The following is a 56,703-nucleotide window of genomic DNA, read 5'->3' as shown; positions in this document are numbered from 1 at the left end:
GCATGAAACCGCTGCACCTGACGCTCCAGGCATTCGGTCCGTTCGCGGCCACGGAGACCATCGACTTCACAAAGCTGGGCGATCAGGCGTTCTTCCTGATCCACGGCCCCACGGGCGCCGGCAAGACCACGCTGCTCGACGCGATCTGCTTCGCGCTGTACGGCGACACCTCGGGCGGCGAGCGCAACCCGCAGGACATGCGGAGCGCCAATGCCGACCCGGCACTGCGTACCGAAGTCACGCTGGAATTCTGCCTGGGCGCTACGCGCTACCGGGTGACGCGCTCGCCCACGCAGGACCGGCCAAGCCAGCGCGCGGCCGGCGGCTTCGTCAAGGAGGCCGCCAAGGCGCAGCTCGACGTGATGATGGACGACGGCTGGCGGAGCAAGGCGACCCAGCCGAACCGCGTGGGCGATGCCGTGCGCGACCTGCTCGGCTTCGACAGCGCGCAGTTCCGGCAGGTGATCGTGCTGCCGCAGGGGCGCTTCCGCGAACTGCTGACGGCGGACTCGCGCGCGCGGCAGGCGATTCTGGAGCGGCTGTTCCGTACCGAGCTGTATCGCCGCGTGGAGGAGCACCTCAAGGATCAGGCGGCAGGCATCCGGCGCGAGGCGGAGCAGATTGAACTGCGCCGCCGCACGCACTTGGAAGGGCACGGGCTGCCGTCGACGGACGCGCTCGCGGAGCGCATCGCCACGCAGCAGGAGGCGCTGCTGGGCTTGCAGCAGCGTGAAGCGCTGGCGCGCGCCGCGAGCGAAGCGGCGCAGGCGTCGCTGCGCAAGGGCGAGATGGAGCAGGCGCAACGCACGGCGTGGCAGGAGGCCGAGGCCACGCACGCGCGCCTGAGCGCCCGTACGCCGGCCATGGATCTGGAGCGCGCCCGGCTGCGGGCGGCCCAGCGCGCGGCGCACGTGACCCCGGTGGCGCGCAATGCCGAGGCGGCACGCCGCGAGCAGGGTGCCTCCCGCGAGGCGCTGGCCCGGGCCGAGGCCGCCGCCGCGCGCGACCGGCAAGAGGCGGACGCCGCCACCGTCGCCCTGCGTGCCGAACTGGCCCGCGCCGAGGAACGGCAGGCGGCGCAGCGGAGCGCGAGGACGCTGGAAGACCTGCTGCCGCGTGCGCGGCAGCTTGGCCTGCTGCAACACGCGCTGGCGCAGACCAATGCCACCCTGACCCACGCGCAGGCGGCGCACGCCAAGGCTGTGGCGGCGCTGGATGCCGGCACCAAGCGCCAGCAGGCGCTGGACGAGGCGCTGGCGCAGGCGCGCGCCACGGCGGCCCCGCTCGACGCCACGCGGCTCCAGCGCGACAACGCGCGCGAGCGCCTGGCGCGCATCGGCAAATATCGACAGGTGGAAGTTGCCCTGCCGCCGCTGCGCGCGGCGCAGACGGCTGCCCAGACGCAATGGACCCGGGCCAGCGCCGCACGCGACACCGCGCGGGCCGCGCTGGCGCAGTCGGAAGCCGCCTGGCGCGTGGGACAGGCCGCGCGGCTGGCTGCCGGGCTGCATCGTGGCGATGCCTGCCCGGTGTGCGGCGGCACCGATCACCCGGCGCTGGCGCAGCAGGTGCTGGCGCTGGTGACCGATGACGACCTCGACGCGAGCCGCGCCGCGCTCCAGCGTGCCGACGAGGCACTCGCCGAGGCCACGGCGGCACGCCAGAAGGCCGATGCGGACGTCGCGCAGGCCCAGCAGCGGCTGGCTGATATCGCTGAATCGATCGACGATGGTTCGGAAGACGGCGCGCGCCGGCTGGAGGCCGACGTGGCCGCGCTGTCCGCCGCCGTGACGCAGGCGGAGGCGGCAGCGCGCCGAGCGCAGGAACTGGAAGCGGCGGCCACGCAGGGCCGGGCGGCGCTCGCCACCAGCGAGGCTGCCGCCAGCGCCGCCGATGCGCAGGCGCGCGCCGCCGCGCAGGATCAGGCCAAGCGCGAGGGCGAATGGCAAGCCGCCAGCGCGCAGGTGCCAGCCGAATCGCGCGATCCCGATGTGATCGCGACATCGCTCGAAGCGGCCCGCCGCCATGCCGGCGCGCTGGAAGCGGCGTTGGAAGTGGCACAGGCTGCGGACCGGCAGGCAGCGGCGACGCTCTCCGGCAGCCAGGCCGCGCTGGCATCGGCCCAGCAGCACGTGGCCCAGGCCGACGCGCGTACGGTCCAGTGCGACACCGAGTTGGCCGATGCGCTGGCGCAGGCCGGGTTCGCCGATGTCACGGCCTATGCCGCCGCCACGCTCGCGCCGGACGCCATCGCCACACTCGACGAAGCCGTGCGCCGTTTCGATATCGATCTGGCCACCGCTGCCGAGCACCGCGCGCGCACCGCCGCCATCGCCCAGGCCATCGCCGCGCCGGACCTGCCCGCGCTGCTGGCTGCGCGTGACACGGCGGCCGTGCAGTTGGAGGATGCCATCCGCCAGCGCACCGAACTCGCCGCCGCGCGCGACGCGCTGCTGCAATGCCAGGCCCTGCTCGATGCGCTGGCCGAGGACAGCCGCGATGTGGAGGCGCGCTACGCCGTGCTGGGCCGGCTCTCGGAGGTGGCCAACGGCAACAATCCGCGCCGCATGACGTTCCAGCGCTTTGTGCTGGCGACCCTGCTGGACGAGGTGCTCGAGGCGGCGTCGCTGCGGCTGATGCGCATGAGCCGGGGCCGCTACGCCTTGCAGCGCGTGCGCGAGCAGGGCGACCAGCGCGTGGCGGGCGGGCTCGATCTCGAAGTGTTCGACCATGACACCGGCAGCGCGCGGCCCGCCAATACGCTGTCTGGGGGGGAGGGGTTCCTGGCCTCGCTGTCGCTGGCGCTGGGGCTGGCCGATGTGGTGCAGTCGCGCGCCGGCGGCATCCAGCTCGACACGCTGTTCGTGGACGAAGGTTTCGGCACGCTGGACCCGGAAAGCCTCGATTTTGCGATCCGCACGCTGCTGGACCTCCAGCAGGCGGGCCGGCTGGTCGGCATCATTTCGCACGTGACCGAGTTGCGCGAGCGCATCGATGTGCGGCTGGAGGTACGCCCCGGTGTGAGCGGCAGTCAGGCCGTGCTGCGTCTACCCTGAAGGGATGGCGGCCACCCCTCGCGGGCGGGTGCGATTATCGCCCGCCACGGGACCGGCCGCCTTGACCCTGTTTCCGCGCCGGGTGTAACCTTTGTTCAGTCTGCGAATTGGAGTTCGAATAGCGAACTTTCAGCAGGATTCGCAGGTTTCAGATGCACTCATGGCCGCACACAGACGGCCGCCAAGACAACACCAAGATTGTTGGACCCGGTCTGCGCCCGCCACCATGCCCCAGGCATGGGACAGACGGCGCGGACGCCCCGTCCTGCATGACGCCGGAGACAGTTTTGCGTGCCGCCCCCTTGCGGCTGGTCCCGGCCCTCGCTGCCGGACTTTTCCGTACTGGAACGCAAGTGATCAACAAGCTATATGACTCGGTGGAAGCGGCAGTGGCCGGTATCCACGACGGTGCCACGATCCTGATTGGCGGCTTCGGCATGGCCGGCATGCCGGCCGAGCTGATCGATGCGCTGATCGCACAAGGCGCACGCGACCTCACCATCGTCAACAACAACGCCGGCAACGGCGACACCGGCCTGGCCGCGCTGCTCAAGACCAAGCGCGTGCGCAAGATCATTTGCTCGTTCCCGCGTCAGGTGGATTCGTACGTGTTCGACTCGCTTTACCATGCCGGCGAGATCGAGCTGGAACTGGTGCCGCAGGGCAACCTGGCCGAGCGCATCCGCGCCGCCGGCGCCGGCATCGGCGGGTTCTTCACCCGCACCGCCTACGGCACCCCGCTGGCCGAAGGCAAGGAAACCCGCATCATCGACGGCAAGGGCTATGTGTTCGAGTCGCCGATCCACGCCGACTTCGCGCTGATCAAGGCCGACACGGCGGACCGCTGGGGCAACCTCACCTACCGCAAGACCGCCCGCAACTTCGGGCCTATCATGGCCATGGCCGCCAAATGCGCCATCGTGCAGGTGAGCCACATCGCGGAACTGGGCGAGCTGGACCCCGAGCACATCGTCACGCCGGGCCTGTTCGTCAAGCGCGTGGTCAAGATCGAAGGCGCCGCCCAGGCCGCCAAAGCCGCCAACGCCGATCAAGCCGCCTGAAGCCAAGGAGATCACAATGAACCGCCTGACCCGCGACCAGATGGCCGCCCGCGTGGCCCAAGACATTCCCGACGGTGCCGTGGTGAACCTCGGCATCGGCCTGCCCACCCTGGTGGGCAACCACCTGCCGGCCGACCGTGAAATCCTGCTCCAGAGCGAGAACGGCCTGCTCGGCATGGGCCCCGCGCCCGCAGCCGGCCAGGAAGACGGCGACCTGATCAACGCCGGCAAGCAGCCGGTGACGATCAAGGCCGGCGGCTCCTACTTCCACCATGCCGACTCGTTCGCGATGATGCGTGGCGGTCACCTCGACTTCTGCGTGCTGGGCGCGTTCCAGGTCTCGCAGACCGGCGACCTGGCCAACTGGCACACCGGCGCGCCGGGCGCCATCCCCGCCGTGGGCGGTGCGATGGACCTGGCCATCGGCGCCAAGCAGGTGTTCGTGATGATGGAACACCAGACCAAGCAGGGCGAAAGCAAGGTCGTGCGCGAGTGCACCTACCCGCTGACGGGTATCGGCTGCGTCACGCGGATCTACACCGACCTGGCGACCATCGACGTGACGCCGGACGGTCTGGTCGCCCGCGACCTCGTCGACGGCCTGAGCTTCGACGAACTCCAGCGCCTGACCGGCGTGCCGCTGCTGCAGCCCGTGGCCGCCTGACCCATACCAAAGACGAGTGAGACAGAACATGACTGACGCTTTCATCTGCGACGCCATCCGTACCCCCATCGGCCGTTATGCCGGCAGCCTGTCCGCGGTGCGCCCGGACGACCTCGGCGCCGTGCCGCTGCGCGCCCTGATGGCGCGTAACCCGAACCTGGACTGGTCCGCCATCGATGACGTGATCTACGGCAACGCCAACCAGGCGGGCGAGGACAACCGCAACGTGGCGCGCATGTCGTCGCTGCTGGCGGGCCTGCCTGAGGCCGTGCCCGGCGCCACCATCAACCGCCTGTGCGGCTCCGGCATGGACGCCACCGGCACGGCCGCGCGCGCCATCAAGTCCGGCGAAGCCACGCTGATGATCGCCGGCGGCGTGGAAAGCATGAGCCGCGCCCCGTTCGTGATGGGCAAGGCCACCTCGGCCTTCTCGCGCGATGCGCAGATCTTCGACACCACCATCGGCTGGCGCTTCATCAACCCGGCGATGCGTGCCGCCTACGGCGTGGACTCGATGCCCGAGACCGCCGAGAACGTCGCCACCGACTACAAGATCAGCCGCGAAGACCAGGATCTGATGGCGCTGCGCAGCCAGGAGAAGGCTTCCCGCGCCCAGGCCGACGGCACGCTGGCCCAGGAAATCACGGCGGTCACCATTCCGCAGAAGAAGGGCGACGCCATCGTGGTGGAGCGCGACGAACATCCGCGTGCCACCAGCATGGAAGCGCTGGCCAAGCTCCGCGGCGTGGTCCGCGCCGACGGCACGGTCACCGCCGGTAACGCCTCGGGCGTGAACGACGGCGCCTGCGCCCTGCTGCTGGCCAGCGAGGCCGGCCTGAAGCAGCACGGCCTGACCCCGCGTGCCCGCATCGTCGGCATGGCGACTGCCGGCGTGGCGCCGCGCGTGATGGGCATCGGCCCGGCCCCGGCTACCCAGAAGCTGATGAAGCAGTTGGGCATGTCGCTGGACCAGATCGACGTGATCGAACTGAATGAGGCGTTTGCTGCACAAGGGCTGGCCGTGCTGCGCCAGCTCGGCATCGCCGACGATGACAAGCGCGTGAACCCCAACGGCGGCGCCATCGCGCTGGGCCACCCGCTCGGCATGAGCGGTGCCCGCCTGGTGACCACGGCGATGTACCAGCTGCATCGCACCGGCGGCCGCTACGCGCTGTGCACGATGTGCATCGGCGTGGGCCAGGGCATCGCCATGGTGATCGAACGCGTCTGACCGTTGCTGAACGTGTCCTGACGGGCTTGAGGGGCGCCGGGCGCCCCTCAAGTTTCGTCCGCTTCCTGCCGTTTACCCGGATGGGAAGTTTCAGTGGTGTCTCTTCCCCAACGAGGTAGAGCAATGCGGCCGGGCCGACGGGCTCGCCGGCTGGCCGCATCTTTTTCTGACGGACCCGGCTGAAGTTGCCGGTACGGAGTACCGAGATGTCCCTTCCCGTTGCCACGCTTATCACCGGCGCCAGTTCCGGTATCGGCCGCGCCATTGCCGAAATGCTGCTCGCCGATGGCGTGACCCAGGTGGTCAATGTCGACTACGCGGAACCCGCGTGGTCGCACCCCAACATGACGTTCTTCCAGGCCGACCTGACCAACGCCGACGCCACGCGTGCGGCGGCGGCGCAGGTGACGTCCCGCTTCGCCGTGACGCGGCTGGTGAACAACGCCGGCGCCACCCGCCCCGGTACCGCCGACACGGCCACCACGGCCGACCTAGACTACGTAGTGGGCCTGACGCTGCAGGCCACCATGCTGCTCACCCAGGCCTGCCTGCCCGCGATGCGTGCGGCCGGCTTTGGCCGCATCGTCAACATGGCCTCGCGCGCGGCGCTGGGCAAGCCCGACCGCGTGGTGTATTCCGCGGTCAAGGCCGGGCTGGTTGGCATGACCCGAACGCTGGCGATGGAGCTGGGCGGCGACGGCATCACCGTCAACGCCGTGGCACCGGGTCCCATCGCCACCGAGCTGTTCCGCCGGAGCAATCCGGAGGGCAGCGAACAAACACGGCGCATCCTGGCAAGCATCGCCGTGAAACGAATGGGAACGCCGGAAGACGTGGCGCGTGCCTCGCTCTTCTTCCTCTCGCCCGAGAATGGTTTCGTGACCGGACAGGTGCTGTACGTCTGCGGCGGAACCACGCTGGGCGTGGCGCCCGTATAAGAAAGATGCCCGCCCTGGCACGGGGCGGAAATAGCGATTCAAAGCTTGGCGTCGGCGGCACCTATCCCAGCCGCTGGCGAGCATTTCATTCCTGGAGCACAAGATGAGCATGACCAATCAACCTTCGAAGGCGCGCAGACGCCTGCTGGCCGCTGGTGTGGCACTGGCCGCCGGCATTGCCGCCGTGGGCGGCGCGCAGGCACAGGGCACCTATCCGACCAAGCCGATCACGATGATCGTGCCGTTCTCGGCCGGTGGCACCACCGACATCCTGGCGCGTATCGTCAGCCTGCAGCTGGGCAAGGCCCTGGGCCAGCCCGTGGTGGTGGACAACCGTCCGGGCGCGGGCGGCAACATCGGCGCTTCGCTGGCCGCCAAGGCCCCGGGCGACGGCTACACGCTGTTCATGGGCACCATCGGCACGCACGCCATCAACCAGTCGCTGTACTCCAAGCTGCCGTACGATCCGGTGAAGGATTTCGCGCCGATCACGCGCGTGGCCATGGTGCCGAACATCGTCGTGGTGAACCCGAAGGTGCCGGTGCACAACGTGAAGGAACTGATCGCCTACGTGAAGGCCAACCCGGACAAGCTGTCGTACGGCTCGTCGGGCAGCGGCTCGTCGATGCACCTCTCGGGTGAGCTGTTCAACTCGATGACCAACCTGCACATCCAGCACATTCCGTACAAGGGCAGCGCCCCGGCCGTGAACGACCTGCTGGGCAACCAGATCGGCCTGATGTTCGACAACATGCCGTCGTCGTACCCGCACGTGAAGGCCGGCAAGCTGCGCGCCATCGCCGTGACCTCGGGCAAGCGCTCGCCGGCCCTGCCGGACGTGCCGACGGTGGCCGAAGCCGGCGTGCCCGGCTATGAAGCCACGTCGTGGTTCGCGCTGTACGCCACGGGCGGCACGCCGCAGCCGATCGTCGACCGCCTGAACGCCGAAGTGGTGAAGATCCTCGCCATGCCGGAAGTGAAGAAGCAGATGGCCGAACAAGGCGCCGAGCCGAACCCGGAAAAGCCGGCCCAGCTCGCCGCCTTCATGAAGTCCGAGTCCGCCAAGTGGGCCAAGGTCGTGAAGGCCTCCGGCGCGACGGTGGACTGATCGTTGCAGCACTGAAGCACGCAGTACGCAGTAAGCAGTACTGGGAACCGGCCCGATGGGCCGGTTTTTTTATGCCCAAGAAAAAGCCCGCGAACCAGTCGCGGGCAGAAATCCCAGGTCCCGGAGGGACAGGAGGAGACAACCGACACGGGCCGGTGTGCGGGAAATCAGGCCAGGCTGTACTTGACCACTTGTTCCTCGACACCGACAAAGCGCACGAGCTGGCGCAGCCCGCTCGCGTATTCCTTGATGTGATGCCCTTCCGGCGTGTCGGGCAGCCGGTAGTAGATCGGGGCCGAACCGGCGCGGGCGCGGGCCGCGCGGACAGGCGCGGCGGCCTCGCCAGCGGCGGAGCCTTCGGTGAATTCCGGTCTTGCGTTCATAGACAACTCCCGGGAGACGCATGACGCGGAACGTTGGGCCGGCAAAGGGGCGCGCGCATGCGGGTGGCAATGTCTGGAATGTATTGCAAGCGGTCGGGAAATGCCATTTCGTTTTTTTTAGATCTGTTTCGAGACAATTGACTAAATTGTCATAAATAGACGCCGGCGCGCATTGCCGATGCCTGGGGCGCAACAAGCGCGTATCCCATGGGTTAACGGCATGACGCCGCGTGACTTGCGCGTTACCATACCGGGCAGCTTCGCCGCGACCTCACCCGCTCATCGCGGGGCAGGGTCGCAACCTTCATGCCAGGCTCCCGCACCCAGATCCCGCCTCATGTCTACCCAGCACGCCCTGTTGATTTCGCTGATCGAAAAGCCGTCCTCCGGCTACGACCTCGCGCGCCGGTTCGACAAGTCCATCGGCTATTTCTGGCACGCCACGCACCAGCAGATCTATCGGGAACTGGGCCGCATGGCCGATCACGGCTGGATTGCGGCCGATGAGCAGGGCAATGGCGCGAGCAATGGCACGAACGGCGGCGAGCCCGCCGAGGCCGATGGCGTGGAGAAGAAGAGTCGCAAGAAGGTGTATCGCGTGTTGCCGGCTGGTCGCGACGAACTGGCGCGCTGGGTGCTCGCTCCCGGGCTGGGGATCGATCAGCGTGAGGAAATTCTGGTGAAGCTACGTGCAGATGCTGCAATCGGGCCACTGGGACTGGCCGACGAGATGGCACGGCTGATCGCGCTGCATCAGGCGCGGCTTGAGACGTTTCTCAAGATCGAGCAGAAGGACTTCGCGGCCGGGCAGGCCGACCGCACGCGGCAGATCCATCATGCGCTGCTCAGGCGCGGCATCCGCTATGAGGAAGACTGGGTGAAATGGGCCAAGGATCTGCTGCCGCTGCTGGCGGCTCCTGCCGCCAGCGACAACACGTAACTGCTACCGTCAGGCCACGTCGAGCGCGGAGGCCGCGCTGGCCGGGGCGGCTTCGGCCAGACCGAGGCGACGGCGAGCGAGTGCATACTCCTCCACAAATCGACGCACCAGTTCACCGGCCGGCACCACGCGCTTGATCGCGCCCACGCCTTGGCCGGCGCCCCAGATGTCCTTCCACGCCTTGACGCTCGCCGAGCCGAAATTCATCTTCGAGGCATCGGAGGTCGGCAGGGCTTCCGGGTCCAACCCCGCGCGCACGATGCTGTTGCGCAGGTAATTGCCGTGTACGCCCGTGAACAAGTTGGAATAGACGATATCGTCCGCCGAGCTGTCGACGATCATCTGCTTGTAGGCGTCCTGCGCGTTCGCTTCCTGGGTGGCGATGAAGGCCGAGCCGATATAGGCAAGGTCCGCCCCGGCGGCCTGCGCGGCCAGCACGGCGTTGCCACTGGCGATGGCGCCGGACAGCAGCAGCGGGCCATCGAACCATTCCCGGATTTCATGCAGCAGCGCGAACGGCGACAGTGTGCCGGCATGGCCGCCCGCGCCGGCCGCCACGGCGACCAGCCCGTCCGCGCCCTTCTCGATCGCCTTGCGCGCGAAGGTGTTGTTGATGACGTCATGCAGCACGATGCCGCCGTAGGAATGCACGGCGTCATTGACTTCCTTGCGCGCGCCGAGCGAGGTGATGACGATGGGCACCTTGTAGCGCACGCACAGTTCCAGGTCGTGCTCCAGGCGGTCGTTGGACTTGTGCACGATCTGGTTCACCGCGAACGGGGCGGAAGGACGGTCTGGGTGCCTGGCGTCGTGCTCGGCCAGTTCCGTGGTGATGCGGTCCAGCCATACCTCGAGCTTCTCGGCCGGGCGTGCGTTAAGCGCCGGGAACGAGCCGACCACGCCGGCCTTGCACTGGGCGATCACGAGGTCGGGATTGGAAATGATGAACAGCGGCGAGCAGACGGCCGGCAGTGACAGGTTCTGGAGCAGGGCGGGAAGGGCCATGATGGGATTCCTCTGATCTCTAATAGATGGGGCGTGGAAATACGAGTCGCTCAGGCGCCCCGCAAGATGTGTTTCTGGGCGCCGAGGCGGGCGCCCATGGCCTCGCCCAGCGCCTGCAATGCGCTGAGCGGGCGCACCATGACTTCGAATTCGACGATCTTGCCGGTGGCATCGAAACGGATCATGTCGATGCCCTTCAGCGCCTTGCCGGCCACATTGGCACTGAATTCGAGCACCACGCTCGCCTGGTCGTCGCCGACGAAGCTGCGGTGGTAGCGGAAGTCCTCGAAGACCTCGTTCACCGTGGTCAGCACCAGCTGGATGGCGGCGCGGCCTGGGTAGGGCGTGTGCGCCACGGGTGAACGAAACACCACTTCGTCGGCGACGATGCTATCGAGCGCGTCCATATTGTGGGTGGCGATCATCGTGTGCCACGTGTCCAGCGATTGCGCCGCGGCGGGCGCGAGTGAGAGGTTTCGCATCGGGTCTCCTCCGATCACGTCGAAAGTCGTAGTGGAATCTGCTTTATGCAACTGGTTGCATAGTGAGTGGCAAGGTATCACGACGCGGAGGCGTTTTGCAAGCGGCAGGCAGCTTCGTGTGCCGGGTTGTCTACAATGCACGCATCGCCGTTTTTCGCGGCGCGTCATCCAGGAGCACTCTTGACCACGCTTTCCGGGGCCGACCCGCAGCCCGATGCCCTGTTCGATGCCGACCTCGACGCCTGGCGCCGTCAACCCGAGCGCGCGTTCGATGGCTGGCTGGCCAGCCACGGTTTCCGGCACGGCACCGCCGTCGTCTATCGGGCGATGTGGGGCAAGCTGCTGCGCTGGTCCGGCGAGCAGGGCTTGCCGCCGCTGACGTGGTCGGCGGGGCAGATCGGCGCGTTTCTCGATGCCCAGGACCTGCACAAGCGCCATCGTTATCGTTATGCGCGGCTGATCGAGCGCGTGTTCCACCATCTCTCGCTGCTGCAACAGAACTTGCACAATCCCGCGAGTCAGGCGGTGAAGAATCATCTGACGGAGGGGGATAACGACCCCACGGCATTCCTGCTGCCGGGCGAGCGCGATCTGCTGGTGGCGCGCGTGCTGTCGCCCGATGGGCTCGAGCGGCCGGACCTGTCGCGCGGCATTTCGCCTACGCAGTGGAAGCGCGCGCGCGACGTGGCGCTGATCGCCGTGCTGCTGGGTGGCGGCCTGAAGGTGGCAGAGGTGCGCGCGCTGCGCGTGGAAACCATCGACGGCTTGGAGGAAGGGGCTGGCGATGGTGGAGAGGGCGCCGCGCTGGCCCTGCGCATGGTGCGCCCGGACAACGGCCGCGCCTATACCGTGCCGCTGTTCCCGTTCGCCGAGGTGCCGCTGCGCCACTGGCTGGCGCTGCGCGCGGCCGCCGGCACGCTCGGCGAACTGGTCTTCCCGGCGATGGCCAATGGCCGGCCGATGCATGCGGCTTCGATCTACCGTCGCGTGGAGCTTCTATTAGAAGAGGCCGGCGTGCTGGCCGGGCGGCGCGAGCGGGCGTCGCCGCAGACGCTGCGCAATACGTGCGGTGCGATGCACTTCGATGCCGGTACTGCACCGGCCAAGGTGGCCCAGGTGCTCGGCATGCGCGATCTGGAGTCCGGCTGGCGGCTGCACGCCGCCTATGAGGCGTGGCAGGCACGTGCCGGCCTGCCGCCGACCCGGTCCGCCGCGCCTCAGCCGTCTTGACGATGGCGCTGTGACGCAGCCGTGATATGTTGGGCGTAACCCGCGCCGGCTATGATGAGCGCCCCGCGCAAATGCGCCCGATCCGGCGCGTGGCATCGCCCCCGAATTCCTATTTCTGACCCTGATCCTTTCCATGGCTGAGACCTTACTGCTGACCGGTGCCACCGGCTATATTGCTTCCCACACTTGGGTGGCACTGCACGAAGCAGGCTACAACGTTGTCGGTATCGATAATCTCTGTAACAGCAACCGTGCAGTTGTCGAACGCCTGGCGCAGATTACCGGCGCGACGCCCAATTTCGTCGAAGGCGACGTGCGTGACCGCGCGCTGCTGGACAAGCTGTTCGCCGAACACAAGATTTCCGGTGCGATCCATTTTGCCGCGTTGAAGGCGGTGGGCGAGTCGGTGAGCCAGCCGATCGAGTATTACAGCAACAATCTCAACGGATTGTTGACGCTTTGCGCCGCGATGCAGTCGGCCAACGTGAAACAACTGGTATTCAGTTCGTCGGCCACGGTTTACGGGAATCCTCATGCCGTGCCGATCCTCGAGGATTTTCCGCTGTCCGCGACCAATCCGTACGGCCAGACCAAGCTGATGGGCGAGCAGATTCTGCGCGATATCGAGATTTCGGATGCGAGTTGGCGAATCGGATATCTCCGGTATTTCAATCCGGTTGGTGCCCATGACAGCGGGCTGATTGGCGAGGACCCGGGCGGCATTCCCAACAACCTGATGCCCTATGTGGCCCAGGTGGCGGGTGGCCGCCGGCAGAAACTGAGCGTCTATGGCGGCGACTACCCCACCGTGGATGGCACCGGCGTGCGCGACTATATCCACGTCTGCGACCTGGCCGACGGCCATGTGGCTGCGCTGAAATACTTGCGCGAGCAGCCGCGCGGCATGACCGTGAACCTTGGCACCGGCCGTGGCTACAGCGTCCTGGAGGTGGTGAAGGCTTACGAACGTGCGAGCGGCCGGCCTGTTCCTTATGAAATCGTGGCGCGGCGGCCCGGCGATATCGCTTCCTGCTATGCCGATCCGGCGCTTGCCCAGGAGTTGCTTGGCTGGCGCGCCCAGCATGACATCGACCGCATGTGCGAGGACTCGTGGCGCTGGCAGTCAATGAATCCGAACGGGTTTACCGGCTGAGCGATGACGGGGCGCGTACCCGTTTCTGCGGCAGCGGGATAACCGACGCGCAACAAAAAACCGGGCCTTGGCCCGGTTTTTTGTTGGTGCGGTGACGCGGCGATCAGCGGATCAGGAAATCTTCCACCGTTTTGCCGTTGGCCAGGGCCTGGGTCAGCCAGCCCGGGCGCTTGCCGCGGCCGGTCCAGGTATTGCCGGCGCTGTCGCGATAGCGCACCGGCACCTTGCGCGCGGCCTTCTTGCTGGCCACGGCCTTGCCGCTGCCAAATCCGAGATCGTCGGCGGTCAGGCCATATTGTTCGATTTTTTCGCGAATATCGGCAATCACAGTCGCCTGCTCGCGCGACTTGATCTCTTCCGCCTGCTTCTGCAGTTCGCTGATTTTCTGAACGATTTCCTGATAGGTCGCCATTTCCAAGCCTCTATTTATAGATGGGTCCGCGAATTGTCGAGGGCATTATAACCGCTGCACCCCGCCCTGCAAATCCCTTTTCCGCGCCAGGGGCCAATTTGCGAAAAGTCTCAAATCACTTAATCCCCTGAACTTTTATCAGGGAGGGCTGTCGCCGCCGGCATTTGCCGGGGCAATCGAGTAACGCCAGCGCGAATACCCGGGTGGTCAGGATAACCATCGATTCGGCACGGCAGCGCGCGGCCCGTAGATGCAAAACGGCGCGATATTCGGCGGACGCTGAACTGGCCTGCCGACGCGTTTCGGATTCTGCCGCATTTGAGACGATTCGCCTGTTTGAGTCGGCCGTTTTGTGCAGTGCATCCGGGGCATATGTGCGGTGTATGCCACCGCATTTTGCGCATTTGCCTCGGGTGCCTTATCCGCACAGTGAATTCGATTTGCCGGTTGCCTCAAGGATGGTTGAGACCGCGCCGTTATCGTGTCTTGAGCAGGCTGCCAGGGGTGTCCGCCTGCCGGACCGGTGCCGGGAGGGCGCCGGGTTTCCTCCTATTCATTCAGCGAATCATGTCCTTTCACAACGATATTCAGATCAAGACCCTTTTGCGGGGCGCCATGGTCGTGCTCACCGCCATCCTGCTGCTGGTGGGCGGGGCCGGGCTGCATGGCATCTCGCAAACCAATGATGCGCTGAAGGAAACCTATTCGAACCAGCTTGCCTCGGCGCTTGCGCTGAGCGAGGCGATGCTGGGCACCACCCGCGTGCGCCTGGCGCTGGACCGTGGCGTCATGCCCGGCAGCGAAAGCGACGACATGAAGAAGAACGTGGACCGCTCCATGATCTTCGTCGAGTCGTCCAACGCCGGCTGGAAGCGCTATTTGGCGCTGCCCCAGGGCGATGAGGAAAAGGCGCTCGCCACCCCGCTGGGCGTCGCGCGCCAGGCTTTCTTCGAGAAGGGCGTGACGCCGCTCCAGCAGGCGCTGGTCGCCGGTAACCGCGAAGAGTCCCTGCGCCTGGCCCGCGACGTGCTGCCCGACCTCCAGCGCACGATGGCCACGGCCCACGAGAAGCTCGAGAAATTCCAGATGAACGTGGCCAAGGGCAGCTTCGAAGGCGCCCAGGCCCGTTTTGAGAGCATTCGCCTGTTGTCGATCGTCCTGATTGTGGCCGGAACCGTCGTTGCCATCCTGGCGGCCGTGATGCTGCAACGTGCGATCGTGCGCCCGGTGGAGGAAGCGCTCGACGTGTTCGAGCGCATGGCGCGCGGTGACCTGACCTCGCGCATCGTCAGCATGTCGAAGAACGAGATCGGCCGGATGATGCAGGCGCTGGCGAAGATGCAGGAGAGCCTGTCGGGCATCGTCGCCGAAGTGCGCGGCGGTACCGATTCGATTGCCTCGGCCACGCAGCAGATTGCCGCCGGCAACACCGACCTGTCGCAGCGCACCGAGGAACAGGCGTCGTCGCTGGAGCAGACCGCGGCGAGCATGGAGGAACTGACCACGGTGGTGCGCCAGAACGCCGACAACGCGCGCCAGGCTGGCGTGCTGGCTGGCGAGGCGTCGCAGATCGCCATGAAGGGTGGCGACGTGGTGGGCCGCGTGGTGGATACGATGAACGAGATCAACGGCGCCTCGCGCAAGGTGGTCGAGATCATCGGCGTGATTGAAGGCATCGCCTTCCAGACCAACATCCTGGCGCTGAATGCCGCCGTGGAAGCGGCGCGGGCCGGTGAACAGGGCCGTGGCTTTGCCGTGGTGGCCGGCGAGGTGCGCAGCCTGGCGCAGCGCAGCGCCAACGCCGCCAAGGAAATCGAGACGCTGATCGGCGAATCGGGCCAGCGCGTGGAAAGCGGTACGCGTCTGGTGGCCGAGGCCGGCCAGACCATGGGCGAGATCGTCCAGGCCGTGCGTCGCGTGACGGACATCATGAACGAGATCGGCGCGGCGTCGCAGGAGCAGACCACCGGCATCGAGCAGGTGAATCAGGCGGTGAACCAGATGGACCAGGTGACGCAGCAGAACGCGGCGCTGGTCGAGGAAGCGGCGGCTGCCGCCGGTGCGCTCGAGGAACAGGCGCAGAAGCTCAAGAACGTGGTGTCGGTGTTCACGCTGGGTGGCGAGGACGGTCGTCGCGCCGCCGCGCCGGCCCCGGTGCATGCCGCGCCGAAGCTGGCCATGTCGTCGCCCGCGTCGGGCCCGGCACGCGCTGCCGCCCGCCCCGCCAGCGCACGGCCGCCGGTGGTGCGCAAGTCACGCGAGTCGCAGCTGGTGCGCCCGCAGTTGTCGGCGTCGGGGGCGGCCCCTGCCTCGCGCGCGGACGACGACTGGGCCGCGTTCTGATCGCCCAATCATCGTTTGAAGTAAGCGCTTGACTGTTCCCATGGCGGAGACACGATGCCGTGATACGGGCCGCCCGATGGCCCGCATCGAGGGTATGCCGGCATCCGTGCCCGCCACAAACGCGCCGCCCCCATGACTGCCACGACTTACAGCCTCCTGATGCTTGCGTCCGTGCTCGGCCTTGCCGCCGCGCGCGCGCGCCGCACGGCATCGGGCGACCGCACGCCGGGCCGCAAGGCCGCGCGCAGCCTGACGTGGTCGGCGGCATTGATGTCGCAGGCCACGCTCGGCATGCCGGTCTGGGTGGCCATCGCCTCCGGCACGCTCACCGCCGCCAATGACGGCGTGAAGATGGCCGCCACGTTCGTGGCGACGCTGGCGGCGACGGCCATCGTCGCGCAAGTGATTCCACCCATCTTCCATTGGTTCCGCCAAGGCCGACGCGGCTGGGGTGTGGCCGTGGCGCTGGCGATGGCGTCCGGCGCCGGCCTGGTGGCCGTGGCTGGCGCGCGCCTGGGAGGCGTGTGCGGTGGCACGGGCTTGAGCGCCCGCGCCTGCGTGGAAGCGACCGGGCTGCCCGCACCGGCCTGGCTGGCCGGCGGGTTGGCGCTGCTCTGCGCCGCGATGTTTGCGGTGCACCGCGCGCAGTCGCGCGGCTGGCTGCCGGCTGGCGTCGAGCCGGTTCTGGCGGGCGATGGCATCGACGAACTGCCTGCCGGCATGGTCTCGCGCCAGGAGCAGCGGGCAGGGCGGCGCGGCCTGTCGCGCATTCCCGGCCTGACCGTGCGGCCCGCCGCGCGTGGACAGGCACCAGTCGGCGAGTACAGCGTGACGACCGACCTCCCGGACCGCAACGCGTTCGCGCGGTGGCTCGACCAGACCATCGCCCATGCGCGGCTCTCCGACACCGGCTGCGCGGTGCTGCTGATCCATATCGCCGATTTCCGCGAGGTGGACGAAGTATTCGAGGTGCGCGCCGACGACATCCTCGCCCAGGATGCCGGCGCGCTGGCGCAAGCCGCGCTGGAGCCGCACGACTTCCTGGCCCGACTGGCGCGCGACGAATTCGCCGTGGGCGTGCCGGCACTGGTGCAGCACAGCCGGGCGCATGAACTGGGCTCGCGCGTGCTCGGCTCGCTGGCGGAGTTCGTGGCGGCGCGGGGCTTGCAGATGCAGATCGGCGTGAATATCGGCATCGCCATCTATCCGCGCGACGCGCAGACCTCCGAGGCGCTGATGCAGGCCGCCCGCGTGAGCCTGGCGGAGGCGCGCGAGAGCGGCTCCAACCAGGTGCGCGTGTTCAATTCCGCCGCCGGCGAGCGCGCGCGCCGTATGCGCGTGATCCGGCGCGACCTCTGGCTGGCCATCCAGGACGACGGCCTGCGGCTGATGTACCAGCCCAAGTTCGATGTGAAGACCCGCCGCGTGGTGGGCGCCGAGGCGTTGTGCCGCTGGCGCCATCCCACGCTGGGCGCGGTCAATCCGGCCGAATTCATCATGGTGGCCGAGCAGTCGGGCCAGATCGACAAGCTCGACGACTGGGTGATCGCCACGGTCTGCGCGCAGGTGCGCCAGTGGCACGATGCCGGGCTGCCCATCGTGCCGGTGGCGATCAATGTGTCCGGGTTGCGTTTCGCGAGCCGGAATTTCCCGCAGTACCTGCTGGAACAGATCCACCAGCACGACATTCCGCCTTCGGCCATCACGCTGGAGATTACCGAGACGGCGGCGATGAAGGACATCGGCAAGTCGCTGGAGACGCTGGCGGAACTGCAGGCGCTGGGCATTCAGGTGGCGCTGGACGACTTCGGCAGCGGCTATTCAAGCCTGGGTTACCTGAAGCGGCTGCGCGTAGGCACGCTCAAGATCGACCGGACGCTGATCGGCGGGCTCGATACGGACCCGCAGGGCCGCGCGATCGTCGGCTCCATGGTGGCGCTGGCGCACGAACTGCGCATGAAGGTGGTGGCGGAGGGCGTGGAGTCGACCTCGCAGCTGGACATCCTGCACGGCATGGGCTGCGACGAAGTGCAGGGCTTCCTGATGGCGCTGCCGCTGGAGCCGTCGGCGTTCGCCGACACCCTGCACGGCGCTGAACCGCTGCGCGCCTGACCTCGCGCCGGGATCCCCGGATTAGAAGCTTTCCTCTAATCGACGCGTTGTTGCCTCAAATCCGGGCACGAACGGGTCGATATGCTGAAGACAGGCAGTGGCACGCGTACCGCGTGCACACGGCTGGCCCGTCCGTCGCCAGCAGCCTGGGCGCGCGCGCCTCTTGCAGGCACGCAGGCGGACCAACTTTTACCCCGGAGTCCCCCCATGTCCCTCCCGAGCATTCTCGTCGTCGACGATTCGCCTTCCCTTCGCCGCATGATCGGCGCCTGCCTGCGGGCTGGCGGCTACACGGTGACGGAGGCCGCCGACGGCAAGGAGGCCCACGAGGTGGCGCTGGAAGGGCGCTTCGGGATGCTGGTGACCGATCAGGTGATGCCCGGCATGGACGGCCTGGCGCTGATCCGCGCGCTGCGGGCGCTGCCGGACTATGCCGGCGTGCCGATCCTGATGCTTTCCACCGAGCACGACGACCGCATCCGCGATCAGGCCCGCGAGGCTGGCGCGTCCGGTTTCCTGGCCAAGCCGTTCGATCCGGAAGAACTGATGGCGTCGGTGGAAGCCTTGCTGGACCTGCCGACCCCTCCCACGGAGGGGTAATGTCGCGGGCCATGTCGCCCTTCATTCACCCCGTTTGCTGCCGTAAATACTGGAGGGCCATAGCAGGTGTCCGGCGCGCGCCGGCTGCCTCTGGCCGCATATTGTGGGTCGCAAATCGCGGGTCGCCACAAGCCAAGGGGCACGGAACCCCGGCCTCGACCCATCCAGCCAGCGGGGGCAACCATGAATACGAGCATCAACAAGGCAGACGGCGCGGGTGAAGAATTCCTCGCGTTCCGCCTCGGTCGCGAAGAATACGGCATCGACATCCTGAAGGTGCAGGAGATTCGCGGCTACGAATCGGTGACGCAGATCGCCAACGCGCCCGCCTATCTGAAGGGCGTGATCAACCTGCGCGGCATCATCGTTCCCATCATCGACCTGCGCATCAAGTTCAATCAGGCCGAGGTCAGCTACGACCAGTACACCGTGGTGATCATCGTTGATCTCCATCAACGCACCACCGGCATCGTGGTTGACGGCGTGTCAGACGTGCTGACGCTGGCGCCGGCGCAGATCAAGCCCGCCCCGGCACTCTCCGGCGGCGTGGACACCGAATACATCCGCGGGCTGGGCTCGCTCGAAGGCCGCATGCTGATCCTGGCGGACATCGAGAAGTTGATGAACATCGACGACCTCGCCGCCATCGACGCCGCGGCCAGCAGCCACTGATCCCCACTTCACACCGGCCCACGGCGCGTACGCCTGACAAAGCGCGCTGGCGCCCACGGCTTTCACGCAGCAACGAGACATGCGCAACAACCAGCCTGTAACCCAACGCGAGCACCTGCTCTCGCCGAACGACTACCTGATTTCGCGAACCGATCTCAAGGGACGGATCACGTTCGCGAACCGGGCGTTCATCGAGACCAGCGGCTTCACGGCGGAGGAGCTGCTTGGCGCGGCGCATAACCTCGTGCGCCATCCCGACATGCCGCCGGAAGCGTTCGCCGATCTCTGGCGCGCCCTGGAGGCCGGCCAGTCCTGGACCGGCGTGGTCAAGAACCGCCGCAAGGACGGCGACCACTACTGGGTGCTGGCCACCGTCACGCCCACGCGCGTGGCAGATCGTGTGGTGGGCTACACCTCGGTCCGGGCGATGGCCAGCCGGGAGCAGATCGACGCCACCGCCGCGCTGTACCTGCGCTTCCGGGAGAACCGGGCGCGCGGGCTGGCGATTCGCGATGGCGCGGTGGTGCGCACGGGCCTCGCCGGGCTGCTGGGCCGCCTGACGCGCGTGGACCTCAAGCGCCGCATCCTCTGGGCCCAGCTGGCCGGACTGGTCTGGTTCCTGGCGGCTGCGGGCGGCGCGCACTGGCTCGCGCCGGAGGCCGCTGCGCAACTGTGGCCGTGGCTGTGGGGCGCCTTCGGGCTGGCCGTGCTGTCCTCGTTCGCGGCGGGCTCGATGCTGGTGACGCGGGTGGAGCGCCCGGTCGGCGAGATGCTCGACTTCGCCCTGCGCATGGGCGCGGGCGACCTGACCACTGGCTTCGACCACGAATCGAACGATGAAATCGGCGCGCTGGCGCGGGCCATGCGCACGATGCAGCGCAGCCTGCTGTCCGTGGTGCACGACATCCACGAAGGCATGGCGAGCATTTCCACGGCCACGCACGAGGTGGCGGCCGGCAACAACGACCTGTCGCAGCGTACCGAGCAGCAGGCGGCCTCGCTCGAAGAGACCGCCTCGAGCATGGAGCAGCTGACCAGCACGGTCCGCCAGAACGCGGACAACGCCCGCCAGGCGACCGGACTGGCCGCCAATGCCTCGGACACCGCCGTGCGCGGCGGTGACGCCGTGGGCCGCGTGGTGCAGACGATGGACGAGATCAACGAAGCCTCGCGCAAGATCGTCGACATCATCGGCGTGATCGAAGGCATCGCCTTCCAGACCAACATCCTGGCCCTGAATGCTGCCGTGGAAGCGGCGCGGGCCGGGGAGCAGGGTCGGGGGTTTGCCGTGGTGGCGGGCGAGGTGCGCAGCCTGGCGCAGCGCAGCGCCAACGCGGCCAAGGAAATCAAGGGCCTGATCGGCGACACCGTGGCGCGCGTGGAGAACGGCGCGGCGCAGGTGAGCGACGCAGGCGCGACCATGGACGAGATCGTGCAGGCCGTGCGCCGCGTGACCGACATCATGGGCGAGATCAGTTCGGCATCGGCGGAGCAGAGTTCTGGCATCGAACAGGTGAACCAGGCCGTGGCGCAGATGGACGAGGTGACGCAGCAGAACGCTGCGCTGGTGGAGCAGGCCGCTGCCGCGGCCGGCGCACTGGAAGAACAGGCCAACCGGTTGCGCGAGTCGGTATCCACCTTCCGCGTCAGCATGCAGGCCGAAGTCCGGCCGGCGCGCCCGCGCAAGGGCTTGCCGGCGCCGGAAGTGGGAAGCGGAGCCGGGTACGCAAGTATCTGAACGTCAAGACGCCGCGGGCACAACGTGGCGCCAGGAACGGGGTAAGAGCGGCCTAGCGGCCGCGATAACAACGCGGGAGGCGGCAACCGATGCCCATCCCGGTCTTTTTTGACAGAAGGGGGTAGTTCTATGCAGTGGTTCAATCAACTGCGCGTTACGACCAGGCTTATTGCCGGCTTCCTGGTCGTTTCCGTGATCGGCGCCATCATCGGCCTGCTGGGCGTTGTCAATATGGGGCGCATGGCGGAATGGACCGGCAAGATCTACAACAGCGATCTGCAGGCCCTGAAGGCCGTGCAGGACGGCAATATCAACCTCGTCTACGCCAGCCGCTCGCAGATCGCGCTGCTGTCCGCCTCGACGATGGGCGAGCGCGCCACCGAGCGCGAGACCATCGAGAAATCGCTGGCCGCCATGGAAGCGCGCGTGAAGGCCGCCAAGGACTCGTTCACCTCGCCGGAAGGCCAGGCGATGGTCAAGCAGTATGAAACGCTGGTGCCGGCCTTCCGTGAACGCATGGAGAAGTACGTGGCGCTGGTCGGCAAGCAGCCGCTGGACACGTCGCAGTTCGAATCCACCGTGTTCACCGAGAGCGCGGACCTGCTCAAGGACAGCCGCGCGCTGGAAGACGTGCTGTTCAAGATGGTCAAGCGCCGCGACGAGCGCGCCAAGCTCAACATGGACGAATCGACCAGCGTCTATAACAGCTCGCGCGTGCTGATGCTGATCCTGGTGGTCGGCGGTCTGGCGCTTTCCGTGCTGCTGGGCTGGTTCCTGGCGCGTCAGCTGTCGAAGCAGCTGGGCGGGGAGCCCGATTACGCAGCGTCGATCGCCTCGCAGATCGCCGATGGCGACTTCTCGGGCAAGGTGGCGCTGCGCAACGGCGACCGTGGCAGCCTGCTGCTGGCGATGAGCCAGATGCAGGAGCAGCTGTCGTCGATGGTGCGCGAGTTCAAGGAATCGGCGGAATCGATTGGCACCGCATCGCGCGAGATCGCGGCCGGCAACAACGACCTGTCGCAGCGTACCGAGCAGCAGGCGGCCTCGCTCGAGGAAACCGCATCGAGCATGGAAGAGCTGACCAGCACGGTCCGCCAGAACGCCGACAACGCGCGTCAGGCCAGCGGGCTGGCCGCCAATGCCTCGGAGACCGCCGTGCGCGGTGGCGAGGTGGTGGGTCGCGTGGTGAAGACGATGGACGAGATCAACGAGGCCTCGCGCAAGATCGTCGACATCATCGGCGTGATCGAAGGCATCGCCTTCCAGACCAACATCCTGGCGCTGAACGCCGCCGTGGAAGCGGCGCGTGCCGGCGAACAGGGCCGCGGCTTTGCCGTGGTGGCTGGCGAGGTGCGCAGCCTGGCGCAGCGTAGCGCCAATGCGGCCAAGGAAATCAAGGGCCTGATCGGCGACACCGTGGCGCGCGTGGACAACGGCGCAGCGCTGGTGGGCCAGGCGGGCACGACCATGGGCGAGATCGTCCAGGCCGTGAAGCGCGTGACCGACATCATGGGCGAGATCAGCGCGGCCTCCGCCGAGCAAAGCTCGGGCATCGAACAGGTGAACCAGGCCGTGGCGCAGATGGACGAGGTGACGCAGCAGAATGCGGCGCTCGTGGAGCAGGCCGCTGCGGCGGCCGGCTCGCTGCAGGATCAGGCGTCGAAGCTCCAGGATTCGGTGTCGGGCTACAAGCTGTCGCATGACGATGTGGCGCCGTCGGCGCCCGCGCTTGGCCTGTCGGCCGCCCCTGCGGCGCGTTCGGCGGTCCGGCCCGGCGTCAAGGCGGTGACCTCGGCGCTGAAGGGTGCCAAGGCCCGTGGCGCGCGTAACAAGGCCGCTGGCACGGCGCTGGTCGTGGCCGGTGCCGGTGCGGCGGCAGCGGAAGCCGCCGACGACACGGCAGCGACCGAGCCGAAGCTGTTGCGTCCGTCCGCCACGGCGGCCGGTAATGGATCCGACAACGGCGACTGGAGCGCATTCTGACCGGCGCCACGCCGCTCGGATTGCCGTGCCCAGTCGCGCCGTGCGCCCCGGCTGCAGCGTTGTAAAAGCTGCGCCGGGGCGCGTTTGCATGCGATGACATCATGACTACCGATATCAACCTGTCGCTGTCGGCCGAAGCCACGGCAAGGCTGCGCGCGGACTTCGACGCCTTTGTAAAAGTTTCCACCGGCATCGATCCGCAGTTCGTGCCGCCCGCGTTCGACGACTTCCTGCGGGCGCGGCTGATGCAGCAGGACGGCCCGCTGACCGAGCGCGCCGTGATGCGGCTGCTGGCCAGCGGCGAGTACGGCTGGGCCAAGAAGGTCTTCGACAAGCAGCTCCCCAACGCGCTGGCGGCGCTGATGCGCGACGCGCAGCGCTTCGGCTTCGGCCTGGCCATCCAGCCCGACTGGACGCCGCAGCAGCGCGTGGAGCACGCGCGCGAGTGGGCCACGCAGATCCTCACCGAGGCCGGCGCCGACGCCGCCTTCACCGAAGCGCTGGCCGCGCAGATTTCTGCCTCCGCCATCGACATCCGCACGCTGGAGGAACGCATGCGCACCCCGGCGTGGCGGATATCCGACAGTCTTCGCCAACGCGCGTATGACGTCATGTACGCGTTGCAGACTGAGCAGAGCGAGGCGCTGGGCCGCAGCAAGGTGGGCGAGATGCGCGCGCTGCTGGGACTTGCGTTGGAGTACGGCTCGGTCAGTGCCGATGAGGCCGCACGCATGCTCGAGCAAGTGGAGCGTGCGCGACCCCAGCTGTTCCGCGAGGCGCCTGACGACGTCTTCGCGCGGCTTGCCGCATGGTTGCGGCGCGTGTTTAGCCAAGGCGCGATGGTTCGTCAATAGTGGAATCTGCGGGGCGCTGTTTGGCCATGTCATGTCCACCGCACAAGGCGTGTATCCGTTTGGTACACGATGCGTTACGTGCTTGAGCACGCTTGATGTAAACCACAAGCAGGCGTGTGCTGGTGTTACAAATTCGGGGGGCCATGTCTTTTCCATGCGACATTTGCTGGACCCCAACTCAAGTAGGGATTGGCATTCCGGGCCGATTGCCGATATAAACGTAACAGTTTCACTTACACTCTGTAACAGATGTAACGTTTCTGAGAGAAGGTGTAACCGGGCGAAGTTCTTTCGTAGTACGTCGTACCCATCGAACACGCACTAAACGATCTGGTCGCCGGCAAGGGTCCTCACGGACACGAAGCTGGTAAGCGCCGGACAAGCGGTCGAAGGGTTTTGGTAGCGGGGAAAAATTGGAAAGCAGTGAAGTTCTCCAGGAGATCAGGGAGGTCAATCTCGCCTATCTTCTGCTCGCGCAAAGACTGGTGCGCGAAAACCAGGTGGAAGCCATGTTCAGGCTTGGCGTCAGCAAGGAAATTGCCGACATTCTTGCCAAACTGACCTCGGCGCAACTCGTCAAGCTGGCAGCATCGAACATGGTGCTGTGCCGTTTCCGCTTTGACGATCATGCGCTGCTGTCCACGCTCACCCACACGGCCAAGAGCCATGATATGCAGCAGATCCACGCTGCTATCCTGCTGGCCCGGCAACCTGTGGAGTCGCTCAATTGACCGCGCTCCTACAGGCCCAGCCGGCCCGCAGCTTTACGGCCACACCGGCACCTAACCGGAAAAGCGTCCTGCAGGACGCGAACCAGACCCAGCTCGCCATCGAGCTGATTGGCCTGGGCGCGCGCCTGCAGGTGCTGGAAGCCGAGACTACGCTCTCGCGCGACCGGTTGATCCGCCTCTACAAGGAGCTGCGGGGCGCCTCGCCGCCCAAGGGCATGCTCCCGTTCTCGACAGACTGGTTCACCACCTGGCTGCCGAATATCCATTCGTCCCTGTTCTTCTCCGCGTACCAGTTCATGGTGCAGGAAGGCGAGACGTCGGGCATTCGTGCAGTAGTGGCCGCTTACCGTCTGTACCTCGAGCACGTTTCGCTGCTGGGCGGCGAAATTGTCTTAAGTTTCACCCGTGCCTGGACGTTAGTACGGTTTTTCGAGAGCAATATGCTGCAGCTTTCCTCGTGCACATGTTGCGGCGGACAGTTCGTCACGCACGCTTATGAGCCGCACGCGAACTTCGTGTGCAGCCTGTGCCGTCCGCCGTCGCGTGCTGGGAAAGTGAAGAAGCTCTCGAAGGACGCCGCAGCCACGCAGACTGAAGCCTGATCCATCGGGCCAGACGTCCGCGCGGCAATCGGGCTCCCCGGGACGGGTGAGCGGTGACCCCGCTCGCCCCTACAGGATGCCCGTGCGTGCCTGACGCGTGTTTTTCAGACGGGGATCCGATCGTGCTAGTAGTTATTGGCTATGTCGTCGTGGTGGCATCGGTGCTGGGCGGTTATGCCATCACCGGCGGCCACATGGGCGCGCTTTATCAACCGGCGGAGCTCATCATTATCGGCGGTGCCGCCTTGGGCGCCTTCGTGAGCTCCAACAGCGGCAAGGCCATCAAGGCCACCATGAAGGCCATGCCGATGCTGCTGCGTGGCTCGAAGTACAACAAGGAGTTGTACCTCGACATCATGGCACTGCTGTACGTGCTGCTCTCCAAGGCCCGCCGCGAGGGCATCCTGTTCCTCGAGAAGGAAATCGCCGACCCGGCGGCCAGCAGCGTGTTCAGCCAGTATCCGCGCATCCTGGCCGATGCGGTGATGATGGAATTCCTCACCGACTATCTGCGCATGATGGTCAACGGCAACATGAACGCCTTCGAGATCGAGGCGCTCATGGACCACGAAATCGAAACGTACCGCCACGAGGCCGAGATTCCCGCCCATGCGCTGTCGCGCGTTGGCGACGGCCTGCCGGCCTTCGGCATCGTGGCCGCGGTGATGGGCGTGGTGCACGCACTGGCCTCGGCAGACCTGCCGCCGGCCGAGCTGGGCGCCCTCGTGGCCCACGCCATGGTCGGCACGTTCCTCGGCATTCTGCTGGCGTACGGCTTCGTCTCGCCGCTGGCCTCCCGCGTGGAGCACCAGGTGTCCGAGAGCGTGAAGATGTACGAGTGCATCAAGGTCACGCTACTCGCCTCGCTCAATGGCTACGCGCCGCTGGTGGCGGTGGAATTCGGCCGCAAGGTCCTGTACTCCACGGTGCGGCCGTCGTTCCTCGAGCTCGATGACCACGTCCGCGAAGTCAAGAGCCTGACCTGACCGGAGAGACGTCATGAGCAGCGCCCAGGATCTGCGTCCGATCATCATCCGCAAGGCCAAGTCGCACGCCAAGCCGCATGGCAACCACAGCTGGAAGATTGCCTACGCCGACTTCATGACGGCGATGATGGCCTTCTTCATGGTGATGTGGCTGCTGAGCTCGGTCTCGCCGAAGACGCTGGAAGGCGTAGCGGAGTACTTCCGCACGCCGCTGAAGGTGGCGATTGCCGGCGGCGACAAGAGCAGCATGTCGAAGAGCGTCATTCCCGGCGGCGGCAAGGACGTGCAGGCCAAGGACGGCGAGGTGATGCGCGCGCAGACCAACGACCCGTCCGACGCCCAGCGCCGGCGCGACCAGATGGACACCGAGCGCCTGCGCGCCCTGAAGGGCCGTCTCGAACAGATCATCGAGAACAACCCGGTGCTGCGCCAGTTCCGTCCGCAGCTGCTGCTGGACATCACGAGCGAAGGGCTGCGCATCCAGATCCTGGATACGCAGAACCGGCCGATGTTCCGCACCGGCAGCGCCGCGGTGGAGCCGTACATGCGCACAATCCTGCGCGAGATCGGCCCGGTGCTGAACGAGATGCCGAACAAGGTGAGCCTGTCCGGCCACACCGACTCGGCCACGTACATGATGGGCGAGCGCGCGTACAGCAACTGGGAGCTGTCGGCGGACCGTGCCAACGCCTCCCGCCAGGAGCTGATTGCCGGCGGCATGCAGGAAGGCAAGGTGCTGCGCGTGCTGGGCCTGGCGGACACCATGCCGCTGGAGAAGAAAGACGTGCTGGCCCCGGTGAACCGCCGCATCAGCATCGTGGTGCTGAACAAGCGGGCCCAGGCGCAGTTCGAATCCGAAAACGCGAGCGCGGCCGAAGTGTCCGTGCAGGCGCAGAAGGGCCGTGCCGCAGAGGAGTTGCAGGCACAGGTGGAGCAGGCGCAGGCAGCATCCGCGCCGGCGGCCAGGCCGTCCGGCAGCGGCGCTGCAGGCAAGGGCAAGATCGAATGAGGCGTGCCGCCCGTCACAGGGCGGCACATCTTCCAGAGCAATTTAGCGAGTCAGGACGGTCATGTCTGTCGATATCGATATCACGCAGTTTTATCAGACCTTCTTTGAAGAGGCGGAAGAACTGCTCGTGGAAATGGAGCAGCTGCTGCTCGGGCTGGACATCGAGTCCCCCGATTCGGAAGAGCTGAACGCCATTTTCCGTGCCGCGCACTCCATCAAGGGCGGCGCCGCCACCTTCGGCTTCGCGGCACTGACCGCGACCACCCATATTTTCGAGAACCTGCTTGACCGTACGCGTCGGCGGGAACTGGCCCTCAACCGGGTCATCATCGACACCTTTTTGGAAACCAAGGACGTGTTGCAAGATCAGCTCAACGCCTACCGCAACGGCACCGAACCCGATCCGGAAACGCTGGCGCGCATCTGCGCCGTCCTGCAGCAGCTGGCCGAGGAAGCCGGCGGCGAGCCGGGCCATGCGCCGGTGGCCGCTGCCGCTCCGGCCCCCGTGGCCGCCGCACCCGCTGCCGGTGGTGGCGCTGGTAACCTGAAGATCAGCCTGCTCAAGGTATCGGCCGGCGACCAGGCGCTGCTGCGCGAGGAAATCGCCAACCTGGGCGAGATCACCGGCCAGCAGGAAGCCGACGGCGACCTCGTCATCTGGCTGAACAGCCAGTGCAGCGCCGACGACATCATCGCGGTCTGCTGCTTCGTGATCGACGACAAGCAGATCACCGTGGAAACCGTGGCCGCTGGCGCCGCGCCGGCCGCCGCCGCAGCACCCGCCCCGGCCCCGGTGGCAGCGCCGGCACCTGTAGCCGCTGCGCCGGCCGCCGCCGCGCCTGCCAAGGACAAAGAAAAAGAGAAGGCCAAGCCGGCCGCCGGCGCCGCCGCGCCGGATTCCGGCTCGATCCGCGTGCCGACCGAGAAGGTCGACCAGATCATCAACCTCGTGGGCGAACTGGTCATCACGCAGTCGATGCTGGCACAGACCGCTTCGTCGCTGGACCCGGTGCTGTTCGACCGCCTGTTCTCGGGCATGGGCCAGCTGGAGCGCAATGCGCGTGACCTGCAGGAAGCGGTGATGTCCATCCGCATGATGCCGATGGACTACGTGTTCTCGCGCTTCCCGCGCCTGGTGCGCGACCTGGCCAGCAAGCTCGGCAAGCAGATCGACCTGGTCACGTTCGGCAAGGCGACGGAACTCGACAAGAGCCTGATCGAACGGATCATCGACCCGCTGACCCACCTGGTCCGTAACAGCCTGGATCACGGCATCGAGACCCCCGAAAAGCGCGTGGCCGCCGGCAAGGAGCCGACGGGCCAGCTGATCCTCTCCGCGCAGCACGCGGGCGGCAACATCGTCATCGAAGTGAGCGACGACGGTGGCGGCCTGAACCGCGAGCGCATCCTGGCCAAGGCGATCCAGAACGGCCTGCCGGTGTCCGAGAACATCAGCGACGAGGAAGTCTGGCAGCTGATCTTCGCGCCGGGCTTCTCGACGGCCGAGGTGGTCACCGATGTGTCCGGCCGCGGCGTGGGCATGGACGTGGTCAAGCGGAACATCCAGGAAATGGGCGGGCACGTGGAAATCGCGTCGCGCCCGGGCAATGGCACCACCACCCGCATCGTGCTGCCGCTGACGCTGGCGATTCTGGACGGCATGTCGGTGCGCGTGGGCGAGGAAACCTTCATCCTGCCGCTGAACTGCGTGATGGAGTCCCTGCAGCCGAAGTCCGAGGACGTGCACACCGCCGCCAACGGCGAGCGCGTGATGAACGTGCGTGGCGAATACCTGCCGCTGCTGGAGCTGCACAAGGTCTTCAACGTGACCGGCGCGCTGCAGGAGCCGACGCAGGGCATCGCCGTGATCCTGGCCGCCGAGGGCAAGCGCTTCGCGCTGCTGGTGGACCAGCTGATCGGCCAGCACCAGGTGGTGCTGAAGAACCTCGAAACGAACTATCGCAAGGTGCCCTGCATCTCGGCCGCCACGATCCTCGGCGACGGCAGCGTGGCGCTGATCGTGGACGTGGGCGCGCTGCAGCGCACCGGCGTGCGCCGCCAGGACGCGGTTGCACAGTAACTGACAGCATAGCGACAGCAAAGGAGCACTGACATGGCCGGCATCGGACACATCGATACCCAGGCGGGCGAAGCCTCTGGCCAGGAATACCTGGTCTTCACGCTCGGCACCGAGGAATACGGCATCGATATCCTGAAGGTGCAGGAGATCCGCAGTTACGAGACCGTCACCCGCATCGCGAACGCCCCCGGCTTCATCAAGGGCGTGACCAACCTGCGCGGCGTGATCGTCCCGATCGTGGACCTGCGCCTGAAGTTCGACCTCGGCAACGTGCGCTATGACCACCAGACCGTGGTGATCATCCTCAACGTGGCGGGCCGTGTGGTCGGCATCGTGGTGGATGGCGTCTCGGACGTGCTCACGCTGACCGGTGACGATATCAAGCCGGCGCCGGAGTTCGGCGTGTCGGTGTCGAACGAGCACCTGACCGGCCTCGGCTCGGTGGAAGGGCGCATGCTGATCCTCATCGATATCGAACGCATGATGACCAGTTCCGAGATGGAGCTGGTGGAAGCCGAACTGGCCTGATCGGGCCAGCCGGCAGATCGCCCCCGAAGTCTCATTAGATTTACCCGCCGCGACCCGGCACTCCACGAAGATACACACCATGACGCCGCTCCGTTCTTCCTCCAGCGCCATCGGGAAGCCAGGCGCGGTTGCCGCCCCCGCCGCGCCGGTGCTGGCGCCGCTGCGCGACGACATGCGTGACTTCCTGCTCACCGAGCATGATTTCGAGAAGGTGCGCGCGCTGATTCACAAGCGCGCGGGCATCTCGCTCGGCAGTCACAAGCGCGAGATGGTCTACAGCCGGCTCGCGCGGCGCCTGCGCTCGCTGGGGCTCGCCGATTTCGGCAGCTACCTGGCCCTGCTCGAGTCCGATGATCGCTCCCAGGAATGGGAGTTTTTCACCAACGCGCTGACCACGAACCTGACCTCGTTCTTCCGCGAGGCGCACCACTTCCCGCTGCTGGCCGAGCATGCCAAGAAGGTTGGCCGGCCCTACAGCGTGTGGTGCGCGGCGGCTTCGACGGGCGAGGAGCCGTACTCGATCGCCATCACCCTGGCCGAGGCACTCGGCGACCGCGCCGGTTCGGTGCTGGCCACCGACATCGACACCCAGGTGCTGGCCAAGGCCCGCGCCGGCGTGTACACGGCCGAGCAGGTGGGTCGGCTCTCGCAGGAACGGCTGAAGCGCTTCTTCCTGAAGGGCACCGGCGCACGTTCGGGCTCGGTCAAGGTCAAGCCGGACCTGGCGTCGACGATCGCGTTCGAGCCGCTGAACCTGCTGGCGCCGGAATGGGGATTGCGCGAGAAATTCGACGCCATCTTCTGCCGCAACGTGATGATCTACTTCGACAAGCCGACCCAGGGCCGCATCCTGGAACGGTTTGCCCCGTTGCTCAAGCCGAATGGCCTGCTGTTCGCCGGCCATTCCGAGAATTTCTCGTATGTCACGCGCGCGTTCCAGCTGCGTGGGCAGACGGTATACGAACTGGCCGGCAAGGGCGGCAGCGGAGGTGCATGATGCGTACGCCCCAGATGCCGGAAGCCATTGCCACGCGCAAGTATTTCGACCGCGAGTTCGGCAAGCAGGCCATCAAGCTGCTGCCGAACGAGTACTACGTGAGCGGCGAGGACGTGGTGCTGACCACGGTGCTCGGCTCTTGCGTGGCCGCCTGTATCCGTGACGAAGTGGCGGGCGTGGGCGGCATGAACCATTTCATGCTGCCGGACGACGAGAACGCCGGGCCGGACCGCATGCTGTCCGCCTCGATGCGCTACGGCTGCTACGCGCTGGAAGTGCTGATCAATGAACTCCTGAAGATGGGCGCCCGACGCGAGCGCCTGGAAGCCAAGGTTTTTGGCGGCGGCGCGGTGCTGGCGAACATGACGACCCTCAATATTGGGGATCGGAATGCCGATTTTGTATTGAAGTACCTGAAGACCGAAGAGATTCGACTGGCGGCGCAGGATCTGCGTGGCCCGCACGCGCGACGGGTGAGTTATTTCCCGCGCAGTGGCCTGGCGCTGGTGCGCCGGCTGACACGACAAGACGATACGGTAGGCGTGGAACGCGAGGAGCGTGCGCTGGCACGCGCGATTTCCACCTCCACGAAGGCGCCCGTACGAGGCGCAGTGGAATTGTTCACGCGGCAGGCCACGGCAAGGGTGCCGACCTGAAAATGAGACGTAGAGACCAGATATGACCGCCGCGAAGATCAAGGTGCTGTGCGTGGATGATTCCGCGCTTATCCGCAGCCTGATGACCGAGATCATCAACAGCCAGCCAGACATGGAAGTGGTGGGCACCGCCCCCGACCCGCTGGTGGCGCGCGACCTCATCAAGCGCCTGAACCCGGACGTGCTGACGCTGGACGTGGAAATGCCGCGCATGGACGGCCTCGACTTCCTCGAGCGCCTGATGCGCCTGCGGCCCATGCCGGTGCTGATGGTGTCGTCGCTGACCGAGCGCGGGTCCGAAATCACCATGCGCGCGCTGGAGCTGGGCGCGGTGGATTTCGTCACCAAGCCCAAGCTGGGCATCCGCGACGGGCTGATGGAGTACACGGACACCATCGCCGACAAGATCCGCGCGGCGTCGCGCGCCCGGGTGCGGGCCCCCCGCGCCGAGGGCGCGGCCGAAGGCGCCCCGCCGGCGCCGCTGCTGCGCACGCCGTTGCTGTCGACGGAAAAGCTGATCATCGTGGGCGCGTCCACGGGCGGCACCGAGGCCATCAAGGAATTCCTGATGCCGCTGCCGCCGGACTGCCCGGCCGTGATGATCGTCCAGCATATGCCGGCCGGCTTCACGAAGTCGTTCGCGCAACGGCTGAACGGCCTGTGCCGCATCACGGTCAAGGAGGCCGAGCACGGCGAGCGCGTGCTGCCGGGCTATGCGTACATCGCGCCGGGTGACTCGCACCTGTTGCTGGCGCGCAGCGGCGCCAACTACGTGGCGCACCTGTCGCAGGAAGCGCCGGTGAACCGGCACCGCCCGTCAGTCGACGTGCTGTTCGACTCCGCCGCCGTGCATGGCGGCAAGAACGTCACGGGCGTGATCCTGACCGGGATGGGCAAGGACGGCGCGCGCGGCATGCTGCGCATGCGCGAGGCCGGGTCCTACAACCTTGCGCAGGACGAGCAGTCCTGCATCGTGTTTGGCATGCCGAAGGAGGCCATCGCCACCGGCGGCGTGCATGAAGTAGTGCCCTTGCATTCGATGAGCCAGCGCGTCATGGCGCACCTGGCCACCTTCGGTGCGCGGGCGCAGCGCGTGTAGGGCACCGACCCTGGGCACGCGCCGGGCGCAGTTTTCGTATTTGTTATCCACAACCGTATTGGAGCCGTATAGTGGACAAAAACATCAAGATCCTCGTGGTCGACGACTTCCCGACCATGCGTCGGATCATCCGTAACCTGCTCAAGGAACTCGGTTTCACCAACGTGGAAGAAGCCGAGGACGGCGCCGCCGGCCTGGAGAAGGTGAAGGACGGCAGCTTCAATTTCGTCGTGTCCGACTGGAACATGCCGAACATGGACGGCCTGACCATGCTGCAGTCGATCCGCGCGATTCCCGAGATCGCCAAGACGCCGGTGCTGATGGTGACCGCCGAGGCCAAGAAGGAAAACATCATTGCTGCAGCGCAGGCTGGCGCCAATGGCTATGTGGTGAAGCCGTTCACCGCGGCGACGCTGGACGAGAAGATCACCAAGATCTTCGAGAAGCTGGGTCAGTAAGAGGGGCACGACATGTCGACGACTCAGACTTTCAGCAATGAATCAGCCGATCAGATCATCCATCGCATCGGCAACCTCACGCGGATGCTGCGCGATAACATGCGGGAGCTGGGGCTCGACAAGGAAATCGAGCGGGCCGCACAGGCCATTCCTGACGCGCGCGACCGCCTGAGCTACATCGCGGCCATGACCGAGCAGGCCGCCGAGCGTACGCTCACGGCCGTGGAACTGGCGCAGCCGCTGCAGGAAGACCTCGAAGCCCGCGCCAACGCGCTGGACAAGCGCTGGGACGCGTGGTTCGAGACGCCGGTGGAACTGGGCGATGCCCGGGCCTTGGTGCTCGACACGCGCGAGTTCCTGACCGAGGTGCCGCAGAAGGCCAAGGCCACGGGCAGCCACCTGCTCGAGATCATGATGGCCCAGGACTTCCAGGATCTGACGGGTCAGGTCATCAAGAAGATGATGGACATGATCCGCTCGCTGGAGCAGGAACTGCTGCAGGTACTGATCGACAACGTACCGGCCGATCGTCGCGTGGAAGCTCCGCCCACGCTGATGAACGGTCCGCAGATCAACCCCGAGGGCAAGGCCGACGTGGTGTCGGACCAGTCGCAGGTGGACGATCTGCTGGCAAGCCTGGGCTTCTGAAGCCACATCAGGTCATGGCAGGATGCAACGGGACAATCGCGTCGGGCGATTGTCCCGTTTGTTTTTGGAGACGGTCCCGCGAGCACATCGCCGCATTCGCTGGCAGAATGTGATCGCTCCCCGGCTTCGCGGTACCGAGCAGGTCCCGGGCCGGGTTTTTGTGTCGTATCACTGCCAGAGGATACTGTCGCCATGCCAGCCCGTTGCCGTACCGTCTTCGCCCGTCACGTCGTCCCGTTCGCCACGCTGGCCTTCGCCGGGGTCGCCTCCGCACAAACGCTGACGGTGCCGCAGGTCTCGCCCCAGGTTGACAGCACCTATACGCGCCTCGAGGCCTCGCCGGTGGTGAAGAAGCTGCTCGACGACGTAAAGGCAGACGACGCCCGCGCGCTGACCGAACTGAAGACGATGACGGAGATTCCCGCGCCGCCGTTCAAGGAGTCCGCGCGCGCGCAGTATTTCGTATCGCGCCTGAAGGCGCTGGGGCTGACCGATGCGCGCATCGACGCCGAGGGCAATGCCATCGGTATCCGCAAGGGCACTGGCAACGGGCCCAAGCTGCTGATCTCCGCCCACCTCGACACCGTGTTCCCGCAGGGCACCGACGTCACCGTGAAATCGCGCGACGGCAAGCTCTATGCGCCCGGTATCGGCGATGACACGCGCGGCCTGGCCGTGCTGCTGTCCTGGCTCAAGGTGCTCAACGAGAACAACGTCCGCACGGTGGGGGACATCGTGTTCGTGGGCAACGTCGGCGAGGAGGAACTCGGCAACCTGCGCGGCATGAAGGCAGTGTTCCGCGATCATCCCGATATCGACGGCATGATCGGCCTCGAACCGGGCACCGGCGAGCGCGTGCTGACGCAAGGCACCGGCAGCCATCGCTACGAAATTACGTTCCGTGGCCCGGGCGGCCATAGCTTCGGCGCGTTCGGCCTGCCGAGTGCCATCCACGCGATGGGCCGCGCGATCGGCAAGGTCAGCGATGTCCGCACGCCGACGGACCCCAAGACCACGTTCACGGTCGGCACGGTGGGGGGTGGCACATCGGTCAACGCCATTGCCGGAGACGCCAAGATGGCCATCGACATCCGCTCCAACGGCACGCCGGCCCTGCTCGAAACCGAGAAGCACATCATGTCCGCCATCGCATCGGGTGTGGCTGACGAGAACGGCCGCTGGTCGCCCACCAAGGGCAATGAGATCACCTTCCAGGCAAAGCAGATCGGCGACCGACCGGCAGGCCAGACCGCCACGGACTCGGTCATCGTGCAGTCGGCCGTGCGCGTGATCAAGGCTAACAGCAAGGAAGCGCCCAGCCTGCGCGGCGGCAGCACCGATGCCAATGTGCCGATGTCGCTCGGCATTCCGGCGGTTATCCTCGGCAGCGGCGGCAAGTCGGGCGGTTCCCACTCGCGCGACGAATGGTTCGATCCGACCAATGCCCATGAGGGTGCGCAGTGGGCACTCACCACGGTGCTCGGGCTGGTCGGCGTGGAAGGCGTGAGCGAGCCCTTGCTCGCCAAGCGGCCGACGAAGTAGGGCGCTGCCCCGGATCGCTGTCAGGCGGGCAGTCCGAAGCGGGTGTCGAACGTCGATGCCACTTCGAGCCGCTGCTTCAGCAATCCGGATTTGAGGTAGAAGTCGGCGGTCTGCTGCTGGATGGCGACGAGGCTGGCATCGATCGGCTGCCATGTCGTATGGCGTCGCTCGAACTGCAGCCGCGCCGCCTCCGGCGAGATGCCGATGATGCGCGCCAGCGTGGCGGAGAACTCCGCCGCGTGTTCATAGGACCAGACCTGGGCGCGCACCACGCGCTGGAGGAAATCGGCCAGGACCGCGCGCTTGGCAGCGAGCGCCGCGTCGGTGGCGGCGAGATAGCTGAGCCCCGACCACAGGCCACGCCCGCTGACGAGTACCCGGGCATGGCCGCTGGTCTCCGCCATGGCCGTGTACGGTTCCCAGGTCGCCCACGCATCGACGGAGCCATTGGTCAGCGCGAGCTTGGTATCGGCTGGAGGGAGGAAGCGGATGTTGGCGTCCTCGGGTTTCAATCCGGCTGACGCCAATGCCTTCAGCGTCACGAAATGGCCAATCGAACCCCGGTTCGTGCCGATGCTCTTGCCTTTGAGGTCAGCCGCGGTCTTCAGCGGTGAATCGGGCCGCACGAGGATGGCGGTGCCATAAGGGTCCGACCGGTTGGCGCCAATCAGCTTGATCCGCGTCCCCGCCGCGAGTGCGAAGATCGCCGGCGCATCGCCAATCGGCCCGCAATCGACCGCCCCCGCATTGAGCGCCTCCGCCAGCGGCGCGGCGGCCGGGAACTCCGTCCACTGGATATCGTAGCCAATGCCCTTGAGCGCATCGGCGGATTCGAGCAGCGCCCGCAGGCCGCCCTTCTGGTCCCCCGCCTTGAGGACAGGGCGCGACTGCCCACGCGCGGTGGAAATCAGCACAGGAGCGGCGGCAAGCATGGCGCCATAGCGCAGGAACTGGCGACGGGAAGCGGTCATCGGAATCCGTTCGAACAAGGCCGGACTGGCCAACAGTCCAAGACCCTACGCCGTGCCCCCGACGATGCGAACGAATGTTTTCGCGCTTTGTTATGCGGGGGCGGGAGCTTCCCGGAACGCCCCGGTCCCCTAGCCATCTCCCGCTACCGCCTAGCCGCCGGTGCGTTCTCCGCAAACGCCTTCACGTCCCGCAGCCGATCCACGATTTCGGCGATGTGTGGCCATTGCTCCAGTTCGATGCCCGCGCGCTCCGCGTTGATCGCTTGGGGGAAGAGGAAGATGTCGGCGATTGTCGGCGTGTTGCCGGCCACGTAGGGGCCGGTGCGGCGGGCGGCGAGGCGGGCTTCCACGGCGGTCAGGCCTTCCAGGATCCAGTGGCGGTTCCACGTCACCACGCCCGTCGCGCCCATCCCGGGCATCTTGCCGAGGTAGGCCGCCACGCGCGGTGGCACCAGCGCGTGGATTTCGCTGGCGATGGCCAGGGCGATCGAGCGGGAGAAGGCGCGGCCGGCGCCGTCCTTGGGCAGCAGCGGTGGCAGCGGGAAGCGCTCGTCGAGGTACTCCACGATGGCCAGAGACTGGGTCAGCAACTCGCCTTCGTCGGTCTGCAGCGCCGGCACCAGTCCTTGTGGATTGATGCCGAGGTAGTCCGCCTGCCGGTTCTCGGCACCGTCGCCCAGGATGCCGACGGTGACCATCTCGACCTGCACCCCCTTCATGGCCAGCGCGATACGCACGCGCGATGTGGCCGACGAAATCTCGTTCGCGTAAAGCTTCATGCTGAATCTCCTTGGATTGGCCGTCGGGTTACTGCGCCGGTGCCGCTGCCGCTGCCGGTACTGGCGCCGCTGCCGCACCAGCCTTGGCTTCCTTCAGCAGCGTCTGGATGATCTGCTCGGACTTCTCGTAGTCCCCTTCGCCCACGTGGTAGTGCCGGATGCGCCCGTTCGCGTCGATGAAGTACAGCGCCGGCCAGTAGTTGTTCTGGAAGGCGCGCCAGATCTTGTAGTCGTTGTCGATGGCGATGGGGTAGGTGAGCTTGAACCGCTTCAGCGCGTCGCGGACGTTACCCACGTCCTTTTCGAACGGAAACTCGGGCGTATGCACGCCGATCACGGTCAGCCCCTGGTCCTTGTACTTCTCGGCCCAGCTACGCACGTACGGCAGCGTATTGATGCAGTTGATGCACGAATAGGTCCAGAAATCGATCAGCACGACCCGGCCGCGCAGTTGCGCCATGTTCAGCGGAGGCGAGTTGAGCCAGGTCGTCGCGCCGTCCAGGGGGGGCGCCGGGGCGTCCGTGCGGGCGGCGCGGGCGTCGCTCAGGCCGGGAAACTGGCCGTTGGCCAGGCTGACGCCGACGGCGGCAAGCGCCGCCAGCGCCATGGCGCCAAAGGTGCGGCGCGTGAAGGAAGAGGGGGTGGTCATGGCAGTGCGCTCCGTTCGGGTGGTGTATGGTCGCTATCAGACACCGTGCGCGTGTACCGGATGTATCGCCCGCCGGCCGCCAGGTAAGGTATTGTCTGCCCGGCTTGGCCAGATACACTGGCATACAAAGGGAAGTGCAACCAATCGCCAGAGCGGGCAAACTCCGCTCATCGCCACTGAAATCTACCAAGAGCGCCGCCAGATGGACGCCCATATCGACCATATCCTTGTTGTTGACGACGACCGCGAAATCCGCGAGCTGGTGTCCACCTACCTGACCCGTAACGGGCTGCGGGTGACCATTGCGCCGGACGGCCGCCACATGCGGACCTTCCTGGAGTCGAACGTCGTCGACCTGATCGTGCTGGACATCATGATGCCCGGCGACGACGGCCTGACGCTGTGCCGCGAACTGCGCGCCGGCAAGCACAAGAGCACCCCGATCCTGATGCTGACCGCCCGCAGCGATGAGACAGACCGGATCATCGGCCTCGAAATGGGCGCCGACGACTACCTCGCCAAGCCGTTCGCCGCGCGCGAGCTGATGGCGCGGATCAAGGCGGTGCTGCGGCGCACCCGGATGCTTCCGCCCAATCTCCAGGTGTCCGAGGCGGGCCGGCTGCTCACTTTCGGCGACTGGCGTCTCGACACCACCGCCCGCCATCTGCTGGACAAGGACGGCACTGTCGTGGCCCTGAGCGGCGCCGAGTACCGGCTGTTGCGCGTGTTCGTCGACCATCCGCAGCGCGTGCTGAACCGTGACCAGCTGCTGAACCTGACGCAGGGCCGTGACGCCGAGCTGTTCGACCGCTCGATCGACCTGCTGGTCAGCCGCCTGCGCCAGCGGCTGGGCGATCACGCCCGCGAGCCGATCTACATCAAGACGGTGCGCAGCGAGGGCTACGTGCTGGCGATGCCCGTCGAGATCACCGAGGCACGCGAATGACCACGGCCGCCCTGGTAGCGCCGCAGTCGCGGGTGCGCTGGTGGCCCGGCACCCTGAGCGCACGGCTGTTCCTGATCCTGCTGGCGGGGCTGGTCATCGCCTATGCGATGTCGTTCACGGTGCTGTTCATGGAGCGCTACGTCACCGCGCGCACGGTCATGCTGGGCACGCTGGAAAACGAAGTGGCCACTTCCATCGCCATTCTCGACCGCCTGCCCGCCGCCGAGCGCCCGGACTGGATCCACCGGCTGGACCGGCCGACGTACCGCTACGTCCTCGGCCCGGGCCTGCCGGGCGTGCCCGACATGACCATGCGCGCCAAGGACATCGCCAACAAGATCGAGGAGGCGGCTGGGCAGCGCTTCCCGGTCCGGGTCGAGATGATTCCGGGCGACGGCAAGCGCCTGCAGGCGCACCTGACACTGAGCGACGGCAGCCCGCTGACTATCGACGTCCATCCTGCCATGGCACCGCTGGCGCATTGGCTGCCCTATGTGATGGTGGCGCAACTCGCGCTGCTGGTGCTGTGCAGCTGGTTTGCGGTGCGGCAGGCCATCCGGCCGCTGGCGACGCTGGCCGATGCGGCGAACACGCTCGACCCGAACCAGACCACGCCGCGCATGAGCGAGACCGGCCCGAGCGAGGTGGCCCACGCGGCGGTGGCGTTCAACGCCATGCGCGACCGCATCGCCCATTTCGTGGAGGAGCGCGTGCGCATTCTCGCGGCCATCTCCCACGATCTGCAGACCCCCATCACGCGCATGAAGCTGCGTGCCGAGATGGCCGAGGAGTCTGTCGAGAAGGACAAGCTCATCAGCGACCTGTCCGAGATCGAGCGGCTCGTGCGCGAGGGGCTGGCCTATGCGCGCAGCACGCACGTCGATGGCGAGGCCGATACGCGTATCGACATCGGCTCGTTCCTGGAAAGCCTGGTCTACGACTATCAGGACACTGGCAAGGCCGTGACCATGGAGGAATGCGTGGGCGGGGCGATCGTCACGCGCCCGCATGCCCTGCGGCGCATCCTGACCAACCTGATCGACAACGCCCTGAAGTTCGGCGGCGCGGCCGAGATCGTCGCCCGGCGCGACGCCGATGGCGCCCTGCGGCTGATGGTGATGGATCGCGGCGCCGGCATCCCGGAGGAACAGCTCGATGCGGTGCTCCAGCCGTTCTATCGCGTGGAGGCCTCGCGGAACCGCGATACCGGCGGTAGCGGGCTGGGGCTGGCCATCGCGCAGCAACTGGCGCAGGCGCTCGGCGGCAAGCTGGCGCTGCGCAATCGCGAAGGCGGCGGACTCTCCGCGGAGGTGATCCTGCCTTGATGGCCTGATGCGCCGCGCGGGCGGCAGTTGCATCGTCCCCGCGCTTGCGATCCAATGGGCGCCTTCGCGTGATCACGCCCCTCACCTTGATGTCATCGATGAATGCCAATACAGAAATCCCGGCGCGGCCGCCGCTGCGCGCGCTGACGGCGCTGGAAGGCCGCGTGGTCGCTGTGCTGCTGGAGAAGCAGTACACCGTGCCGGACACCTATCCGCTCTCGCTCAATGCGCTGGCGTCGGGCTGCAACCAGAAGACCGCGCGGTCGCCGGTGATGAGCGTGTCGGAGGACGAGATCCTGACGGCCATCGACGGCCTGAAGTCGCTGAGTCTGGTGTTCGAGGGCAGCAGCAGCCGGGTGCCGCGCTTCGAGCAGAACATGGCCAAGGTGCTTGGCGTGCCGAGCCAGTCGGCGGCGCTGCTGTCCACGCTCCTGCTGCGCGGCCCGCAGACGGCGGCGGAGCTGCGCCTCAACACGGCGCGCCTGCACGCCTTCGCGGATATCTCGTCCGTGGAGGGCTTTCTCGATGAACTCGCCGAGCGCAATCCGGCCCTCGTTATCCGCCTGCCGCGCGCCCCGGGCGAGCGGGAGAGCCGCTGGATGCATCTGCTCTGCGGCGAGGTCAGCGTGGCAGACCTGGCGGCGCCGCGCGGGGCGTCGGCGCCGGAAGGCGGCTCGTCTTCGGAACTCGAAGCGCTGCGCATCAGCCAGCGCGAGCTGGCCGACAAGGTGGCGCGGCTGCAGGCCCTGGTCGAAGAGATGGCCGGGCAGCTCGGCATCGAGGTGGAACCCGGGCGGCTCGGCTAGCCTGCCACCTCCGCCCACCCAGCCTCAGCTCCCCGCTAGATGGCAGTTGCGTTAAACCCGCCGCCCCGCCAACGTGGGGGTGTTGCGGGGAGGAATCAGTCCGCGCGCGCGGGCGCCGTTATCGGCACGGCGTAAAAGGTTCGATGCTATAAAGGGGCGTCGGCCGTCACACGGCCTTGTTTGCCTGCGCCCTTCCGGAATCCTCATGAGCCAGCCCAGTGGCGACATCCAGTCCGCCATGGTGCGACTGCTGTATCGACAGTCGCATGGGGTCCTGTTCGCCAACTTCGTGATTCCGGTGGCCATCGTGTACGCGCTGCGCCACAGCGCATACATCGGGCCGCTGCTGTGGTGGATGGCGATGGTCTATGCCGTCACGCTTGCGCGCATTCTGCTCTCGACGGTGTTCTATCGGCATGAGTCCAGCGCCACGCCGCGCGCCTGGGCTAACCGCTTCGCAGCGATGTCATGGGTATCGGCGGCGTTGTGGGGATGGGTCGGCTCGACCGCACTGTTCCCGCCGGGCGCCGAGTGGACGGCTTTCGCCTGCATCGTCCTGGCCGGCATGACGTGCGGCGCCGTGCCGGCGCTGTCCGCGCAGCCACGCATCTACGTCGGCATGGTCTTGCTGATGAGCGGCCCGTTCATCGTCCATTGCGCGATGCGGCCGGAGCCTATCTACAACGTTTACGCAGCATTCGGGGTCGCCCTGGTCGTCGTGAACAGCTATTTCAGCCGCGTCACGTATCACACCCTGCTGACCGGGGTGAAGCTGCGCTTCGAGAATCTCGCCCTGATCGGGCAGCTCGAGCATGAGCGCGACCGGGCAACCGCGGCCGACATGGCCAAGACGCGCTTCCTGGCCGCCGCCAGCCACGACCTGCGCCAGCCGGTGCATGCGCTCGGGCTGCTTTCCGCCTCGCTGTCGGCGGTGGCGGAGCGTGGCGATGTCCGCGCCGATGCGGCCACGCAGATCAGCCGGCGCCTGAACGGCACGCTCGACCGCATGGGCGGACTGCTCGACGGGCTGCTGCACGTGTCGCGGCTCGACGCCGGCCTGATGCCGGCACGGCGCCGGCCGTTGTCCCTCGGCAAGCTGCTCGCCGAACTGCGCGACGAGTATGCCGAGCAGGCCAGCCAGCGCGGCAGCACGCTGCGCGTGCGGGTCGCCCAGGCGTGGATCGACAGTGACCCCGAGCTGCTGCGGCGCATCCTGGACAACCTGTTGAGCAACGCGCTGCGCTACGCGCCGCAGTCGCGCATCGTGGTGGGCGCCCGGCGCCGGCCCGGCGCGATCGAGATCCAGGTCCTGGACAGTGGGCCCGGCATTGACCCCTCGCAGCAGGCGCTGGTCTTCGAGGAGTTCGCCCAGTTGCCCAATGTGCAGAGCGAACACGGGCTGGGCCTCGGTCTCGCCATCGTGCGTCGGCTGGCGGACCTGCTCGGCCATCCCGTGAAGCTGCGCTCCACGCCCGGCCGGGGGAGCAACTTCTCGGTGACCGTGCCACTGGCGCGCGATGTCGAGCCAGAAGCGCCGGCCCTGACCAGCGCCGAAGGTCGCGCCCCGGCGGACCTCCAGGCGCGCTATGGCGTGATGCTGGTCGACGACGATCCCCAAATCCTCGCGGCGCTGGGCGACCTGCTCGCGTTCTGGGGCCACACGGTCTATGCGGGCGCCACGGTCGAAGCCGTCTGCGCCGCCCACCAGCGCGCGCGCATCGCCGGCCCGGCCCCGGTGGACCTGATCCTGGCCGACTACCGGCTGGCCGCGCAGGTGACCGGCCGGCAGGCCATCGCGTGGCTGCGCGAGTACCTCGACACCGAGGTGCCGGGCCTGATCGTCACCGGCGACACGGCGCCGGACCGCCTCAAGGCGCTCCACGCCAGCGGCTTCCGGGTGCTGCATAAGCCGATTGCCGCCCCGTTGCTGCGGCAGGCGATCGTCGAGACGGTACGTGGCGACGCGATGGCCGAGAGCCTCCATTCCGGCTAAGGTCGATTCACAACCAGCAGTTGCTTTTCCTGCAATCCACATCACCATTGTTTGTGGACGTCTGACTACCTACCATGGGTCTCAACGGTAACCGACACGCCGCGACGATCGCAGCGAAGGCCGGAACCGAGCCAACCCAATCCCAGGAGTCAGTCATGTCCGATTCGAAGCAATCCCAAAGCAAGGTCTGGTTCATTACCGGTGCGTCGCGCGGTTTCGGCACGCTGTTTGTCCGCAACGCGCTGGCACGCGGTGACCGCGTCATCGCCACGGCGCGCAATCCCCAGGCCATCGTCGATGCCATTGGCGACCAGCCCGGCCTTCTCGCGGTCAAGGTCGATGTGACCAACGAATCGGACGCCGTCGAGGCCGTGCGCCAGGGCGTGGCCCGCTTCGGCCGGATCGACGTGCTGGTGAACAACGCCGGCTACGGCGTGCTCGGCGCGGTGGAGGAGACCAGCATCGCCGAAGCGAAGGCTAACTTCGACACCAACGTCTTCGGCATGCTCGCCGTCAGCCGGGCCGTGCTGCCGCAGATGCGCCAGCAGCGCAGCGGCCATGTCATCAATATCTCGTCGCTGGGCGGCTACTCGGCCTATCACGGCTGGGGCGTCTATGGCGCCTCGAAGTTTGCGGTGGAGGGGCTGACCGAAGCCATGTCCCAGGAGCTGGCCCCGCTGGGCATCCACGCCACGGTGGTCGAGCCGGGCTTCTTCCGCACGGACTTCCTGAACGACAACTCGCTGGTTGCCACCAAGACCGAGATTGCCGACTACGCCGAGACGGTGGGCGCGATGCGCGTCTTTGCTGCTGGTGCCAACCACAACCAGCCGGGCAACCCGGAGAAGCTCGCCGAGGCGATGCTGCAACTCGTGGACAGCGACCATCCCCCGCTGCGGCTGCCGCTGGGCACCGACGCCATCGCCCGCATCGAACAGAAGCACAAGTTCGTGGAAGCCGAACTGGCCGCATGGCGCACCCTGGCTGAGTCGACGGATCACGCGGACGTGGTGCGGTAAGGCAGCCGGGTTAGCGGTCAGGCATGGCCGCCAACCCGCGCTAAGTGAGACGCCGACGCTGCTGACGCGTACCAACGATACGCAGGATGTGAATGACCTCCTCCTGCGGATGCCATGCGTAGACCAGCACGTGTTCGCGATTCAAGACAATGTGTCGTGTACCAGGCACTTTTCCGGCGGGATACATTGCTGGAAACCTGACAAGCGCTTCGAGGCGATCGGCAATGAGCAGGTTCAGGTTCACGGCGGCCAACCGGTAGTCAGCGGCGATGCGGTGGAACAGGGCCTTGCGTTCCTCCCGTGCGGTCGTTGACCACTCCACCCTCAACGGTCAACTCCCCCGGTTCGAATCGCGGGCGATGCTGGCCAGCAGCGCCTCATTCTCTTCCGCCATTTCCCGCAATACGACTTCGTGCGGCACGCGCGGCCGGGAATCATCTAACCCCGCCTGCACCTGCCCCTTAAACCACCGGTCATAAGCTGCCGCCTCATGGGCCGCGCGCATGCGCTCGGCGGCGTCCAGGCGGGGACGGGCGACGTGGGTGCCAGGCTGGAACGCCGTGGCGTCGACTTCGAATTCTGCTGTCTGCATACGGACGAGAAAGTTGACCAACGTGTCGAGCTTCGGCCAGACGCGGACGTTGCCGCGCCGGACCACCAGGGTGCTCTCGCTCGTCCCGTACCGGACCACGATCCGCCAGCCGCCCGTCTGCGCCACGGCGCGTACGCGCTGCAGGCTGCCGGAGGCGGACAGTTTTTCGAGCATCGTCTGGTCGATGGTGGCCATCTGTGCCGTCATGGCATATCCCCTCAATTGTGATCGATACGGGGAATATGCTACCAAACATCTATTGGCTGGCAGCCGATCCACTACAAAACGCGAGATTTGCGAAAGCCAGGCCAGACTACCCGGACTGCCGGCAAAGACTGTCGAATTGCTGTTGAGATCACATGTTTGGTGCAATCTTTAACGAAAACACATCATTGCGTGGTACCGGCAAGACATGGCAAGATGGCCGCCCGATCGGTGCCAAAACGACGCCGGAGTGGTCGCCACCGCACCTTTACCCTAAAGGTCGGTACCCCCCGGGCCGTTAACTCCGCTGCCCCCCTCATTCCTGAAACAGGCACCTGTTTCCCTCCCTTTTCCCCTGAATGCCAGCGCCCCCGGGATTTGATAATCCTCGCTGACGAAGTGCCGCCTGCGCGCTTCGCGTTGGAGCGTCCATGTCCGAGGAAAGCGATCTCGAGAAAACCGAACCCGCCTCACCCCGGCGCCTGGAAAAGGCGCGCGAGGAGGGGCAGGTGGTGCGTTCGCGCGAGCTCGGCACGTTCGTGATGCTGATGACGGGCGTGATCGGCCTGTGGGTCATGGGCGGCACGCTGGGCCGCCGGCTGGACGCCGTGATGCACAAGAGCCTGGCTTTCGAGCCGGCCACCGCGTTCGACACCAACCGCATGCTGTCGCAGTTCGGCATCGCCATCTGGGACAGCCTGCTGGCCTTCCTGCCGCTGCTGCTGATGTTCGGCGTGGCCGCGCTGATGGCCCCGCTGGCGCTGGGCGGCTGGCTGTTCGCGAGCAAGTCGTTCATGCCGGATTTCTCGCGCCTCTCCCCGCTGCAGGGGCTGGGCCGGATGTTCTCCTCGCATTCGCTGGTGGAACTCGGCAAGGCCATCGCCAAGTCGCTGCTGGTGGGCGGCGTGGGCGCCTGGATGGTCTGGCGCAAGCTGCCGGAGGCCGTGGCGCTGATGAACGCGCCCGTGCAGGAGGCGCTGCTGCACCTGATGGAGCTAGTGCTCTACGTGTGCGGCGTGGTGTCCGGCTCGCTGCTGCTGGTGGTGGCGCTGGACGTGCCCTGGCAGCTCTGGACGTTCTACAAGAAGCTCCGCATGACCAAGGAAGAGGTCAAGCAGGAGATGAAGGAAACCGATGGCGATCCGCACATCAAGGCCCGCATCCGGCAGCAGCAGCGGGCCATGGCGCGTCGCCGCATGATGACCGAGGTGCCCAAGGCCGATGTGGTGGTGACCAACCCCACGCACTTCGCCGTGGCGCTGCGCTATGAGGAAGGCGGCATGGGCGCGCCGCGCGTCGTCGCCAAGGGAACCGAGGAAGTGGCCGCTCGCATCCGCGAACTGGCCGCCGAACATCGCGTGCCGATCCTGTCCGCGCCGCCGCTGGCGCGGGCGCTGCACCGGCACGTGGAGCTGGGGCATGAAATCCCGGCGGGCCTGTATACCGCCGTGGCCGAGATCCTGGCCTGGGTCTATCAACTGAAACACTGGCACTACTCCAACGGTCCGCAGCCTTCGGGACCGACGGAGCTGGTGGTGCCGGACGAACTTGCCGTACCGGAAGCCCGCGCATGAACGCACTGACGAATTTCTTCAATATCCCGGGCCTGCGCTCGGGCGCCCAGCTGAAGGCGCTGGCAGGACCGCTGCTGATCGTCATGATCCTCGGCATGATGATCCTGCCGCTGCCTGCGTTCGTGCTGGACCTGCTGTTCACGTTCAACATCGCGCTGTCCATCATGGTGCTGCTGGTGGGCATGTACACCCGCACGGCGCTGGACTTCGCGGCGTTCCCGGCCGTGCTGCTGTTCTCCACGCTGCTGCGCCTGTCGCTGAACGTGGCCTCCACGCGCGTGGTGCTGCTGGAGGGCCATACCGGCCCGGACGCCGCCGGCAAGGTGATCGAGGCCTTCGGCCACTTCCTGGTGGGCGGCAACTTCGCGGTGGGTATCGTGGTGTTCGCCATCCTGGTGGTGATCAACTTCATGGTGATCACCAAGGGTGCGGGCCGTATCGCTGAAGTGGGCGCGCGCTTCATGCTCGATGCCATGCCCGGCAAGCAGATGGCCATCGACGCGGACCTGAACGCCGGCCTGATCAACGAGGAAGGCGCCCGCAAGCGCCGTACCGAAGTGGCGCAGGAGTCCGACTTCTACGGCGCCATGGACGGTGCCTCGAAGTTCGTGCGCGGCGACGCCATCGCCGGGCTGATCATCATGTTCATCAATATCGCGGCCGGCATGGTCGTGGGCATGGTGCAGCATGACCTGGACTTCGGCACCGCGGTGCACAACTACACGCTGCTGACCATCGGCGATGGCCTGGTCGCGCAGATTCCGGCACTGGTGATCTCCACCGCCGCCGGTGTGATCGTCTCGCGCGTGTCGAACGAGCAGGACGTCGGCCAGCAGCTTACCGGCCAGCTCTTCTCGAACCCGCGCGTCATGTTCCTGACCGCCGGCATCATCGGCGCGATGGGCATCATCCCGGGCATGCCGCACTTCGCCTTCCTGCTGCTGGCCGGCGCGATGGCCTGGTTCGGCCGCTACATGCTGCGCCGCGACGCCGTGCAGGCCGAGACCAAGGTCCGCGAAGAGCGCAAGCCGGCCGTGGCCGCAGAAGCCGCCGAAGCCACGTGGGAAGACGTGACGATGGTCGACCCGCTGGGCATGGAAGTGGGCTACCGCCTGATCACGCTGGTGGACCGCGGCCAGAACGGCGAACTGCTGGGCCGTATCAAGAGCATCCGCAAGAAGATTGCGCAGGACATCGGCTTCCTGGTGCCGGTGGTGCATATCCGCGACAACCTCGAACTCAAGCCCAACGCCTACCGCATCACGCTCAAGGGCGTGGAGATTGGCAGCGGCGAGGCCACGCCGGGCCAGTGGATGGCCATCAACCCCGGCCAGGTCAGCGGCACGCTGCCGGGCCCGGTCACGCGCGACCCCGCTTTCGGCCTGCCGGCGGTGTGGATCGACGCCAGCCTCAAGGAGCAGGCGCAGGCCTACGGCTACACCGTGGTCGATGCCAGCACCGTGGTGGCCACCCACCTGAACCACCTGATCCAGATGCACGCCTCCGAGCTGCTGGGGCGCCAGGAAGTGCAGTCGCTGCTGGACCGCATCGCCAAGGAATCGCCGAAGCTGACCGAAGACCTCGTGCCGAAGACGATCTCGCTGACCGGCCTGCAGAAGGTGCTGCAGAACCTGCTGGACGAAGGTGTGCCGATCCGCGACATGCGCACGATCCTCGACGTGGTGGCCGAGCACGCCACCAAGGTCAGCGAGCCTACCGAACTCACGGCGCTGGTGCGCGTGGCGCTGGGCCGGGCCATCACGCAGCAGCTGTTCCCGAACAATGCCGACCTGCAGGTCATCAGCCTCGACGCCGGCCTGGAACGCGTGCTGACGCAGGCGCTGGCCAACGGCGGCGGCATCGAGCCGGGCCTGGCCGATGCGCTGCTCCAGCAGGCGCAGGGCGCGGTCGGCCGCCAGGAGCAGATGGGTCTCGACCCCGTGCTGCTGGTGCCGTCCCCGCTGCGGCCGCTGATGGCGCGCTTCCTGCGCCGTACGCTGCCCCAACTGAAGGTGCTGTCGCATGCCGAAGTCCCGGACAACCGCAACATCCGCATTACCGCAATGATCGGCGGCGCGGCGTAAGGAACGAACATGAGCGTGGCGAAGTTTGTGGCGGCCAATGGCCGCGAAGCGATGCGCAAGGTGCGCGAGGCCATGGGCCCCGACGCCGTGGTGCTGTCCAACCGGGCCATCGAGGGCGGCGTGGAAATTGTGGCGATGCGCGATGCGGACCTGGGCGCCGTCAGCGCCACGGCGCAGCCGTACGCGCCATCCGCGTCATCGGCGTCATCGGCATCGATGCTGTCGATGAGCCCGATGGCGCCGCTGTCTTCGATGCCCCCGTCGTCCTCGATGTCTCAGTTCGCACCGGCCCCGATCGCACAGATGCCGTCGATGATGACCGCCGACGCGTCCGACCCGGCCGCGCTGGGGGACCTGCGCGGCGAGCTGGCCTCGATGCGCAGCATGCTGGAGCGCCAGTTCGCCGGCCTGGCCAACACGCCCGCCGGCGTGGCCGCTGGCGACCCGCTACGCGAGTCGCTGTTCGAATGGCTCGTCAACGCCGGCTTCTCGGGCCAGCTTTCGCGCACGTTGCTCGCCCACCTGCCAGTCGGCACGGACCGTCCGGCCGCGATGGCCTGGATCCGCCAGGAACTGGCCCGCAAGGTGCCGGTGCTGGCCGATGAGGACACGCTGTTCGCGCAGGGCGGCGTGCTCGCGCTGATCGGCCCGACCGGCGTCGGCAAGACCACCACCACCGCCAAGCTGGCCGCGCGCTTCGTGCTGCGCCACGGCCCGGGCAAGCTCGCGCTGCTGACCACCGACCGCTTCCGGATCGGCGCGCACGAACAACTGCGTATCTATGGCGACATCCTCGGCGTGCCCGTGCATGCCGTGAAGGACGCCGCCGACCTGCGCTTCGCGCTGTCGGCCATGAAGGACAAGCACCTCGTCATCATCGACACGGTGGGCATGAGCCAGCGCGACCGCAGCCTGTCCGACCAGATCTCGATGCTGGCCGGCGTGCAGGCCCCGATGCAGCGTGTGCTGCTGCTCAACGGCGCCGCGCACGGCGACACGCTCAATGAAGTCGTGCACGCCTACCGCAACGACACCGCTGGCGACGCCGCCGGTATCGACGGCTGCATCATCAGCAAGCTGGACGAAGCCACCCACCTGGGCTCGGTGCTCGACGTGGTGATCCGCCACCGCCTGCCCGTGTTCTACGCCTCCACCGGCCAGCGCGTGCCGGAGCACCTCGAACTGGCTCAAGCCGATGCCCTGGTCGAACGTGCCTTCCTGACGCCGCGCCGTGGCTCGCTGTTCGCCGATGCCGATGTGGCGCGCCGCCAGGCCAGCGCCGCCGAGCCAGCCCAGACCGAGCGTGCCGGCGCCGACGATGTGCTGCGCTCGCTAACCGACAGCGCCAACGCCGTGGGCGTGTGCGTGGAGGAACTCAACGGCGCGCAGTACGGCTTCGACGTGGCCCGCTCGCTGTGGCAGCAACGCGGCGCCGGTGCGCCGGCGCTGCGCCAGATGGCCCAGCAGGTGCGCCTGTCGATGTGCCGCGACGCCAGCCGCGCGTGCGACCGCTACGTGCTCGCTGTGACCGGCACCGCCTCGCAGACCGTGCCGGGTCGCCGCGCCCCGCAACTGCTGCAACAGACGCTGTGGCTGGCCGACCGTGACGGCACGCCGCTGGCCACCACGGTGGTGCCCGCCGGCCGCACGCGCCAGTCGATGGCCGAAGCCGAGGCGGAAGCCGAAGCCGCCACCGTGCGCGCCACGCTGGCCGCCGCCCGCACCGTGGTCAACCTCAATGCCTCGCTGCCGTCCGCCGCCACGCTGGCGCGCTGGCAGCAACTGGGCGAACGCTGGGTGGCCGGCACGCGCAAGACCACGCGCGTGATTGCCGACGGCGCCGCCAACAAGCTCGACACCATTGCCGATACGCTGACCTTCCTCGCCATCGGCGACACCACCTGCCGCGACCGCGACGCCGTGCACTGGCTCGGCCACTGCATGGTGCGCGTGCCCGAAGGCCAGGTGCGCGCCGCCGCCCGTGGCCGTGGCCAGGGCGCCGGCGCCGAGGCCGGCACCGAGGCTTGCCTCGTGGTGTCCCGGCTGGTCGATCGAGAAACCGGCGACATGCTGTCCGTGGACTACGTGCTGTGCGACCCGGCGCTGGCCGACGTGGCCGCCCAGGTGGCCCGCTGGGCCCAGTGGACGCACCACGCGGAAGAGCAGTTCCGCACGCTGCGCCATGCGATGGAGCACTTCGCGCAGGGCAGCGAGGGCAACGGTGCGGGCGACGACGACACGCTCGGCACGCTGGTCTCGGTGCAGCTCGGCCTGACCGCGCTGCGCCTGCAACACAACCCGACGCCGACGGCGCCCGCGTTCCTGTCGCGCCTGGCTGGCCGCGCCACCGCCCGCGTCAATGCGCCGGTGTCCGGCGCCGTGCTCAACGAAGGCATGGGCCGCCTGCTGGCGCTGCTGGACGTGCTCGAGAACTACCCGGGCCGCAACGTGGCTTCGGCCCCGGCCCCGGCATTCGACGACACGCCCGACTCGGCGCGCCAGGCGATGGACGCCCTTGGTGCCAGTGCCGCCCGTCAACTGGCCCCCGCAGGAGAGTAAGCCTTGAACCTGATGGGCTCCGACCAGGCGGAAAGCCTGCGCCGCATGCTGGCACCGCGCGTCACCCGGCGTATCGCCGTGGTGGGCTGCGAGGCCGGCGCCGGTGCCACCACCGTGGCGCTCGGGCTGGCCAACGCGCTCGCCATGCAGGGCGAACGTGTGCTGCTGGCCGATGAAGACCGCGCCGCCGCGCGCGCCACCCGGCTTGCCGGCGCGGCGCCGAAGGCCACGCTGGCCGATGTGCTGGGCGGACGGATGCCGTTCGACGCGGCGGCGGGCACCCGTGCCGCCAGCGGCGTGGCCGTGCTGCCGGCCGGCAACGTGCCCGCCGGCGCGCAGATCGACGACCGCGCCTTGCCGGGCATCCGTACGGTGCTGGTCGATGCGCAGTCGAGCGAGTCCGGCGCGCTGTCGCCCATGGCCGGCGCGGCGCACAACTTCGTGATCGTGATGCGGCCCGAGGCCACGTCGATCACCGCTGCCTACGCCTGCATCAAGCGGCTGCACCATGAATTTGCATGCCGTCACTTCCAGCTGATCGTCAATATGGCGGACAAGGAAGCGACGGTGATGGCCCTCTCGCGCAACCTGGCCCGCACGGCGAGCCAGTACCTGGGCGTGGAGGCAAGCCTGGCGGGCTACCTGCCGCTGGATCCGCTGGTGGCGCGTGCGCTGCAGCTGGGCCGCTGCGTCGTGGAGGCCTATCCGGCCGCCGCGGCCACCGGCGCGCTGCGCCACGTGGCCAGCGGCATCGGGGCATGGCCGCTGCGCCAGGAAGCAGTCTCTCCGGGGATGGCCGCGGCCGTTCCCGCCTGATACCAGAACAAGAAGTCGCAACAACCGGACCGACACTCAGCCAGCCAGTCCGCCCCGCAAGGAATGTGGGGCGCTGGCACCGAACCAAGTTATTACCGAGAATTCCACCATGTATACGATTCAGGGAAAGCTCGAACAGGCAGACGTGGTCAAGTCACATGCGCCGCTGGTGCGACGGATCGCGTTGCAACTGGCGGCCAAGCTGCCTGCCAGTGTCCAGATCGACGACCTGATCCAGGCCGGCATGATCGGCCTGCTCGACGCTGCCAAGCGCTATGAAGACAACCACGGCGCCCGCTTCGAGACCTACGCGAGCCAGCGCATCCGAGGCGCGATGCTCGACGAGGTGCGCGCCAACGACTGGCAGTCGCGCAGCCTGCGCCAGTTCACGCGCAAGATCGAGCGCACCCAGCGCAGCCTCGAACAGAAGCTCGGCCGCACGCCGATCGACTCCGAGGTGGCCAAGGAACTCGATATGGCGCTCGACGAATACCAGGAGCTGCTCAACGAGGTCTACGGCTGCCAGCTGCTGCACTACGAGGACTTCGAGCGCTCCGGCGAGGAAGACTTCCTGGACCGCCATCTCGGCGTGACCGACGACGGCAACCCGCTGACGGTGCTGATGGAGTCCGGCATGCGCGAGGCGCTGATCCGCGCCATCGACAAGCTGCCCGAGCGGGAAAAGCTGGTGCTGTCGCTGTGCTACGACCAGGAACTGAACCTGCGCGAGATTGGCGCGGTGCTGGAAGTGACCGAGTCACGCGTGTGCCAGATCCGCAGCCAGGCGATTACCCGCCTGCGCAACCAGCTGCGGGGTTTGCTGTAATGCGTGGCTGGCTGTCGATGACGGTGGCCGCGCTCTGCGGCTTCCTGCCGGCGATCCTGTCGGCGCAGGGCTTGACGAAGGCAACGCTCGAAATCGGCCCGTCGCGCCATGCCTGGACTGGCTCGGCGGTGGGCCCGATGATTGCGAACCGGGGCCAGCGCGCGCTGTCCGCGCCGATCGTGCCGGGCGGGGTGCTGCCGCAGTCGGCTGGCGTCATCACCGCGGTGCGCTGGCGTTACAGCTTCACGCGCGTGCCGCCGCCGGACCTGCAGGCCTACCTCTGCAATGCCGACCGCTGCGTGATGCTGCCGGGTGCCGAGGGCAAGACCAACGCCTTCGTTGGCGACGATGCCAGCAAGGGCTTCGTATTCGCCTTCCGCGTGCCGGGCAACGGCGGCCTGGCGCCGTCGCTGCAAGGGCGCAGCAACGAAGTGACGGTCAGCTTCCGCTAACCGTCCCGGGCTTTACATCTGCCGCCTCACGCCACGCGTGTGTGCGTGACGGCCACCACCTTCGCCCATCGCGCGATTTCCGCCTGCAGGAACTGCGCGAACTGGGCGGCGCTATTCCCCACCGGTACCAGACCTTCCCCCTGCAAGCGCTTGCGCATGGCCGGCGCTGCCACGGCCGCACGGGCTGCCGTCTCCAGTTCCCGCACCATGTCTGGCGGCATGCCGGCCGGGCCGAGCAGGCCGTACCACGAGCTGTAGTCGAAGCCCGGCACGAGATCGGCAATCGGGGCGAGGTTCGGGAACGCCGCCAGCCGCTGCGGGCTGCTCACGCCGAGCCCCTTGAGCTTGCCGGCCACAAGCAGCGGCTGCACCGTGGCCACGTTGCCGAGCAGCAGGTCGGCCTGGCTGCCCACCACATCGGCCACGGCCGGGCCGGCGCCCTTGTACGGCACGCTGACGATGTCGATGCCGGCCTCGTGCTTGAGCATCTCTCCCGCCAGATGGTTGGCGCTGCCCACGCCGGCCACGGCGATGCTCAGCTTGCCCGGCTTCGACTTCGCCAGCGCCACCAGTTCGCGCAGGTTGCTGACGCCCAGGTCCGGGCGCGACACCAGGATCAGCGGCGAACTGGCGATCAGCGAGATCGGCGTGAAGTCCTTGATGGCGTCGAATGGCTTTTTCTCGAACAGCGCCGGATTGATCGCGTGGCTGGTGTAGCTCAGCAGCAGCGTGCCGCCATCGGGGTCCGCCTTGGCCACGGCGATGGCGGCGATATTGCCGGCCGCGCCGCCCCGGTTTTCGACGATGAAGGGATGCTTGAGCCGCTGCTCCAGCTCGGCCGACAGCGAGCGCGCGACGATGTCGGTGCCGCCGCCCGGCGTGGCGCCGACGAGGACTTTCGTGACGGCCGGCGCCGCGCGCGCCAGACCCGGGGGCAGGATCAGCGCCGCCGACAGCAGCGCGAGGAAATCGCGTCGTTCCATGGTTGTCTCCGTATTTATCTTTGTATTTTTTGTGGGGCGATGCTGGCGCCTAGGCCGTGGCGGGCTGGGCGGCTGGCGCCCACGGCATCAGCGGCATGCCCAGTGCGGCGGCCTGGCGGCGCTCGTAGGCGTCGAACTCGGCACTGCGCGCGCTGCCGCGCAGGCCACCCCGCACCGCACCCGCGCGGACGTCGGTGAAGTAGTCGGCCCACTCGTCCGGTAGCGGCTGGGCGCCCGGCACGGCCAGCCAGAGCCGCAGCAGGTGGCGCTTGCGGTCGAACTCCTCGTAGTCCTCGAAATTCGTGCGCGAATGCACGGTGACATAGTTGTTCAGCAGTTGCAGGTCGCCCTGTTCGAGCTGCATCGAGAAGCACAGGCTCGGGTCGGTCAGTAGCGCGTCCAGTTCGTCGAGGGCCGCTTCCTGGGCCGCCGTCAGGCGCGGCACATCGTCGAAGTCGCGCTGGGCGGCCACCACGTTCTTGCGGTTGGTGCGCATGGCGAAGGCCCAAGGATGGTTGCCGAGGATGGTGCAGGCGTAGTGCGGCGGCTGGGCGGGGTCCTGCGCGCCCTGGTAGCTGTAGTGGAACGGGGCGTGGAGCACGGCTTCGAGGTCCGGGCGGCGGCGCAGCATGGCGTCGCGCAGGGCGATCGAGCTGACTACCTTGCTTGCGCCGCCGCTGCGGGCCGCGCGGCGGCACAGCAGGCCGACCACGTCGCAGGAATCGGTGTGGAAGTCGAGGCCGGCGTTGGTGTTGTAGCCGCGGCCGTTCTTGCCCTTGTACGCGGCGCCCACGTCGCGCACATCGTTCATGAAGTCGCTGGCGCGGTTCTGCGTGCGCGCCACGCCCATGTGCAGGCCCATGCCCCAGTAGGCGAGGCGGGTCTCGTCCTCGGTCCAGCGGTGCACGGGAAAGCCCTTCAGCAGGCACATGCCCCAGCGGCCCTGCGTGGTGTCGATGGCGCGGGCCAGCGCGTCGCGGGCGGCGGCGTCGAGCGGGAAGTCATCGGCGGTCATCTCCAGCAGCGGCTTGTCCAGCGCGATGGCGTGGGTGAGGGCGGTGTCGAAGCTGGCCACTTCGGCGGCGGAGAGGCGCTGGATCCAGGAGGTGTCGCGGTCGGCATCGGCGGCCAGCCACGCGGTGGGACGATAGGCGGTCATGGGGCGGTGTCTCGGAGTCTTATGGAAGGGACGTCTGGGTGCGGGCGCTGGGGGGCGCCTTGCATGACGTCGTGCAGCCAGTCTAAGCTTCAGAACAGCTAAGAAAAAGTGACGTTCCTTGACGTCGCTGATAAGGAAAACTGATGAAGCTGGAGACCTTCGCCACCCTCGCTGCCGTGATCGAGGAGGGCTCGTTCGCGGCGGCTGCCGCCACGATGCACCTCACGCCGAGCGCGGTCAGCATGCAGATGAAGCAGCTGGAGCAGTATGTCGGCCAGCCGCTGTTCGATCGATCCGGCCTGCAGGTACGGCCCACCGCCGTGGCCCGCGAGGTGGCCGCCGCCATGGAGGGCGGGCTGCGCTACCTCCATGCGCTGCGGCGCCGGGTGTCCGTGGCCGTGGAGGGTTCGGTGCGGCTCGGGGTGATCGAATCGATCCAGCCGGTGCTGCTGCCGGGCACGCTGCGCTACCTGCGCGATCACTACCCGAAGCTGCGCGTGCGGCCGGTGCGCGGCCGCAGCGCCGGGCTGCTGGATCTGGTCAAGGCGGGGCAACTCGATGCGGCGGTGGTGGCCCGGCCCGAAACCGGCCGCCTGGCGAGCCTGCGCTGGCATCCGGTCGGCACGCGGGAGATGGTGCTGATCGCCCCGCCGGACGCCGGGGAGGCCAGCGCGGCCGAGCTGCTTGCCCGCTACGACTGGATCCGCTACGACCGCGCCACCGTCACCGGCGCCATGGCGGCGCGGTACGTGCACGGGGTGATGCCGGAGAAACGCAGTGCGATGGAGTTCGACAGCGTCATCGCCATCGTCGCCATGGTCAGCGCGGGGCTGGGCGTTTCCGTGGTGCAGTTGATGGACCCGACGGTCTGCGACCGCTACCCGGTGCGGCGCGTGCGGCTGGGGGCCGACGCGCCGACGCTGCAGATCTCGCTCGTGTCGCGCAAGGCGGACGAGGACAGCCGGGTGCTGCAGGCGCTCACGGAGGCCGTGGAGCGCACCTTGCTGCCGGGCGTCCGCTAGGCGTCCACGATGACCTCGAAGCCGCCGAAGATCATGCGCTGGCCGTCGAACGGCATCGGGTCCATGCCTTCCTTGAGCCGCTCGTCGGCCATCGCGGCGGCCATGCCCTTGTCGCGCGCCTCGCGCGACGGCCACAGGATCCACGAGAACACCACCGCCTCGTCGTCCTTGCGCTGAACGGCCATGGTGAACGAGGTGACCTTGCCTTCCGGCACGTCGTCGCCCCAGCACTCCACCACCTTCAGCGCGCCGTGCTCCTTGAACACGGTGGACGCCTTCTGCGCCACCTGCCGGTAGGTTTCCCGATTGGCCGTCTTCACGGCCAGCACGAATCCGTCGATGTATGCCATGGCACTCGCTCCGCTGGGTCTTGGGCTTATCACCATAGACCATGGCCGTGACGTATGACGAATAGTGCCTATTTAGGGGGCGATGCAGCGCCGCCGCAATTGGCGAGGAGCGCCAGCAAGGCCTCCAGCCCCACCGGCTTCACGAGGTGGGCGTCGAAACCATGCGCGCGGGTGCGGTCGCGGTCGGCGGCCTGGCCCCAGCCGGTCAGCGCGACCAGCATCACCGGGCGGTCGCGCCAGGTCTGGCGGATGCGCGTGGCCACCTCGTAGCCATCCATCGACGGCATGCCGAG

General features: G+C 67.2%; 53 protein-coding genes and 1 pseudogene (2 of these 54 running past the window's edge). 41 read left to right on the top strand and 13 right to left on the bottom strand.

Annotated features, from left to right (window positions below; all coding sequences use genetic code 11):
* The 7 genes from AC1DEL_RS14415 to AC1DEL_RS14385 form a co-directional block, all read left to right on the top strand.
* Window positions 1-6, top strand: partial view of an exonuclease SbcCD subunit D gene (locus AC1DEL_RS14415; RefSeq protein WP_477125324.1) — the final stretch only. 1,140 nt of this gene lie to the left of the window's left edge; the window shows 6 of its 1,146 coding nt (coding positions 1,141-1,146); the start codon falls outside the window, past its left edge; the stop codon is at window positions 4-6.
* Window positions 3-3,056 carry an AAA family ATPase gene (locus AC1DEL_RS14410; RefSeq protein WP_477125325.1) on the top strand — a complete coding sequence of 1,018 codons (3,054 nt, stop codon included), beginning with the start codon at window positions 3-5 and terminating at the stop codon, window positions 3,054-3,056. The genes AC1DEL_RS14415 and AC1DEL_RS14410 overlap by 4 nt, the downstream gene beginning before the upstream one ends.
* 353 nt (window positions 3,057-3,409) lie before the next feature.
* On the top strand, window positions 3,410-4,117 hold the full coding sequence (locus AC1DEL_RS14405; protein WP_092296000.1) for a 3-oxoacid CoA-transferase subunit A: 708 nt from the start codon (window positions 3,410-3,412) through the stop codon (window positions 4,115-4,117).
* A gap of 16 nt (window positions 4,118-4,133) precedes the next feature.
* A complete protein-coding gene (locus tag AC1DEL_RS14400) occupies window positions 4,134-4,781 on the top strand; it encodes a 3-oxoacid CoA-transferase subunit B (protein WP_454757538.1) in 648 nt (215 codons plus the stop codon).
* Window positions 4,782-4,809: 28 nt separating this feature from the next.
* Complete coding sequence (gene pcaF, locus AC1DEL_RS14395) at window positions 4,810-6,012, top strand: 3-oxoadipyl-CoA thiolase (RefSeq protein ID WP_441592662.1); 1,203 nt, start codon at window positions 4,810-4,812, stop codon at window positions 6,010-6,012.
* Between the two features lie 206 nt (window positions 6,013-6,218).
* Window positions 6,219-6,950 carry an SDR family NAD(P)-dependent oxidoreductase gene (locus tag AC1DEL_RS14390; protein ID WP_092295991.1) on the top strand — a complete coding sequence of 244 codons (732 nt, stop codon included), beginning with the start codon at window positions 6,219-6,221 and terminating at the stop codon, window positions 6,948-6,950.
* A 103-nt stretch (window positions 6,951-7,053) separates the two neighbouring features.
* Window positions 7,054-8,058, top strand: a complete 1,005-nt coding sequence (locus AC1DEL_RS14385) for a Bug family tripartite tricarboxylate transporter substrate binding protein (RefSeq protein ID WP_092295988.1) — start codon at window positions 7,054-7,056, stop codon at window positions 8,056-8,058.
* A 167-nt stretch (window positions 8,059-8,225) separates the two neighbouring features.
* Here AC1DEL_RS14385 and AC1DEL_RS14380 read toward each other — a convergent pair whose 3' ends face one another.
* Entirely contained in the window at window positions 8,226-8,441 is a 216-nt protein-coding gene (locus tag AC1DEL_RS14380) for a hypothetical protein (protein ID WP_441592661.1), read from the bottom strand.
* A gap of 337 nt (window positions 8,442-8,778) precedes the next feature.
* Between AC1DEL_RS14380 and AC1DEL_RS14375 the strand changes: the two genes are divergently transcribed.
* The gene (locus AC1DEL_RS14375) at window positions 8,779-9,381 is read left to right on the top strand and encodes a PadR family transcriptional regulator (RefSeq protein WP_441592660.1); all 603 of its coding nucleotides are present in this window, start codon (window positions 8,779-8,781) and stop codon (window positions 9,379-9,381) included.
* A 9-nt stretch (window positions 9,382-9,390) separates the two neighbouring features.
* On the opposite strand, the gene AC1DEL_RS14370 is transcribed toward AC1DEL_RS14375, so the two are convergent.
* Window positions 9,391-10,386, bottom strand: coding sequence for an NAD(P)H-dependent flavin oxidoreductase (locus AC1DEL_RS14370; protein ID WP_092295979.1), 996 nt, complete (start codon window positions 10,384-10,386; stop codon window positions 9,391-9,393).
* Between the two features lie 50 nt (window positions 10,387-10,436).
* Window positions 10,437-10,868, bottom strand: coding sequence for a nuclear transport factor 2 family protein (locus AC1DEL_RS14365; protein WP_092295976.1), 432 nt, complete (start codon window positions 10,866-10,868; stop codon window positions 10,437-10,439).
* A 135-nt stretch (window positions 10,869-11,003) separates the two neighbouring features.
* Between AC1DEL_RS14365 and AC1DEL_RS14360 the strand changes: the two genes are divergently transcribed.
* Together AC1DEL_RS14360 and galE are read left to right on the top strand one after the other, a co-directional pair.
* Window positions 11,004-12,098, top strand: a complete 1,095-nt coding sequence (locus AC1DEL_RS14360; protein WP_441592658.1) for a tyrosine-type recombinase/integrase — start codon at window positions 11,004-11,006, stop codon at window positions 12,096-12,098.
* Between the two features lie 133 nt (window positions 12,099-12,231).
* Window positions 12,232-13,251, top strand: a complete 1,020-nt coding sequence (galE, locus tag AC1DEL_RS14355) for a UDP-glucose 4-epimerase GalE (RefSeq protein WP_477105316.1) — start codon at window positions 12,232-12,234, stop codon at window positions 13,249-13,251.
* Between the two features lie 103 nt (window positions 13,252-13,354).
* Here galE and AC1DEL_RS14350 read toward each other — a convergent pair whose 3' ends face one another.
* Window positions 13,355-13,663 (bottom strand): H-NS histone family protein, encoded by a 309-nt coding sequence (locus tag AC1DEL_RS14350; RefSeq protein WP_092295967.1) that lies wholly within the window; start codon window positions 13,661-13,663, stop codon window positions 13,355-13,357.
* A gap of 567 nt (window positions 13,664-14,230) precedes the next feature.
* Here AC1DEL_RS14350 and AC1DEL_RS14345 point away from each other — a divergent pair.
* From AC1DEL_RS14345 to AC1DEL_RS14255, 19 genes are all read left to right on the top strand, one after another.
* Window positions 14,231-16,006, top strand: a complete 1,776-nt coding sequence (locus tag AC1DEL_RS14345; RefSeq protein ID WP_477125326.1) for a methyl-accepting chemotaxis protein — start codon at window positions 14,231-14,233, stop codon at window positions 16,004-16,006.
* A 132-nt stretch (window positions 16,007-16,138) separates the two neighbouring features.
* Window positions 16,139-18,118 carry a putative bifunctional diguanylate cyclase/phosphodiesterase gene (locus tag AC1DEL_RS14340; RefSeq protein WP_477125327.1) on the top strand — a complete coding sequence of 660 codons (1,980 nt, stop codon included), beginning with the start codon at window positions 16,139-16,141 and terminating at the stop codon, window positions 18,116-18,118.
* A gap of 207 nt (window positions 18,119-18,325) precedes the next feature.
* Complete coding sequence (locus AC1DEL_RS14335) at window positions 18,326-18,718, top strand: response regulator (RefSeq protein ID WP_441592655.1); 393 nt, start codon at window positions 18,326-18,328, stop codon at window positions 18,716-18,718.
* Window positions 18,719-18,901: 183 nt separating this feature from the next.
* On the top strand, window positions 18,902-19,390 hold the full coding sequence (locus tag AC1DEL_RS14330) for a chemotaxis protein CheW (protein ID WP_092295955.1): 489 nt from the start codon (window positions 18,902-18,904) through the stop codon (window positions 19,388-19,390).
* A gap of 79 nt (window positions 19,391-19,469) precedes the next feature.
* Window positions 19,470-21,128: a methyl-accepting chemotaxis protein gene (locus tag AC1DEL_RS14325; RefSeq protein ID WP_477125328.1), complete on the top strand. Its 1,659-nt coding sequence runs from the start codon at window positions 19,470-19,472 to the stop codon at window positions 21,126-21,128.
* A gap of 129 nt (window positions 21,129-21,257) precedes the next feature.
* A complete protein-coding gene (locus AC1DEL_RS14320; protein ID WP_092295949.1) occupies window positions 21,258-23,111 on the top strand; it encodes a methyl-accepting chemotaxis protein in 1,854 nt (617 codons plus the stop codon).
* Window positions 23,112-23,212: 101 nt separating this feature from the next.
* Window positions 23,213-23,965 (top strand): DUF4088 domain-containing protein, encoded by a 753-nt coding sequence (locus AC1DEL_RS14315; protein WP_092295946.1) that lies wholly within the window; start codon window positions 23,213-23,215, stop codon window positions 23,963-23,965.
* A 413-nt stretch (window positions 23,966-24,378) separates the two neighbouring features.
* Window positions 24,379-24,696 (top strand): flagellar transcriptional regulator FlhD, encoded by a 318-nt coding sequence (gene flhD / locus AC1DEL_RS14310; protein ID WP_010812713.1) that lies wholly within the window; start codon window positions 24,379-24,381, stop codon window positions 24,694-24,696.
* Window positions 24,693-25,298 (top strand): flagellar transcriptional regulator FlhC, encoded by a 606-nt coding sequence (gene flhC / locus AC1DEL_RS14305; protein WP_092295943.1) that lies wholly within the window; start codon window positions 24,693-24,695, stop codon window positions 25,296-25,298. Before flhD ends, flhC begins: the two co-directional genes overlap by 4 nt.
* A 122-nt stretch (window positions 25,299-25,420) precedes the next feature.
* Window positions 25,421-26,284: a flagellar motor stator protein MotA gene (motA, locus tag AC1DEL_RS14300; protein ID WP_092295940.1), complete on the top strand. Its 864-nt coding sequence runs from the start codon at window positions 25,421-25,423 to the stop codon at window positions 26,282-26,284.
* Between the two features lie 13 nt (window positions 26,285-26,297).
* Window positions 26,298-27,293, top strand: a complete 996-nt coding sequence (gene motB / locus AC1DEL_RS14295; RefSeq protein WP_092295937.1) for a flagellar motor protein MotB — start codon at window positions 26,298-26,300, stop codon at window positions 27,291-27,293.
* A 61-nt stretch (window positions 27,294-27,354) separates the two neighbouring features.
* Window positions 27,355-29,373, top strand: a complete 2,019-nt coding sequence (gene cheA, locus AC1DEL_RS14290; protein ID WP_092295934.1) for a chemotaxis protein CheA — start codon at window positions 27,355-27,357, stop codon at window positions 29,371-29,373.
* 33 nt (window positions 29,374-29,406) lie between these two features.
* Entirely contained in the window at window positions 29,407-29,901 is a 495-nt protein-coding gene (locus AC1DEL_RS14285; protein ID WP_092295931.1) for a chemotaxis protein CheW, read from the top strand.
* Between the two features lie 79 nt (window positions 29,902-29,980).
* Window positions 29,981-30,898 carry a CheR family methyltransferase gene (locus tag AC1DEL_RS14280; protein WP_092295928.1) on the top strand — a complete coding sequence of 306 codons (918 nt, stop codon included), beginning with the start codon at window positions 29,981-29,983 and terminating at the stop codon, window positions 30,896-30,898.
* On the top strand, window positions 30,898-31,554 hold the full coding sequence (cheD, locus tag AC1DEL_RS14275; protein ID WP_092295925.1) for a chemoreceptor glutamine deamidase CheD: 657 nt from the start codon (window positions 30,898-30,900) through the stop codon (window positions 31,552-31,554). The genes AC1DEL_RS14280 and cheD overlap by 1 nt, the downstream gene beginning before the upstream one ends.
* Before the next feature lie 22 nt (window positions 31,555-31,576).
* Window positions 31,577-32,653: a protein-glutamate methylesterase/protein-glutamine glutaminase gene (locus AC1DEL_RS14270; protein ID WP_441592652.1), complete on the top strand. Its 1,077-nt coding sequence runs from the start codon at window positions 31,577-31,579 to the stop codon at window positions 32,651-32,653.
* 71 nt (window positions 32,654-32,724) lie between these two features.
* Entirely contained in the window at window positions 32,725-33,111 is a 387-nt protein-coding gene (cheY, locus tag AC1DEL_RS14265; RefSeq protein WP_144199859.1) for a chemotaxis response regulator CheY, read from the top strand.
* Between the two features lie 12 nt (window positions 33,112-33,123).
* Window positions 33,124-33,759, top strand: coding sequence for a protein phosphatase CheZ (cheZ, locus tag AC1DEL_RS14260; RefSeq protein WP_092295916.1), 636 nt, complete (start codon window positions 33,124-33,126; stop codon window positions 33,757-33,759).
* Between the two features lie 192 nt (window positions 33,760-33,951).
* Window positions 33,952-35,301 carry a M20/M25/M40 family metallo-hydrolase gene (locus AC1DEL_RS14255; protein WP_441592651.1) on the top strand — a complete coding sequence of 450 codons (1,350 nt, stop codon included), beginning with the start codon at window positions 33,952-33,954 and terminating at the stop codon, window positions 35,299-35,301.
* A 20-nt stretch (window positions 35,302-35,321) separates the two neighbouring features.
* On the opposite strand, the gene AC1DEL_RS14250 is transcribed toward AC1DEL_RS14255, so the two are convergent.
* The 3 genes and pseudogenes from AC1DEL_RS14250 to AC1DEL_RS14240 all read right to left on the bottom strand — a co-directional run.
* Window positions 35,322-36,272 carry an ABC transporter substrate-binding protein gene (locus AC1DEL_RS14250; RefSeq protein ID WP_092296241.1) on the bottom strand — a complete coding sequence of 317 codons (951 nt, stop codon included), beginning with the start codon at window positions 36,270-36,272 and terminating at the stop codon, window positions 35,322-35,324.
* A 143-nt stretch (window positions 36,273-36,415) separates the two neighbouring features.
* Window positions 36,416-37,051: a maleylacetoacetate isomerase gene (gene maiA, locus AC1DEL_RS14245; protein ID WP_092295909.1), complete on the bottom strand. Its 636-nt coding sequence runs from the start codon at window positions 37,049-37,051 to the stop codon at window positions 36,416-36,418.
* An 85-nt stretch (window positions 37,052-37,136) separates the two neighbouring features.
* Window positions 37,137-37,664: pseudogene (locus AC1DEL_RS14240) on the bottom strand (thioredoxin family protein); the annotation flags it as partial.
* Window positions 37,665-37,902: 238 nt separating this feature from the next.
* On the opposite strand from AC1DEL_RS14240, the gene AC1DEL_RS14235 reads away from it, so the two are divergent.
* The 5 genes from AC1DEL_RS14235 to AC1DEL_RS14215 all read left to right on the top strand — a co-directional run bounded on the left by AC1DEL_RS14235 (window position 37,903) and on the right by AC1DEL_RS14215 (window position 43,789).
* Entirely contained in the window at window positions 37,903-38,646 is a 744-nt protein-coding gene (locus tag AC1DEL_RS14235; RefSeq protein WP_092295903.1) for a response regulator, read from the top strand.
* Entirely contained in the window at window positions 38,643-39,971 is a 1,329-nt protein-coding gene (locus AC1DEL_RS14230; protein WP_092295900.1) for a sensor histidine kinase, read from the top strand. Before AC1DEL_RS14235 ends, AC1DEL_RS14230 begins: the two co-directional genes overlap by 4 nt.
* Window positions 39,972-40,069: 98 nt before the next feature.
* The gene (locus AC1DEL_RS14225; protein WP_092295898.1) at window positions 40,070-40,777 is read left to right on the top strand and encodes a YceH family protein; all 708 of its coding nucleotides are present in this window, start codon (window positions 40,070-40,072) and stop codon (window positions 40,775-40,777) included.
* Between the two features lie 205 nt (window positions 40,778-40,982).
* A complete protein-coding gene (locus AC1DEL_RS14220) occupies window positions 40,983-42,770 on the top strand; it encodes a sensor histidine kinase (RefSeq protein ID WP_441592647.1) in 1,788 nt (595 codons plus the stop codon).
* 155 nt (window positions 42,771-42,925) lie between these two features.
* Window positions 42,926-43,789: an oxidoreductase gene (locus tag AC1DEL_RS14215; RefSeq protein WP_092295895.1), complete on the top strand. Its 864-nt coding sequence runs from the start codon at window positions 42,926-42,928 to the stop codon at window positions 43,787-43,789.
* Window positions 43,790-43,829: 40 nt separating this feature from the next.
* On the opposite strand, the gene AC1DEL_RS14210 is transcribed toward AC1DEL_RS14215, so the two are convergent.
* Together AC1DEL_RS14210 and AC1DEL_RS14205 are read right to left on the bottom strand one after the other, a co-directional pair.
* Window positions 43,830-44,111 (bottom strand): type II toxin-antitoxin system RelE/ParE family toxin, encoded by a 282-nt coding sequence (locus AC1DEL_RS14210; RefSeq protein WP_454758135.1) that lies wholly within the window; start codon window positions 44,109-44,111, stop codon window positions 43,830-43,832.
* 9 nt (window positions 44,112-44,120) lie between these two features.
* A complete protein-coding gene (locus AC1DEL_RS14205; RefSeq protein ID WP_477125329.1) occupies window positions 44,121-44,588 on the bottom strand; it encodes an antitoxin PaaA2 family protein in 468 nt (155 codons plus the stop codon).
* Window positions 44,589-45,016: 428 nt separating this feature from the next.
* On the opposite strand from AC1DEL_RS14205, the gene flhB reads away from it, so the two are divergent.
* The 6 genes from flhB to AC1DEL_RS14175 all read left to right on the top strand — a co-directional run bounded on the left by flhB (window position 45,017) and on the right by AC1DEL_RS14175 (window position 52,896).
* Entirely contained in the window at window positions 45,017-46,159 is a 1,143-nt protein-coding gene (gene flhB, locus AC1DEL_RS14200; RefSeq protein ID WP_092295889.1) for a flagellar biosynthesis protein FlhB, read from the top strand.
* Window positions 46,156-48,243 carry a flagellar biosynthesis protein FlhA gene (flhA, locus tag AC1DEL_RS14195; RefSeq protein WP_477105317.1) on the top strand — a complete coding sequence of 696 codons (2,088 nt, stop codon included), beginning with the start codon at window positions 46,156-46,158 and terminating at the stop codon, window positions 48,241-48,243. Before flhB ends, flhA begins: the two co-directional genes overlap by 4 nt.
* 9 nt (window positions 48,244-48,252) lie before the next feature.
* Window positions 48,253-50,802 (top strand): flagellar biosynthesis GTPase FlhF, encoded by a 2,550-nt coding sequence (gene flhF, locus AC1DEL_RS14190; RefSeq protein WP_092295883.1) that lies wholly within the window; start codon window positions 48,253-48,255, stop codon window positions 50,800-50,802.
* Window positions 50,803-50,814: 12 nt separating this feature from the next.
* Window positions 50,815-51,618, top strand: a complete 804-nt coding sequence (locus AC1DEL_RS14185; RefSeq protein WP_092296232.1) for a MinD/ParA family ATP-binding protein — start codon at window positions 50,815-50,817, stop codon at window positions 51,616-51,618.
* A 109-nt stretch (window positions 51,619-51,727) separates the two neighbouring features.
* Window positions 51,728-52,444, top strand: a complete 717-nt coding sequence (locus AC1DEL_RS14180; RefSeq protein WP_092295880.1) for an RNA polymerase sigma factor FliA — start codon at window positions 51,728-51,730, stop codon at window positions 52,442-52,444.
* Window positions 52,444-52,896 (top strand): flagellar protein FlhE, encoded by a 453-nt coding sequence (locus AC1DEL_RS14175; RefSeq protein WP_255370854.1) that lies wholly within the window; start codon window positions 52,444-52,446, stop codon window positions 52,894-52,896. The genes AC1DEL_RS14180 and AC1DEL_RS14175 overlap by 1 nt, the downstream gene beginning before the upstream one ends.
* A 26-nt stretch (window positions 52,897-52,922) precedes the next feature.
* On the opposite strand, the gene AC1DEL_RS14170 is transcribed toward AC1DEL_RS14175, so the two are convergent.
* Window positions 52,923-53,879 carry a tripartite tricarboxylate transporter substrate-binding protein gene (locus AC1DEL_RS14170; RefSeq protein WP_092295877.1) on the bottom strand — a complete coding sequence of 319 codons (957 nt, stop codon included), beginning with the start codon at window positions 53,877-53,879 and terminating at the stop codon, window positions 52,923-52,925.
* Window positions 53,880-53,928: 49 nt separating this feature from the next.
* Entirely contained in the window at window positions 53,929-55,038 is a 1,110-nt protein-coding gene (locus AC1DEL_RS14165; RefSeq protein ID WP_092295875.1) for a TauD/TfdA family dioxygenase, read from the bottom strand.
* Window positions 55,039-55,181: 143 nt separating this feature from the next.
* On the opposite strand from AC1DEL_RS14165, the gene AC1DEL_RS14160 reads away from it, so the two are divergent.
* Entirely contained in the window at window positions 55,182-56,060 is an 879-nt protein-coding gene (locus tag AC1DEL_RS14160; RefSeq protein ID WP_092295872.1) for a LysR family transcriptional regulator, read from the top strand.
* On the opposite strand, the gene AC1DEL_RS14155 is transcribed toward AC1DEL_RS14160, so the two are convergent.
* Together AC1DEL_RS14155 and AC1DEL_RS14150 are read right to left on the bottom strand one after the other, a co-directional pair.
* Window positions 56,057-56,410, bottom strand: coding sequence for a DUF1428 domain-containing protein (locus tag AC1DEL_RS14155; protein ID WP_092295869.1), 354 nt, complete (start codon window positions 56,408-56,410; stop codon window positions 56,057-56,059). The genes AC1DEL_RS14160 and AC1DEL_RS14155 overlap by 4 nt on opposite strands.
* 68 nt (window positions 56,411-56,478) lie before the next feature.
* On the bottom strand, window positions 56,479-56,703 hold the 3' portion of the coding sequence (locus AC1DEL_RS14150; RefSeq protein ID WP_454757544.1) for a hybrid sensor histidine kinase/response regulator. 1,713 nt of this gene lie beyond the right edge of the window; the window shows 225 of its 1,938 coding nt (coding positions 1,714-1,938); the start codon falls outside the window, past its right edge; its stop codon occupies window positions 56,479-56,481.

This window comes from Cupriavidus sp. 10L43_2, assembly GCF_056395265.1.
The sequence above is the reverse complement of the archived record's forward strand: the minus strand, read 5'-3'. Positions and strand labels throughout refer to the sequence as shown.

Coding starts and splice junctions, on each gene's coding strand:
- AC1DEL_RS14175 (WP_255370854.1), top strand. CDS start 52,444: ATGCGTGGCTGGCTGTCGATGACGGTGGCCGCGCTCTGCGGCTTCCTG.
- flhB (WP_092295889.1), top strand. CDS start 45,017: ATGTCCGAGGAAAGCGATCTCGAGAAAACCGAACCCGCCTCACCCCGG.
- flhF (WP_092295883.1), top strand. CDS start 48,253: ATGAGCGTGGCGAAGTTTGTGGCGGCCAATGGCCGCGAAGCGATGCGC.
- AC1DEL_RS14335 (WP_441592655.1), top strand. CDS start 18,326: ATGTCCCTCCCGAGCATTCTCGTCGTCGACGATTCGCCTTCCCTTCGC.
- AC1DEL_RS14180 (WP_092295880.1), top strand. CDS start 51,728: ATGTATACGATTCAGGGAAAGCTCGAACAGGCAGACGTGGTCAAGTCA.
- AC1DEL_RS14165 (WP_092295875.1), bottom strand. CDS start 55,038: ATGACCGCCTATCGTCCCACCGCGTGGCTGGCCGCCGATGCCGACCGC.
- AC1DEL_RS14235 (WP_092295903.1), top strand. CDS start 37,903: ATGGACGCCCATATCGACCATATCCTTGTTGTTGACGACGACCGCGAA.
- AC1DEL_RS14370 (WP_092295979.1), bottom strand. CDS start 10,386: ATGGCCCTTCCCGCCCTGCTCCAGAACCTGTCACTGCCGGCCGTCTGC.
- AC1DEL_RS14230 (WP_092295900.1), top strand. CDS start 38,643: ATGACCACGGCCGCCCTGGTAGCGCCGCAGTCGCGGGTGCGCTGGTGG.
- AC1DEL_RS14385 (WP_092295988.1), top strand. CDS start 7,054: ATGAGCATGACCAATCAACCTTCGAAGGCGCGCAGACGCCTGCTGGCC.
- pcaF (WP_441592662.1), top strand. CDS start 4,810: ATGACTGACGCTTTCATCTGCGACGCCATCCGTACCCCCATCGGCCGT.
- AC1DEL_RS14315 (WP_092295946.1), top strand. CDS start 23,213: ATGACTACCGATATCAACCTGTCGCTGTCGGCCGAAGCCACGGCAAGG.
- AC1DEL_RS14380 (WP_441592661.1), bottom strand. CDS start 8,441: ATGAACGCAAGACCGGAATTCACCGAAGGCTCCGCCGCTGGCGAGGCC.
- AC1DEL_RS14365 (WP_092295976.1), bottom strand. CDS start 10,868: ATGCGAAACCTCTCACTCGCGCCCGCCGCGGCGCAATCGCTGGACACG.
- AC1DEL_RS14185 (WP_092296232.1), top strand. CDS start 50,815: ATGGGCTCCGACCAGGCGGAAAGCCTGCGCCGCATGCTGGCACCGCGC.
- galE (WP_477105316.1), top strand. CDS start 12,232: ATGGCTGAGACCTTACTGCTGACCGGTGCCACCGGCTATATTGCTTCC.
- flhA (WP_477105317.1), top strand. CDS start 46,156: ATGAACGCACTGACGAATTTCTTCAATATCCCGGGCCTGCGCTCGGGC.
- AC1DEL_RS14280 (WP_092295928.1), top strand. CDS start 29,981: ATGACGCCGCTCCGTTCTTCCTCCAGCGCCATCGGGAAGCCAGGCGCG.
- AC1DEL_RS14250 (WP_092296241.1), bottom strand. CDS start 36,272: ATGACCGCTTCCCGTCGCCAGTTCCTGCGCTATGGCGCCATGCTTGCC.
- AC1DEL_RS14220 (WP_441592647.1), top strand. CDS start 40,983: ATGAGCCAGCCCAGTGGCGACATCCAGTCCGCCATGGTGCGACTGCTG.
- AC1DEL_RS14350 (WP_092295967.1), bottom strand. CDS start 13,663: ATGGCGACCTATCAGGAAATCGTTCAGAAAATCAGCGAACTGCAGAAG.
- AC1DEL_RS14285 (WP_092295931.1), top strand. CDS start 29,407: ATGGCCGGCATCGGACACATCGATACCCAGGCGGGCGAAGCCTCTGGC.
- AC1DEL_RS14325 (WP_477125328.1), top strand. CDS start 19,470: ATGCGCAACAACCAGCCTGTAACCCAACGCGAGCACCTGCTCTCGCCG.
- AC1DEL_RS14345 (WP_477125326.1), top strand. CDS start 14,231: ATGTCCTTTCACAACGATATTCAGATCAAGACCCTTTTGCGGGGCGCC.
- AC1DEL_RS14170 (WP_092295877.1), bottom strand. CDS start 53,879: ATGGAACGACGCGATTTCCTCGCGCTGCTGTCGGCGGCGCTGATCCTG.
- AC1DEL_RS14400 (WP_454757538.1), top strand. CDS start 4,134: ATGAACCGCCTGACCCGCGACCAGATGGCCGCCCGCGTGGCCCAAGAC.
- AC1DEL_RS14160 (WP_092295872.1), top strand. CDS start 55,182: ATGAAGCTGGAGACCTTCGCCACCCTCGCTGCCGTGATCGAGGAGGGC.
- AC1DEL_RS14225 (WP_092295898.1), top strand. CDS start 40,070: ATGAATGCCAATACAGAAATCCCGGCGCGGCCGCCGCTGCGCGCGCTG.
- AC1DEL_RS14215 (WP_092295895.1), top strand. CDS start 42,926: ATGTCCGATTCGAAGCAATCCCAAAGCAAGGTCTGGTTCATTACCGGT.
- AC1DEL_RS14340 (WP_477125327.1), top strand. CDS start 16,139: ATGACTGCCACGACTTACAGCCTCCTGATGCTTGCGTCCGTGCTCGGC.
- AC1DEL_RS14205 (WP_477125329.1), bottom strand. CDS start 44,588: ATGACGGCACAGATGGCCACCATCGACCAGACGATGCTCGAAAAACTG.
- maiA (WP_092295909.1), bottom strand. CDS start 37,051: ATGAAGCTTTACGCGAACGAGATTTCGTCGGCCACATCGCGCGTGCGT.
- AC1DEL_RS14360 (WP_441592658.1), top strand. CDS start 11,004: ATGCACGCATCGCCGTTTTTCGCGGCGCGTCATCCAGGAGCACTCTTG.
- cheD (WP_092295925.1), top strand. CDS start 30,898: ATGCGTACGCCCCAGATGCCGGAAGCCATTGCCACGCGCAAGTATTTC.
- AC1DEL_RS14390 (WP_092295991.1), top strand. CDS start 6,219: ATGTCCCTTCCCGTTGCCACGCTTATCACCGGCGCCAGTTCCGGTATC.
- AC1DEL_RS14330 (WP_092295955.1), top strand. CDS start 18,902: ATGAATACGAGCATCAACAAGGCAGACGGCGCGGGTGAAGAATTCCTC.
- AC1DEL_RS14320 (WP_092295949.1), top strand. CDS start 21,258: ATGCAGTGGTTCAATCAACTGCGCGTTACGACCAGGCTTATTGCCGGC.
- cheZ (WP_092295916.1), top strand. CDS start 33,124: ATGTCGACGACTCAGACTTTCAGCAATGAATCAGCCGATCAGATCATC.
- AC1DEL_RS14255 (WP_441592651.1), top strand. CDS start 33,952: ATGCCAGCCCGTTGCCGTACCGTCTTCGCCCGTCACGTCGTCCCGTTC.
- AC1DEL_RS14375 (WP_441592660.1), top strand. CDS start 8,779: ATGTCTACCCAGCACGCCCTGTTGATTTCGCTGATCGAAAAGCCGTCC.
- AC1DEL_RS14270 (WP_441592652.1), top strand. CDS start 31,577: ATGACCGCCGCGAAGATCAAGGTGCTGTGCGTGGATGATTCCGCGCTT.
- AC1DEL_RS14410 (WP_477125325.1), top strand. CDS start 3: ATGAAACCGCTGCACCTGACGCTCCAGGCATTCGGTCCGTTCGCGGCC.
- cheA (WP_092295934.1), top strand. CDS start 27,355: ATGTCTGTCGATATCGATATCACGCAGTTTTATCAGACCTTCTTTGAA.
- AC1DEL_RS14155 (WP_092295869.1), bottom strand. CDS start 56,410: ATGGCATACATCGACGGATTCGTGCTGGCCGTGAAGACGGCCAATCGG.
- motB (WP_092295937.1), top strand. CDS start 26,298: ATGAGCAGCGCCCAGGATCTGCGTCCGATCATCATCCGCAAGGCCAAG.